Genomic DNA, 57,671 nt, shown 5'->3' with positions numbered 1-57,671 from the left:
TATGCAGAGGATAAAGAAAACACAATTAGTTATTTCACAAAAGAAAAATTTGAGCAACTGAATGTCGGAATTGAAACTATAAAAGAAAGGGCAATTGAAAATCTAAATTCGGTAGTTTCTAAAATGGAAAGACACGGAGAAAATGGCTATTTTATGCTAACTTCTGGTGGAGATTATGAAGCAAGTTTAATTTTATTTGACATTTGGAATAAGGAAAACTTTCCAGTCAACGGAAATTTAATAATTGGAATTCCAGCAAGAGATGTTGTGTTTATTACTGGAACAAACGACAAAGACAACATTGAGAAATTAAAGAACGCAATTGACGAAATTAATCAATCAGGAGACCATTTAGTTTCGGATAAAATATTTGAATATAAAAACGGAAAATTTGAACCGTGGAAATAAATACTGTTGGCAACACCGTATATAATTTATTGCTGGTTCTAGCCTACTTACGAAAATCCTCGCGGATTTTCTATTCGGTTTTTATTTGCTAAATTTAGTGCTTAAACCACGCAACAAACCATATACAACAACGTTGGCACCAATGCAATAGCAACTTCAAAAAATGAAATTATGAAACGATTCACAATCTTTATTTTAGTTTTTTTAGCTTATCCCGTTTCATATGGACAAGTGAAAGTTAATCCAAATGGAAAGTTCTTTAACTATAACGGAACAAAAATTTATTATGAAGATAGCGGAACTGGAGAACCCCTTTTACTTCTACATAAGTTTTTTGGAACTGCCGATAACTGGAAACCCTATGCAAAAGATTATTCAAAGCAATTCAGGACAATCGCAGTCGATATGATAGGTCATGGACGTTCTGACATTTATAATAAAGAAGATTTAGATTTTAATGATGAGGAGTACGCAAAGATTATACTCGCTTTGCTCGATTCTTTAAAATTAGACAAGGTTAACGCCATTGGTGCAAGTGGTGGTGGTACGACACTACATTATCTAAATCTAATGCAACCTGAAAGATTTAAATCTATTATCACCATTGGAGGTCACATTTACTTTAGTACAGAATGTCGAGAGATTATTGCAAGGTCAGGAATAGAGAGATTCATGAATGCTGCGAAAAGCCATGGTCCTGAAAAACAGGAATATTTAGCAAAAGCTTTCTGGGAATATAGAAATGTTAACGAAAATAATCCTTCTTTTACATCAGATAAATTGAATACTTTTAAAGCCAATTGGTTAGTGGTATTAGGTGATGATGACCCTTTTGTTCCCTTGCAACTCGGTATAGAAATGCACGAAGGCATCCCTAATAGTTGGCTTTGGATTGTTCCTCACGGCGGACATACGCCACATTTAAATGAGGATTTTCAAACAGAATTTAAAAGAGTATCGCTCGAATTTCTGACCGGAAAATGGAATAAAAATGACTAAAAGCACAGGTGCCAACACCGTGTATAATTAATTGCTTGAGTATGGTAAGTCCTAATCGGAAAATTCTCCGAATTTTCCTCAGACTCGTCCCCTTTTGCTATCTTAGTTCCCAGCGCAACTAACCATACACAATCACGTTAGCTACAATGCCGAAACAAACTTCATAGATGATATTATTATTTCTGTTTTTAACCTTAATTATAGTTCTGATTTATCCTGTTTTGGCGTGGAAAATGTTCAAAGCACTTAAGGAAAAAAACAAACGTAAATTCTATCGACTTTCAGTAATACTCTTAATTCTGATTTTGATTCCAGGCTTCTATTTTAAAATATTACCAGGCTCAAATTTATTTTGGAATCCAATAGAACAAGCTGATGAAAGGAATTACAACATCGAACTGACTGGATTTGAATTTAATGATGGCGACTTGATTTACGAATACGAAACAGAAAGAGATTTTAATGGAGATGGATATTCAATTTGGATTTACAAAATTGACGACCAAACAGCGGAATATTTTAAAAATCCAAAAGAAGAATTCTTTACCAAACATCCAAGAACCGAATTAAGGAATCATTGGGAACCTGAATTTTGGAAAAAAACACCATTTGACAAGCAGGAGAAAAAGTTTTTGGACTTTGCTCACAGCACTCTTGACGAATTGGAATTTGAATTAGAGGACTTACTCTATGAAGAAGGAAATTACTATGCGTATGAGTATTATATGCACAGATATGGAGTTGGGAATATTGACTTTTACATTCTTTGTCCGAATAGAAAATTAATAGTAAAAATAAACCATAACACGTAAAAAGCACAGTAGCTAACAAAGAACTGAGTTAAAAAACAAGCAATTTAAAGCTAATTTAGAAACTACACTTTCATCTTAGAACAATCGACTTTTTAAAATAGTAAAAGCCTTTACCACAAGTTTGTTTGACACTGCTATTAACGCTAGTTTTTTTGTTCTTTCCAATGGCTACAATTCGTTCATAAATTTAATTATTAACGATATTTGTCTTTACCTCCATCCATCAACAACTGTTGCTTATTCGTTGATATTGAATACAGGTTTTGTCAAAAAAGTAAAGTTTGCCCTAATACCATGATGCCCAAGACTGTTTTTTGGGGTGGGTTCAGGTCAAACAAAATTCGCCCCACCTTATTTATATCAGTACACCGATTTAACCAAAAAAGCACAATCAATATGTTGGGTGGTTTTTCTTGTGGTTTATTATTTCCACAAAAAACCACAATTATCACCACCAACTCCTTTTTTGTGTGTTCATCAAAATACCTTGATGTACCACATAATTTTTTTTTCATCAGAAGCAATAATTGTCTTCATTTCTAGCTATCAACAACTGTTGCTTATTTGTTGATATTGAATACACGTATTGTCTAAAAAGCAGAGTTTACCCCAATACCATGTTGCCCAAGACTGTTTTTTGGGGTGGGTTCAGGTCAAACAAAATTCGCCCCAACTTATTTATATCAGTACACCGATTTAACCAAAAAAGCACAATCAATATGTTGGGTGGTTTTTCTGGTGGTTTATTATTTCCACAAAAACCATAATTATCATCAACAACTGTTGCCTATATATTGATATTGAATTCAGAAGCGGTCAAAAAAGCGAAGTTTACCCCAAAAAAATATATACAAATTGGAATTTTTTTTTGTGGCCCACCAATTTTGAGTAATTAATTAACACGGTCAATCAACAATCTTGGAAAAATCCACATTGAAAACGGTCTTCAACAAATACTTGTCCGCTTCACTATCGGTCAACTTGTACCGTTTTCCTTTGGTCTGCTTTTTAATCCTTTTGTGATCTTCCAAAGACTCAGTGAATAGTTCGCCGTATCGCTTGTTCTTAAAAAGGTTCGGGACCCTTATGTTCATTTTTGAAAAATCCATCCGTTTCACCCGCTCAGCCAATGAAAATTTTGTCCTCAGTTTTTCGTCATGTTGGGCAACGGCGTTCTTTTGGTATTCGAACCACGTCCTTTGCTGTTCGGTAACACAGTCCGTTTCAACCCCTATATTATCCAAAAGCCATGTATAGACAACTTCGATTGCCGAAACGTGACGCATATATTCCCTCTTTATAAAGAGAAAGGAATCCGTTGCAAGTTGGTCCCTGAACTTGAGGAGCTGAAAAACATTATTGTCCAGTTTGTTCGTTTTCCCAATCATTTGTATTTCGATAAAACCGTTCTTTATACTTTCAAGGCTGCCGTCAGCCTTCAATATGCAAGAGGTATCGAAAAACCCAATATCAATCAGTTCCTGCTTGGATTTTTCCGAGGCGTCCTTCATTACTATTTTTGGAACATAAAAAATGCTCGGGCGGTAAAGTCCGTTTATCAAATCGTCCAAGTCGTTGTTAAAGGCCATATGGTTTATTTTAAAAGGTTGGAATAGTCCTTGGGCAGTTCAGCATCAACGTCCCTGAGGTACTTCTCCAGAGCAGCCATACTGGAATGCCCCGTTATCTGCATCAGGTAGCTCTTGGCTGAAAAAGGAGAGGCATGCTTTACCAATGACCTATAGAGCTTGGTTATAAAGGTATGTCTAAAACTGTAAAGACCATGGTTTTCGTTAAAGCCAAAATGGTCCTTGACTACCTTTTTGAAGCGATCGGTAAAATAGCCCCTTCTGCTCTCTAGGGTTGCCTTCCATTTACCGCCAATCCCATCTTTGGTGAACAGCAACAGGTCGCCCTCCATAACGGAAAGGTCGGGCAGTTCCTCCATCAAAATACTGGGTATGAGTTTGGTCTTCAAAACTTTGTTCTTTGCCCTGAACTGCAATGTCCCGTCGTCTAGGTTGATGTCTTTAATCCGCAGTCTGCAGACCTCCTTGGGCCTCAAAAGGTTGTAGGAAACAAATTTAATGAACAGTAACAGATTGGGGTCTTCCTTTTCAAGGTATTCGAATATCTCCCGTTGTTGCTTCTGTGAGTACGTTTTGTTGCGTTTAGGGTTGGTCTTTAACTTTGTTACGTTCTTGATAGGGTTCTGTCGGACGACCTCATTGTCCTCCAATACCTGAAACACGCTGCTGAAGCATGTCCTAAAATTGTTCCTGTTCCTTGCCGATGTCTTTAGCTGTATCTCATTGAGGAATTCAACGATGACTCCCTTGGTCAATTCATCGATGGTCTTGATGTCCTTACGGTTTTTGTCCAGCCATTTGAGCAGGCCTCCGGACTGGTTTCTGTAGTCAGACAAAGTGCGGTCGCTCACCACGTTTGTCTTTAACTTGAGCGCAAAATCAATGGCAGCTTTCAGCTCCATGGCCTTTTGTCGCTTTTGAGGTGGTTTTGTACTACGAAGTGGTTTTATGTATTCGCTATCCACTCCCTGAACAGATTCCACGGGGCTTCCGCTAATTAAACTGGGCGGTGACGTGGTTGTTTCTTGGTGGTGTTTTTTGTACAGTTCCGTGTTGTTCTCAAACGGATTGTAACCAGCCTTCAAAAGCCGCAACAAACGTCTTTTATAAACGCTCAAAAGGTAATATCTGGCCTCCTTGGTTTTGTGGCTATTTACTTTTCCGTAGATATTTTTCATTCTTTTGAGCCTACCCGTTTTTGGATCTTTATATGAAAAATAGACGTACCACCGTTTTTCTAGATCGCCATCTGCATCGTAAATTTTTGGCTCTGAAAAATTGGGCTTTTTGGAGAAATCGTGTTCCAAATCGTGTTCATTTTGGACGTCTAAAGTAATTAAATTGAGAATATTTTCCATAAAAAAACGGTTTAGAGTGAACTAAACCGTTGATTTTGGAGGATTTCCATCTAGTAGCGGGAACTGGACTCGAACCAGTGACCTTCGGGTTATGAGCCCGACGAGCTACCTACTGCTCTATCCCGCGATATTGGACAGCAAATATACAATCCTTTTTAGATTTAACAATGCTTTATATGGAAAAAATTATTGTTCAATACTACTTGCCTGAAACTCTGCAATTTCAGAATTTAAAAACTTAACCTGTATTTGCAAAGGGTTACAACATACTTCGCAATCTTCGATATAATCTTGTGTCATCAAAGAGTCATCAAGTAACATCGAAATATGCTCCCAACAGTATGGACATGTAAAAAAGTGTTCTTTCATATTTAAAAATAAAAAAAGATACGCTAGTGCGTATCTTTTTACCATTAACTATTTTATGAAAATTTACTCTATAATTATTCTTTTTCAATATCTATCGTTGCTGTTGCACTAGATTCAATCAACATTAACGATGGTGGATTTTTACCAGAAACACTTATGTACTCTGTATTAAGTTTATTATCGCTAACCATAATGGTATTTAATTTAGTTAGGTTTATAAATTCAATTGGTACATCTCCAGTAAACTGATTTGTAGACAACAATAACTCCTCCAAATCTGTTAGTTGAGCCATTTCTACAGGAATTTCACCATCCATCTTGTTATCCATTACACTAAACTTCTTTAATTTTTTTAAGGCTTGAATTTCTTGTGGAATATTTCCTGTCAAGTAATTACTTCCTAATAAAAGTTCTTCAAGATTAACTAAGCCCATTATTGGCAATGGAATATTTCCTGTTAATTTGTTACTATATAACTTTAAAGACTTAAGTTTTTTAAGTTGCCCTAATTCAGCAGGAATTTCGCCTTCAAACTTATTCATGAATAATTCTAAAACTTCAAGGTTTTGTAATTTACTCAATGCAGTTGGCACATTACCCGTTAAACCATTAAAGCCTAAGTTTAATTTTACCAGTTCTGAAAGATTACCTACTTCAGAAGGTAAAGATCCGATTAAATTATTAAAGGGTAAATTAATTTCAACAACATGATTGTTTTCTATTTTAACACCATACCAAGTATCAACAGGTAATGTGATGTCCCATGCAGAATTCCATTCAGCACCATTAGTGCCATTGTATAATGCTAAAAGTGATTCTTTTTCACTATTAGGGATATTAGCGAAAGCCGCAAATGAGATTAGAAAAGTTAAAATTGTATACTTTAGGTTTTTCATCTTTAGGTTGATTAAGGACTAATTTCATGTACGAAAATAGTAACCAAATAGACAAAAAACTATTTTTATCGATGAAATGCATTAAACTTTAACATTTATATCTTAAATCTGTGTATTTAGCAACTCTCCACTCAATCTTAGCACTTCCAATTCAGCAATTTTTGCCTGATATTTTGCCTGGTTTCTGCTAAGCTCTGCGTTTATAAAATTCAATTGTGCCTGTCTAAATTCAATAGAATTCACTTGACCGAGTTTAAATTTCTCTGATGTTCTGTCAAAATTATTTTGAGACGTTATTATATTTTCTTCTTGAATTTTAAATACCGTAAGTTTATTTTGATAATCATCCCAGGCATTTTCAAAATCTCTTTTAACAGTAGCTAATAATTGCTCTTTTTGAATTTCTTGAATTTGAAGATTAACCCTTGCATTTTTAACTCTTGTTAAAGTTCTTCCTCCATCAAAAAGGTTCCAAGTAAGGTTAACACCTCCCGAAAATCCAGTGTTGGTTAATACCGCTAAAAACGCCGCTGCATTATTATTATTTTCGTTCCATCCATACGAACCTGTTAAACCAATAGTAGGTAAATATTCAGATTTTCCAGTTTTTAATTCATATTGATTAATAAGAATATTTTTATCTGCCTGCTGTAATATAACGTTTTGAGCTATTGCTTTTTGAAGTAATTCTTCTTTATTAAAAAGCATCGCAAAATTAACCTCTGTCTCAACATCAAAAACCTTTAATACGCTATTACCTAAAACTAGGTTCAAATCTCTTTTGGCATTATTTAGTTCTTGAGATATATTGATGAGGTTTATACTATCGTTATTAATATCAACCTCGGCATTTAAAACATCTAGTTTGGTGACTTGCCCATATTCAAACTGATATTTAGATCTCTTTAACCTATCATTCGAAATATTAAGCGTTTGAGTAAGCACTTTCTTATTCTCGTATAACTGCGCCACACTGTAATAGACAGAAAACAATTGTAATAATGTGGTTTCTATGGTTTCTCTAGCTTCAAGCTCAGTAAGTTGATATTGCTCTTTTAAGCTTTTGTAGTTGTAGCGTCTTCCTAAGCCATCAAACAGCACATAGTTTAAGTTTACAGATGCATTATACCTTGAACTTTCTGCGTTGTTTAGATTAGTAACCTCCCCATTTGCAAATACGGCTTCGGTATTATCTAGATTATAGGTTGCCCCAGCGTTTCCCGTAACTGTTGGTAGGTAATCAGAGTTTAAAATTGATGTGTTATTCTCTGCTACCTCAACTAAGCTATTAGCTACTTTAATGCCATAGTTATGCTCAAGTGCCAATTCTACTGCCTTTTCAACAGTTATTAATTCCTGAGCATAAATACCGAATCCGGTGATAATGAATGATACTATGGTACAAAAACGTCTATTCATTCTTTTCTTTAGTTTTTAGCTGAAATACTACTTCTCTCCTTTTACAAAGCTACTTTCAATTAAAGGCTTATTTACTTCAGAGAGTTGCTCATGATTTTGCTCTTTTACAACACGTTCTACTTCCTCTTTAGTAACTTCTCTGTTGGTCCACAACCATTTCCCTGTTGTTTTTACACTATTACTAAACGCTAAGAAAATAGGTAAAACTATCAAGGTTAGCACTGTGGCAAACCCAATACCGTAAGCAATGGACACTGCCATTGGAATTAAAAATTGTGCTTGCCTACTTTCTTCAAAAATTAAAGGAGCCAATCCTGCAACGGTGGTAATGGAGGTTAAAAAAATAGCTCTAAAGCGCGCACGTCCTGCTTCGTAAAGCGCATCATCAAACCCCATACCCTCTCTTAAATTATTATTGAATTTACCTATAAGCACAAGCCCATCGTTCACCATGATTCCTATTAATGCAATAATCCCTAACATGGATAAAATATTTACCGGAAAGTCGTGAATCCAATGTCCCCAAGCTACTGCTGGTAAGCTAAATGGTATTAGCAATAGTAACAATAAGGGTTGACTGTAGCTTCTAAACGTAAATGCGATTACAATATATATAAGTACTAATACTACCGTACCCACAGGTGCTAGGGAGTTTAATAATTTTAAACGCTCTCTGTTTTGCCCTTCATAAGAAGGTGTAACTGTAGGATAACGCGATAATATTTCTGGCATAATATCATCCTTAATTTCTGCCATAATATCGGTAGCACTTGTCTTTTTAGGATCTTTAATATCTGCTGAAACTTGAATTTCACGCCTTCCTTCTAGGTGATTGATAGCCACATCGCCCCTTACAATGCTGTAATTTGCTATTTCTTTTAAAGGTACTCGTTGCCCATTGGGTGCTAGAATACGCATAGTTTCTAAATTTTGAATAGAGGAGCGTTCTTCTCTATTGTAACGTACCCAAACCCTGATTTCGTCCTGTCCTCTTTGAAAGCGTTGTGCTTGAGCGCCAAAAAAAGCTGCTCTTACTTGGGTCATTACGGTTCTTAAATCTAGTCCTAAAGCATAGGCACTTTCATTTAGCTCTAATCGTATCTCTTTAATACCATCAGGGTCATTATCCGTAACATCTTTTAGCAAAATATTATTTTCAAGATTTTGTTTTAATTCACTTTTAACTGCTTTTAACTCATCAATATTATTCCCCAATAAAGATACCGAAACGGGGCTTCCTCCAAAATTACCTCCGCTTCCGTACACCAAACTTTCTACGCCAAAAACAGGTCCCACACGTTGTCTCATTTTGTTGGTAACCAAACCTGCCGTAATTTCATTTGGCCTTTTTTCTCCTGGCAATAAATTGATGGTTAGTGAAGCTGCAGATGAACCAGGACCCAAATTTCTAATCATATTTTCCACCAGGTGCTCTTCTGCATTTTCTCCTAAGTATTCGATATGAATTTCGTTTGTAACTTCAACTGCCTTTTTTTCTATTAGGTTAATAATACTATCTGTAACTCTTTCATTAGTACCATTGGGCATATTTAGCGTAATACTCACTCTATCACTGGCAATCTGTGGAAAAAACGCCCCGCGAATAATACCTCCTTTAAAACTGGCATTAGTTAGAATAAAGAGCACAACAAAAAATGAGAAGGTTAAAAACTTATGGTTTAAAGCAAATCTAAGTGTTGGACTATACATTTTATCGCGTAGCCACATCATGATCTTATCTCCCAAAGTATTAATATACCTAAGTTTGGAAAATACTTTTTGAAATACGCCTGCAATACCCTCCTTAGGCTCTTTATTTTGAACTCGTAAAGCTTTTGAATGTGCCAAATGTGCTGGTAATATAATGAGTGCTTCAACGAGTGATACCGCTAAAGTTAAAATAACTACAACTGATACTTCTCCAAAAAACTCTCCTATACGACCGTCTAGAAACAGGAATATTGCAAAAGCCAAAACCGTGGTAATTATTGCCGAAAGAATAGCAGGCAACACCTCCATAACACCATCAATAGCTGCCTGTTCAGGTAGCTTACCTTTTTCATAATGTTGGTAAATATTTTCGGCTATCACAATCCCGTCATCAACCAAAATACCTATTACGATAATCATCCCGAATAATGATAACACATTAATGGTAACATTGAAGTAACCCGCAAACATAAACATCCCTAAAAAAGCAATAGGCAAACCAAAAGCTACCCAAAATGCCAAACGTGTGTTAAGAAAAAGAGATAAAAATAACAGTACCAAAATCATCCCAATTATAGCATTTTCGGTGAGTAATTCGGTACGCTGTACTAAAGTTGTAGATAGGTCTCTAACAACATTAAGCTGCACATTATCATACTTCTGATTAAACTCCTCGATGTAGGCTTTAGTTTTATCTGCTGAGGAAATTAAATCTTGAGTATTTGTACTGGTGATGGTTACATTAATTGATAAATCGCCATTGAAATAATTAGCATTAGGTGTTTCAGAAAATCTATCTCTTACAACTGCAACATCCTTTAACTTTATAATACGTCCTGTGGCATCAGCTTTAACAATTAGATTTGATAGCTCATTCGCGTAATATGATCTTGAATTTGCCCGGATTAAATATTCCTCAGTATCTGTTTTTATTTTACCGCCAGTAGTAATCAAGCTAGATTGATTTATAGCATTGGACACATCGGCAAAAGACAAGTTGTACGCCAATAGATTTGTTTCATTAATGGCGATTTCAATCTCTTCTTCTGGATATCCTGAAATTTGAATTTGAGAAATACCATCAATGGCGCGCAAATCGTTTTCAACCTGCCTCCCTATTTGCTTCAAGGTAGCTAGCGGTATGTTATTTCCGCTTATTGCAAAGGTAATGGTTGGCCTTAATGCTTCTAGTTTTGCAACAATTAAAGGTTCCATTCCTACTGGAAATGTGGGTACCCGGTCTACTGCATTCTTTACCTCAAGCAGCATAAAATCAATATTTTTACCCTTTTCTATTTCAACATTAATACTTCCGCTATTCTCTCTTGATGTTGATGTTACGCGCTCTACGCCATTAAGCCCTTTAAGATTGTCTTCAATTTTAAGAATAATGCCTTCTTCAACCTCTTGTGGGGAAGCACCCGGATAAGTAACGGTGATACTTATATTTTTAGAATCTACTAAAGGGAAAAATGAAGATTTAAGCTTAAATGCACCAAAAAGCCCGAAAACTAGAAATGCTATTATAACAACATTTACAGCGACACTATGTTTAATAAAATAGGCAATAAGTTTTCTCATAACCTACTGTGGTGTTTTAGTTTTAGCCGCTTTATTCTTTTTCCCATAAGGCTTCACTAGCATGCCTGCGTAAGCGCCGGGTATAGGTTTCTCTAATATTACAGTTCCATCAGGAATGCCTTTTAGCACCACTTTCGTATCTGAAAAAAATACTGGTTCTACATCTATAAGGTCCAAAACACTATCTCGAACAATAAAAACTTCTCTGCTATCTGTGATTAAACTTCTATTGATTTGAATAGCATTTTGTTCTTTTTTGGCATTTAAATTAGCCTCTAAATACATGCCTTCTTTTAGTTGATTGTTTTTTACTTCTATAAATGCAGTAATGGTTTGTGTTGTTGCGTCAATACTCCCATTTACTCGAGATACTGTACCATCGTATGTTTTTGCACCCTCAATATCATTTAACAGGACCGTTTCTCCAACTTTTAAGAAACTGGCATATTTTTTTCCCAAAGCCACTTCCATTTCATAAACCGACGTATCTATAAACTCACCCAGTTTTTGTCCATTTCTTATTAGTGACCCTTCAGTTACTAAGGCTTGAGTGAGTATCCCTGAAAAAGGGGCTTTAATGGTGTATTTTAACAAACGTTGTTCCTGATTTTTAACGTTGTAATAACTTGATATAATGCCTCTTCCTGTGATAAAGTAATTTTCCTTGTCTGATGTCATCTCAGGTAGTTTCGGGGTGGTTTTGTCAAGATTGAAACCCTTAAGGTAATTTTGCCACTTTGGAAATATTTCAGGAAAATCCAATCTCAAATCTGGCATTATTGCAGCTATTGTATTGTAAAGGTTACTTTTTGAAGCTTGTACTGTAGCATAAAATTCTGAAGCATCAATCCTGATTAACGTCTCTCCTTTACTGTATTTTTGACCTGCTTTAAATAATTTTCTATTGGGTTTAAAAACACCTTGAACTTCTGAGAATAGCTCAACCCTGCGTTTTGCTACTAAATTCCCGTTAGCTGGAATTACAATTTGAACTTCACCGTTTTTTACAGTATCCGTAAAAACAGTTTTTACAACTTTTTCAGGTACAGGTCTTCTCTTCTTTTTACTATTGGCTATTTTATTACCAATAAATACGGCACCAACAATAAGGACAACTCCAATTAAGGAAAGGATAAGATTACGCATAAGTAATGATGGTTAGAGAAATTTTGAATTACCTTGAGGTGGTAATAAAGAATTTCTACGCAAAAGTATTTAAACGCAAACTGTTTGCAGTTAAAAAAAACTTAAAAGAGTGTATCGCATTACGATAATGCTTCTAATTCGTACTGAATGGCTTCCCAATCTTCCATAAGCTGTTTTAGCTTTTGCTTTTTTGCCTGATACTTGTCAAAAAAAGCTTTGTCAGCCACAGTAGCGTCATAATTGATTTCTAACTCAACATCATCTGCCTTAATATCTTTTTCTAGCTCAGAAATCTTAGACTCAACATTACTTAATTTATTGTTTAAAGACTTTAGCTTTTTTTGTTCTTGATAAGAATGGTTTTTTTTCTCTTTGGGAATATCCTTTGTGATAGTGCGTTTTTCTACCTCCCTTAAATTTGCTACTTGTCGCTCTTCCAAGTAATAATCAATATCGCCAAGGTATTCTTTTATTTTACGGTCCTTAAACTCATACACAATATTGGTTAATCCCTGTAGAAAATCCCTATCATGTGATACCAAAATCAAAGTACCTTCAAATCGTTTTAACGCTTCTTTCAGTACGTTTTTAGATTTAATATCTAAGTGGTTGGTAGGCTCATCCATGATAAGCACATTAAAAGGCTGGAGCATTAATTTTGCCAGTGCCAAACGGTTGCGCTCACCACCAGATAATACTTTTACGTATTTTTCCACCTCATCCCCTCTAAACAAAAACGAGCCTAAAATATCACGAACCTTGCTCCTGTTGCTCTCATTGGCGGCATCAATCATGGTGTCTAAAACTGTTTTATTGCCATCTAGATACTCCGCTTGGTTTTGTGCAAAATACCCGATTTGTACATTATGTCCAAGTTTTAAATTTCCGTCGTATTTAATTTCTCCAACTATAATTTTGGCAAGTGTAGATTTTCCTTGTCCGTTTTGCCCAACAAAAGCTGTTTTACTATCACGTTCAATAAGTAAATCAATATGTTTTAAAACATGGTTATCTCCATAATTTTTTGAAATAGCTGAAGCTTCAACCACTACCTTTCCTGGTGTTACAGATACTGGAAAGTTTAACGTCATTACGCTGTTATCGTCCTCATCAACTTCAATACGCTCAATTTTGTCCAATTTCTTAATTAAAGACTGTGCCATAGTAGCTTTTGAAGCTTTTGCCCTGAACTTTTCAATTAATTTTTCAGTATGTTCTATCTGCTTTTGCTGATTTTTTTGCGATGCCAATTGCTGTTCCCTAATCTCTTCCCTCAACACTAAATATTTTGAGTAAGGCTTTGGGTAATCATAAATGCGCCCAAGAGAAATTTCAATAGTTCTGTTGGTGACATTGTCTAAAAACATTTTATCGTGAGATACAATTACCACAGCACCTGGATAGTTCTTCAAAAAACTTTCTAACCAAATGATAGATTCAATATCTAAATGGTTAGTCGGCTCATCCAGAAGCAAAATATCATTATTTTGAAGCAGTAATTTAGCCAGTTCAATTCGCATACGCCAGCCACCAGAAAACGTATCAGTAAGGCTGTTAAAATCCTCTCTTTTAAAACCTAATCCTTGTAGAATTTTCTCGGTATTACCTTGATAATTATAGCCTCCTATAATTTCATATTGATGTTGCAAATCATTGATATCAATCATCAACTGATTATATCCTTCACTTTCGTAATCAGTACGTTCCGCCAATTGCGTATTTATGGCTTCCATTTTAGCCTCTATTTCCTTAATCTCGGTAAAAGCTTGATAGGCTTCTTCTAAAACCGTTCTTCCAAATACAAAATCGATATCCTGTTTTAAAAAGCCAATTTTTAATGCTTTGTCTGCTGCAATTTGTCCTGAATCTGGTTCCAGCTCATTTGATAAAATTTTGAGCATTGTAGATTTACCTGCGCCATTTTTACCAATTAGTCCAACACGGTCTCCATTACCTAGCTTAAATGTAATGTCCTCAAAGAGATATTCTCCTTGAAATGAAATAGATAAGTTATGAATATTAAGCATAGAAATGTGACTTAAGTTACAGTGAATTTAAACTTTAAAAATTACCTTTGTATGAGATTCCCGCATTTGCTAGAATGACAACTTTCAAATGTAATTTCGACTTAAAGTAGAAAATAATTCTGCAATGACGCGAGCAAAAATACATTAAAATAAATGTTTAAAAAAGGAACCAAGATTTATAGTATTTTAACAGGCTGTTGTCCTAAATGCCATCAGGAATCCATGTACAGCAATAAGAATGCTTATGCCTTATCTGAAACGTTGAAAGTAAACGAACGTTGCTCTCATTGCAACACAAAATACCGTATAGAACCTTCTTTTTTTTACGGTGCAATGTATGTAAGCTACGCCGTTGGCATTGCTTTTGGGGTAGCCGCTTTTGTAATCAGCAACTTGATATTAGGTGCAGATTTAAAAATGACATTTATAGCTATAGTTGGCACACTTGTGGTGTTTATGCCTATTATTATGCGATTATCAAGAAATATATGGATCAATATGTTTATGAGTTATGACGAAACTCTGGTAAAAGAAAAGGAAAAAACTAATTAAGTCTGGACAAACTAATTTCCCTCTCCAAAGGTTTGTCTTCCTCAATAAATTCAAAGAGTTGTTTTGCAACATAAGGACCAATCATGACACCCCTGGTTCCCAATCCATTTAATAGATACATGTTATCGTGAGTATTGTGTTTTCCCACTAAAGGTCGTCTATCTCGTACTGTAGGCCTTATTCCAGCAACTTGATTTACAATTTCAAACGGACAAGATATCATACTTTTAAGGCCTTCTAAAAGTTTCGTTTTTGCCTTATTGGTGGTGTTATGTGTTAAATCATATAATTCATAGGTCGCCCCAACAATATATAAATTGTTGCCTATTGGGATTAAAAACACTGGACCTTTTAAGACAAAATCAATTTTTAATTCTGGTGCAAAAATGGTTAATAGCTCTCCTTTTGTTGGACTTAAGGGTAAATTTTTAAAAAACGGATTCTTCGTTACTCCAAAGCCTTCTGAAAAGACAATCTGTTTCGCTCTGACATCTTTATAGGTTATAAATTGCTTTTCAGCATTTAAAGCGTCATAGTCAAACGATTCTTGTATTAAAGCGTCATTATAGCCCAAAAACGTTTTATACGATTTAATAAGCTTATTTACATCAATGCGGCCTGTATGCAATACCTTCCCAAAACCATAACTTGCATTAATAGCCGAATTATTATTTTGGATAATCTCGTTTAAAAGATATTTGTTCAACTTTGGTTTATCCGCAGCTATAAACCAATTATTTTGTTCTTCAACCGAAGCAAACTTTCTGTAAACGGGAATTTTACAATCTAATGTTACCTTTAAAAGTTGCTCTAAATTGCTGTAATGCGCTAAAGCTAGCTCTAGTTGGGCATCGCTTTTCCAAACCGAAGTAAAACGTTTTAAAACTACAGGATTATATAATCCTCCTGCCACAACTGATGATTTTTGAGAACTGTCATCAAACACTACAAAGGTTTTATTATGTGCTCTTAGTTGCTCACAAAAACTGATACCAGCTAATCCAAGACCTACAATAATATAATCGTACTCAGTTTTCATTTGGCACAAAAGTAACAAATTAAGATTCTCCCATATAGCTTTATAAAAAAGAAAAACGCCCACTTTTCAGCAGGCGTTTTCATTATGGTTTCAGCTTCAAATTAGTATGTCCACATATCTAATTCAAAATCTCTAATTTTTGTTTTGATACGTTCAGATTCTAAAAGTTGCATCAAGGCATTATCTGAAATATACTCGTTTACTTGCCTATCGCCTTGAACATTTTCCTCTTTGTAAATATACCCTTGGAAACGCCTAGAGTTTAGTAAATGGTCAAACGAATGTGGTATCGCACTATTGGCATTGTTAAACGCCTTAGCTTCATGCAGCACTTCTCTTGCATCTGGGAAAAACACCCAAAATAATGGCACTAAGTCAGGGTTTTCATCATCAATAGTATAAATGTCTGGAGCAACTGGTGCAATACCTAATAAACGATACTTCATTTCAGAATGGCGCTTATCAAAATACCATAGGCCTTTTACGCGATATTCAACAATTTCTGCAGCCGTAATATCTCGTCTATCAATATATTCGTCAGATAATTCTTCACCTGCGTTTAATTGCTCGATACCATATTCAGTAGTATCAATTTTTGATAAAGCACCCTCAATATCTTTTAACGTACGTTTTGTGGTAAAATAAGAATCATCATAAATGTTTTTAATTCTTCCATCTTTAATGCTTTTCATTAAAACATCATATAACGAACGTCTGTTGTTACCTATATTGTTGGTATCAACAGGGTAATATAATGGGAAATTTGCTCTTTCGTCAAGGTTAATTCTTTCCCAAGTCATTTTAGCAAATAGGATATCTCTATCATCAACATATCCATACTCCAATGGCTTATCGTTATCAATGGCCTTTTGTTCGGCTGTTCTTACCCCTATTTCCTCCGGGCTTTTTGCATTAAGTATATTGGCTTGTGCTAATACACTTGACACTGTAAAAACAGTCACAACTGTTGTTAATAAAACACTTTTCAAATTCATCTTATTCCTTATTTTTTGTTATTAGGCTAACGTAATTGTTAGCCTAATATTTTAATTTGTAAGCTCAATAAATACTGGTGAAACCTTTTTAAGGATCACACTTACGCCACTTGCTTTTGCTTCTATATCAAATATTTGAACTCCAGAACCACGCTTAGCTTTACGTAAAGCACTTTTTGCTCTACTATCTAACTTATTACCTCTTACAGTAATAGTTGGTTGTCCAGGAACTTTAAATTTAAATCCGCTAACTCTTAGTGGTAATTCAAAATCAAAATCTTCGAACATAGCACCAATTGTAGACTTTTCTAAACTTTGACGTTGCATTTTGGCAGAAGTTTGACCCCTTATTGTACCTGTGGGTCTCGGTAAATCCTTAATTCTGAATTTAGCATTATCACTAACTTTTCCTCCGTCAGGAAGTGTTCCTGTAACATTGATAGTAACTTCTCTACCTTTTATTGATGTGGCATCCATAACGTATTTGCTACCTCCTGCTCTAGATAAACCTTGAGCACTAGCGGCGACTTTATTATCAGGAATACCTGCAAAAGAAATGGTCATTGGATTTTTAACCCCTCTATAAACCACATTCATCTTATCTGCTGAAATTGTTGCTGCATTTGGTTTCGCAACTGTAGCAAAGGACGAACTTACTGGAACTTCAATTTCTTCACCACCTTCACCAAAGATAAGTTTACCTTCAATTTTGTGTTCTCCTACGCCGCCAGTTCCCACTTTCAATTTTACTTTACCGTCTTCAATTGAATATTGATTTTCAGTAAGTTTTCTTCCATCGAGTGTTAATTCAACTCTTTTAGGCTTAGTTGTAGCGTCTTTACGACCTAAAACAATCTGACCATCAAACTGCTCACCATTGAAATAAGCTGATTTTGATGTTTCCATTAATGTCGTATAGTTTGTCATAGACACTTGACTAGATAACTCACCTTCTAACATTTTAGATAAAATCTCAGATTCAGTGGTTTTGATATCTGCCTGAAGCTGTGTCATTTTAGTTAAAGAAGCTACTAACGGAAACCCTTTATAATGGTAGTCCAACCAATCTTGTTTAACACCATCTCTGTTCTTTACTTGATCAGTATTAAACTTGTTGTTAACTTCTTCTATAACAGACTCCATACCTTTTTCACCAGCTAAAACTTTAGCTACTCCTTCTCTAAAATCTTTCATGTGTCTTAAAAACTCCTGACCTTCTTCTTTGATCTTATCTCCTTTAAAGAAGTTTTGATCTAAATAATCCCCCTTGTCCATGATTTCATAATCGGTAGGGTCTTCAATTTTAGCGGTCATTTTGCCTTTCAACTCTGTCAAATAAGAATCAAAATCGTGAGCTAATTTGTCTATTTGATCTGCTTTTTGCTTTAAAGGCTTGTACTTCTCTGGTGCATCTGCGGCTTTTTGATCTAAACTCGCCACAAAGTTTGCGTTTCTTGCTTCGGTTGCCTCGTTAGACTCCGTAAGCTTTTCGTTCATTAATCCGAACGCTGATAAAACTTCTTTCGACATATTTAACGCGAGCATCGCGATGAATATTAAATACATCAAGTTTATCATTTTCTGTCTTGGTGATAAATTTCCTCCTGCCATGTGTAATTAGGTTTTTGGTTATTAAATTTGGGTAACCCCTAATTATTTTTTGTTCATTGCAGTTAGCATACCACCATATACGCCATTAAGCGTTGATAAGTTTGAAGCTAAAGACTCCATTTGTTCTTTTACTTTTGCAGCATTTTCTGCAGATTCCTCGTTTATTGAAGCTTGCTTGTTAATGCTTTCTAATTGTACTTTGTATAAGCTATTTAACGACTCCATTTGAGCCGCTGCCAGTGATAATTCTTCACCATATTTTTGAGTAGCTTGAATAGAATCTACAGTTGGTGAAATACCTTTAGCTGCACCTTCAAAGTTTTTAATGCTTTCGCCTAAGCTCGCCATTAATTCTCCGTCAATTTTAGCTTCTTTAAGTAATTCGTCTAATTTCTGAGATAATACACCTTTAGGATTTTGCTCTTTTTCAGATGAACTTCCTCCTGCTAATTCAGGATATACTAGAGACCAATCTAAATCTTCGTCAACTGGTTCAAATGCTGATAATGCGAAAATAATTGCTTCGGTTACAAGACCGATAGTTAACATCACATTTCCTGTTAAGAATCCTATTTCAAAATGTGTAATTTTAAATAATGCTCCGATGATTACAATTGATGCTCCTAATCCATAGGCCATATTCATAAATCTCTTGCTTGCTTTTGACTGTGCCATAATTTTTGGTTTTTAATTCTAAGTAGACAAACTACTTAAGTAGGTTAAATTAATAGTTATTATTGATTTTGATTAATACGATTTATTTCCCGTTCTTAGTTACGTTTGTCCCCATGTAATCTTGAACGGTTCTGAAACCTATATAACTTCTTGCAGAATCTGCATATTCGTAATCTCTTGAACTTACCTGTAAAAAGTAAGCCACATCTTTCCAAGAACCACCACGGATGATTTTTCTCTTATTATTTGGGTCGTTTACACTTGGATTAATAGTAGATGAATACTCATAAGACGCAGGGTCGTATGATGAATTTACCCACTCTGATACATTACCAGCCATATTATACAAATTATAGTCATTTGGCTCATAAGATTTTGCTTCTACAGTGTATAGTGCTTGGTCTGCTGCGTAATCTCCACGCACAGGCTTAAAGTTTGCCATAAAACAACCTCTGTCACTCTTCGTGTAAGGACCACCCCATGGATATGTTGCAGCTTGTAAACCTCCTCTAGCAGCATATTCCCATTCTGCCTCCGATGGTAATCTGAATCTATTTACCAAAGCAGCACCTTTTCTACTTTTTTGGTAAGTATTCTTATTGATGGTTCTCCATTCACAGAACGCTTTTGCCTGTTTCCAAGTAACACCAACCACGGGATAATCTCCATAGGCTTCATGCCAGAAATAATCATTGTGCATTGGTTCGTTATATGAATATTGGAAATCCCTAATCCAAACTGTGGTGTCTGGGTAAATTTCTACTTCCTCTTTCTTAATTACCTTGCTACGCTTTACACCTCTAGTTCTTGCAGCTTCCTGAATATCCATATAGCTGTACTGAAACTTAAATTTCTTTACATCCCAGGTACGTTGTCCATTATAAGATTCTTCTAATGGTAAATACATCGTATCCATAACCTCAGCATAGTACTCGTCTAAATATTCTTCGGTATCAAAAATCAAATCAACGTCTTTGTTTATTTTTCTACCTTCATAGCCTGTTGGACCTAATCCGGTGTAGTTTTCATACATATATTTTTCGTAAACAGACATATTTTCTGGATCCGCATCACTAAAAGCAAATTCTCCAATAGTACCTTCGTCTGCTTGGGTTAAACCCACATCATCAGCAAGAATAGCCAATTTCATTCTAAGAATAGAGTCTCTTACCCAATGTACAAACTGGCGATACTCGCTGTTTGTAATCTCGGTAGCATCCATATAAAAAGCTCTAACCGTTACGGTCTTACCAGGAGCATCATCTACCCCAGCAAGATCATCATCAGCTTTACCCATTATAAATGCACCTCCAGGAACAAGCTCCATACCATACGGTTTTTCTGGATGCCATTTTTTCCCTTGAACTCCTACCAGCTCTCCTCTATCTTTAGAGCCACAACTAGCCAGTAAAGTCAATACTGCGGTTAATAAAATAAACTTCTTCATATTCATAGAAAACTCGAGGTTAATTATTATAGCTTCAATTTTGAGAGCGTAAACATATTTATATATTTCCGAAAAAACAACTTTTTATCTAAAAAAATAACATTTCATCGTGAAAATTTGGCATTTCACCGATGAAATTGACCTTTTGACCATGCTTTGTCTATTATACAGAATTCTTCTGAAATGCTTTAAACCAGCGGTTTGGCACTTTATCATTGCAAGCGTCTAGGTAATCTTGATGCGTGCATGGTAATAACGTATGTCTTTTCAATTTATTATTTACTTCGGCTAAAAAAGGAATCTCAACCCACCATCGTCCTGTTTTTGTACTCTTGTAAAACACCAACTCGTGAGACTCTACCATAGTATGGAATTTTTGATAGCTTCTTTCATCGTTAAAATCATCATCCTTTACTCTACAATTAACACCCTCGATGAAATACCAAATAATTTGCGCTATGAGCATGGATGAAATCTCATCATCCTCCGATGGCTTGTATTCGTATATACCAAAGGAACTTACCTTATTACTTATCCCTGCATATCTAGAGATGGCACAAATGGCAGCACCGTCCAATCCGTTAGGAGAAAATTTTTGTTTTGCACTTACCTCAGCCCCTTTTACCGAATTCAAATCTACACTCACTATGTTAGCATCTCTTAAAACTGGCTCTACAATAGTAATGTCTTTATTTACCTCACCCAAACGGTACGATTCAAAATATAGGCGCTCCATTAAATCTATTTCTTCCTGTGAATTGAAATACGTCTGGTATCCAATATTTGCGTAGTTAAAAAGGTTATACGGTTCATCCAAAATTATTTTCCCAACATAGCTGTTGTTCTTTATCGGTTTTGCAGAATCTCCTAAATCAAACTTACAATCCACATTTACCAGATTTACCATAGGCATCAATGCATCATAAGCGCGATAGTTGGCGTAGGTTAAATCTTGACTACCCCCCAATAAAACTGGAATTATATTTTTTTTAATAAGAATTTCAATGGTTTCCTTTAAAGCGAAGTAAGTATCCTCCACGCTTTCGCCAGCATTTATATCTCCTAAATCTGCTATTGCAGTATTCCAACTTCCAGGAAAAAGGGCGTAAAGTGATTTTCTGATTTCATCCAGTTGAAACGATTCACCTATATAATTGACATCGTTTCTATTTTCAATGACACCCAAGAGCGCGATGTGCACACCATCCAATTCTGGGATTCCATGCTGACCTGAGTGTATACGAAGTTTTCTTCCCAGTGCTTGCATCGACAATAGTTCGTTATGAGCTAAAACATTGTCCGATACTGGGGAAAGAAAATTAAAATTCATTATACTAAGTGCTTTTTATTTTTTAGTTGCAGTTTTCTTTTTAGTGCTACGCTTTTTGGTTGCTTTTTTCTTAGGTGCTTTGGCTTCAATATGAGCCTTAGCCTCCTCCAAAGTCATATCCGTTACATCAACCGTTTTTGGCAACTCAACTTTTGTTTTTCCTTTAATAACGTTGTGTCTTCCCCATCTTGCTTTTTCAACACGAATGCCCTCTTCTTCCCAATGGTGGATTAATTTATCTTTTTCCTTCTGAATTTTATCTTCGATCAATTCAACGATATCAGTATCCGATAAATTATCCCAATCGTACTTTTTGTTTACGTTGATGAACATGTTGTTCCATTTAATAAATGGTCCAAAGCGCCCCTTGCCCTTTTGCACAGGTAAATCCTGGTACATATATATAGGCGCATCGGCTTTTTGCTTTTCCTTTATCAAAACAATGGCATCTTCCAGCTCAACACTTAAAGGATCTTGGCCTTTTGGTAAAGACACAAAGGACTTACCAAATTTCACATAAGGACCATAGCGGCCATTATTAACAGCTACCTCTTTACCCTCATAAGTCCCCAGAGTTTTTGGGAGCTGAAATAAATCCATAGCTTCTTCAAAAGTGATGGTGTTTAATTGTTGATCTGGACTTAAGCTAGCAAACAATGGTTTTTCTTCATCATCCACGGTACCAATTTGCACCATAGGGCCAAACTTCCCTAGGCGAACACTTACTTGTCTTCCTGTTTTTGGGTCAGTTCCCAAAACACGCTCTCCAGACTCTCTATCCGCATTTTCTTTTACATCCTCAACAACGGGGTGAAATTTTTTATAGAAAGATTGCATCATTTCGGTCCAATCTTCTTTCCCCTCTGCTATTTCATCAAAATCTTCTTCAACTTTCGCTGTAAAATTATAATCTAAAATCGCTTCAAAATGATTTACTAGAAAATCAGTCACAATCATTCCAATATCTGTGGGTACCAACTTCCCTTTATCTGAACCAACTTTTTCAGTTAATGTCTTATCTGAAACTTTTCCGTTTTGAAGCTTTAGCTGTGTGTACTCTCGTTCTTCGCCTTCAACAGTACCTTTTTCAACATAATTTCTATTCTGAATTGTTGAAATGGTTGGGGCATAAGTAGAAGGACGACCAATACCCAACTCCTCCAATTTTTTAACCAAAGAGGCTTCAGTATATCTTGCTGGTGGTCTTGTATAGCGCTCCGTAGCTGAAATAAAACTGTTCAACAATGTTTCATTCACTTTAAGCGCTGGCAACATGCCTTCTTGTTCTACGTTTTCATCATCAGTACCTTCAAGATAGACCTTTAAGAAACCGTCAAATTTTATTACCTCCCCATTTGCAGTAAAGGTTTCGTTGTGTGTAGAAGCTTCAATTTTTACATTGGTACGCTCTAACTGTGCATCACTCATTTGAGACGCAATGGCACGTTTCCAGATTAAATCGTATAAACGCGCTTGATCTCTATCAATATTTACAGAATGCCTTGAAAAATCCGTCGGACGAATAGCCTCATGAGCTTCTTGTGCACCTTTAGATTTTCCCTTGTAGTTTCTTGGATTGCTATACTTGTTACCAAAAGCGTTTTCAATTTCGGCCTGCGCACCTTGTCTTGCTTCATCAGAAAGATTTACACTATCTGTTCTCATGTACGTAATCAAACCTGCTTCATATAGGCGTTGCGCCATAGTCATGGTTTTACTTACCGAAAAATAGAGCTTTCTTGAGGCCTCCTGTTGTAAAGTGGATGTTGTAAACGGTGCTGCTGGTGATTTTTTTGCAGGTTTCTTCTGAAGATCTGCAACTTTAAAATCGGCCGACACATTTTTTTCTAAAAATTGAAATGCCTCTTCCTTGGTTTTAAAGTTCTTAGGAAGCTTTGCTTTAAATGTTTGTCCGTCTTCATTGGAGAATTCTGCATCAATTCTGAATGATGCTTCAGGTGTAAATGCTTGAATTTCTCTTTCTTTTTCAACAATCAATCTTACAGAAACGGATTGTACACGGCCAGCAGACAGCCCTCCTTTTACTTTTCGCCATAGTACCGGAGACAATTCGTAACCAACTATTCTATCTAAAACGCGACGCGCCTGTTGTGCATCAACTAAATCATAATCAATCCCTCTGGGGTTTTCAATGGCCTTCTTAATGGCAGCTTTAGTAATCTCATGGAATACAATACGCTTTGTTTTGGCTTTATCTAGTTTTAAGGTTTCAGCTAAATGCCATGCGATGGCTTCCCCTTCTCTATCTTCATCACTTGCCAACCAAACCATTTCAGCTTTTTTTGCAAGTTCCTTAAGCTTCTTTACTACATCCTTTTTATCTTTTGAGACTTGATATTTGGGTTTAAAATCCCCTTCTACATCAACGCCTAACTCCTTTGAAGGAAGGTCGGCAATATGCCCAAAACTAGATTCTACCTTAAAATCTTTACCTAAAAATTTTTCTATAGTTTTTGCCTTTGCTGGTGACTCAACTATTACTAAATTCTTCGCCATACATCATTTTTTGAAGCTACAAATGTATATGAAAAAAAGTTTATCTGCCTAATTTTACAGATTAACTGTGTGTAGATTTCATAAAAAAGCTTGCTTTTAATAAATAAAAGCAAGCTTTAATTTTATATAAAAATTAGGCTAAACTTCTTCGCCAGATCCTATTTGTTCTATCTCGCTCTTATCATCGAAACCGATCGATTCCTTATAAATCATGTACAAGGGAATATATGAGAAAGCAGATGTAGCAAGCACACCAATAAAGCACATTAGCATGCCAACAGCACCAGCCAGAAATCCAGCAACAAGCATTAATCCAAAGGTTATTAACCATTTTTTATTACCCAATTTAAATCCTGCCTTGACTATTTCTGAAACAGATAAATCTGGATTGAATGCGTAAATTACATTTATAATGGAGATTGGAACAACGGCATATATCACTGGTAAAACACATAAAAGGTAGGCTACAATAGTTATTAAAAATGTAGCAGCTCCTACTTTTACCGTTTTTCCTAAATAAGGTTTTTTGAAAAAATAAAGATAATCATCACCTACAGCTTCATTAAATTCTTTTTGCTTGCATATTCTAAAAAAAGCGGCTTTGAATCCTACTCCAATTATCATTGCAAAGAATGAAAAAACAAACATCAATCCATAAAAAGGCAACATAATTGCCCAGTTTGGTTCGCCTCCATTATTTAACGCTTCAGGATCCATCATACCCATACCTAAAAGAGGCACATACATTAATAAGTAAAAAGGCAACATAAACAACATACTTAAAAGTAAAATCACTAAACCTTGTACCCAAACTTTTTTAAATAGCTCTATGGAATCGCTAAAAATAGTGCCAAAGTCTAAATCCTTGGCTTTCTCTATTTTTTCTAGTAATGTTTCAATGGTATTCATCTTTATATTATTTAATATGAGTCTTCATTTGTATTAGTGCCTATAAAATCAATTTCGTTACCGTCATCAAAACCAATCACATCTTTATAAATCAAAAAAACTGGTAAATAGGCTATGCTAATTGTAAGCACTACACCTATAACACAAGCTATTGCACCTAGCATACCTAAAATCGCACAAATAAACATGGTTCCAAAACTAATTAACCATTTCTTGTTGCCAATCGCAAAGCTCAATTTAACGATTTCCATCTCACTTAGTTCTGGATTATCAAAAAACACCACTGCAAAATAAGACAATGGCACGAAAACATATAAATACGGCAACATAAACATTGCTTGAGCTGCGGCAGATAATATGGCGTGAACAATACCCAACATTAATGCTTTTGAAAAGTATTCTTTTTTAAAAAAGAAAAAATAATCGTCATTTTGAGACTCTCCCAAAACTTGTAGTTTACAGATTCTGTAAAATCCTGCCAGAAGAACAATCATAATTGTACTTACCAAAATAGTTTGCGGTAGACTATATAGCGCATTTTGCGAATAAAATTCCATTAAAGACTCTATTGAAAGCCCTCCTTCAGTTAAAATTGCTGGATCTACAGCCAAACCTATAGCTTGAAATACAAAACTTAAACCTATAGCAGCAATGAAGATAAAAAGCACCACTAAAAACCCTTTTACCCAAACTTTTTTAAATAATTCGATGGCGTCATTCAAAATATCTCCAAAACTCAGTTCGGGTGCATTTCTTATTTTATCCCTTAGAACGTCGTATGAATTCATGCAATTAATTGGTTGATTTACGGTATATCGATACAATTATACATAAAAAAATCTGCCCGAGGGCAGATTTTTCCAACAACATTAGTTTGAGTTTAGTTTAGCGAGTACGCACTAATAAGTGCAACGTTGTTGACCATATATTCGTATTGGTACAGTGTATTTTCCCCTATCATTATCAAACTGTTTTCCAAGGGAATTACATCTGTTGCCTGTGCTTCTTTCAGTGTTTTTACCAAATCTAATTCTACAGGTGTATTTCGTTTAAATAATTTTAGACCTGCTGTTCCGTCACAAACATAAAGCATATCATCTTTTACTCCAAGTCCGTACGGATTTTCTAAAGTATAACGTTTTGCTAAGGTAGGATTGGATTTATCTGAAATATCAATAACCTCAAGAACACTTTCATCCTGCCCACACATATTGCCGCCCCTAAGCGTTAGATACGCATAATCACCATCTACCACAACTGGATCACACCCTTCCCAATGTGTGAATTCCGAAACATACTCTGGAGATGAAGGTGTCTTTAAATCGTAAATATACATACCATTTGTGCTGCCTAAATACAAGTAGCCGTCAGCAGAAAACATGGTTTCAATATTCCACCCTGCGTTCTGGGTAGTCTCCAATACTGGGTTTGATAAATTCTGAATATTAAAAATTGACATACTATATTGACCGACAGTATATAGATAGTTATTAATTATTTGAAATCTTGCCAGAGAACCACCAACACCCACATTGGATGGTGCAGCTGCATCATTTACAAAAACCTCAGCGACACCCCAAACTCTTGAGTCTTCATTTACCTTTTCTCTTAATTCTCTCTTTACATTCCAACCTACAATAATATCGGTTTCATAATTAAACGTTCCAAAATCAGTGTATTCCGCCTCTAATGGAATTTGATAGTTATATATTTCAAATACATCTTCCAAACGTTCTACTTGTTTAACGTTATTGATCTCAGAAATATCAAACACCACCAAATCCGTTGCACTATCGGCATATAAATAATTATTCTTTACAGAAATATCTTCATTTCCAGGAATTTCAATATAGCTCAACGGTTGCGGAGATGCAGGATTGGTATTGTCAATAATATGGACACCTTTGTTTACATCTCCCACAAAAATGTAGTTGTTGTAGATGTATATTTTACCTGGTTCTGCAATAGGTTGTGCACCCTTAATTTCAACAGATTTGCGAAAATCAGACTTACTCATAATTTCTGGTGTTGCCACGATTACAAGCTCTGAATTGCTATCATCGTCACAAGAAAAAAATGTAACGCATAGCAGGAGACTGAAGATGATTAATACTGGTTTCATAGTTTATAGTTTGTTTGTTTAGCTAAAATTTTAATATGAATAGGTTAACGATGATTCCCAACCTTCTATATTCAGAATGACTTTGTTAACGCCATTATCAATTTGAAGCGGTTTTAAATTGAACGATACATTCCTTTCAAACGCAGCAAGACAATCTTCCTTGTTTACAAATTGAAATTTTAAATACCGCTGCTCTGGAAGAGACTCCGCAACAGCGCCAGAATCTACTAGTCTAAATTCCCAAGTGCTTCCATCACATCCCGAAGCACCTAATTCAATATTTAAACAATCATCAATAATTTCCACTTTACTAAGTAAAAAACTATCGGAAATTAAATTATTATACAAGCCCTCATCAATAATAACGGTATCGTCGCATAAATTATCAAAATCTACAACAACTTCATCTTCATCGCACTGGGTGTTAAAAAAACAGAAGATACAAACCACAAAAAAGCTTATTTTTTTTATCATTATTGGGGTATTAAAATTTCAAAATTGGAAATCCATTTTCGCAAACAATCTCTTTTGGTGGCGAAACCACATCACAGGTTGAAAATACACTCCATTTTACATTATAGTCATGTTCTGCTTTGGTGTAAGCTTCAATCTTGCTTAAAAATTCTTCGGTATCTATAGTGTTTGGATATGCTATAAACCATTGCGGTCCGCCACAGGCTTTTGATCCATAAGGCGTAAAACTCCAATCCTCGCTATTCCCACAAGGGATATCCTTAATCAAATCCAACGCATCATCAAATAAATCCATCAGTGCGCGGTAATCTTTTTCTTGTTCGGTAAGTTCCTTGGTTAGAACTAATTCATTTTCAGTTAGCGATACAATACGCCATCCATAATTATTAGGGAAATGATCTTGTGTAATTGTGATAACATCTTCCATTAACTCCCACTTACCTTGATAGTCTGAAAAAGACAAAGGTGGTGTGCCGCACCATCCAGAAGAACGTTCTACAAAATCATTTTTAGTTTTAAAAGAAATACCATAGCCTTCTGCGGGTAGTTTATTTACGCGGCTAAATGTCACGTTTTGGTCCGTATACTCGGGTTCAGCCCAATGCCCTATCAATAAATTATCTGAGTCCTTAAGCCCCTCATCATTAGGCTCACATCTCATGTTTACAAAGCAAAACATTATAACTATCGCATAGACTATCTTTTTCATCGGCTGTTTGTATTTGATTTGAAGTATAATCAATAGATACAAAATTATGCATTTGGTTGCGTGAAAAGCGCTAAGTATTTTCAAAAAATAGTAAAAATTTAAATCTGCCACTTTGTCATAAAACGTAATATAATTGTATCTTTGCACCTGCTTGATGATGGGCAGGCATGAAAATTGACCTTTCTAGGTTTCTTGATATTATGGAAAAAATCATAGATGAAAATAAACAAGGGCAATCCTTGGTTCTCGATAAAAAAGAAGGCAATACCCGTAAACTTTTTATTGAAAGTTATGGCTGCCAAATGAATTTTAGCGATAGTGAAATTGTAGCTTCTATTTTAAATAAACAAGGCTATAATACCACCCAAAGTTTGGAAGAAGCCGATTTGGTTTTGGTAAACACCTGTTCTATCCGTGACAAGGCAGAACAAACTGTAAGAAAGCGTTTAGAAAAGTATAACGCCGTAAAACAAGCACAAAACCCAAATATGAAAGTGGGTGTTTTGGGCTGTATGGCAGAACGTTTAAAAAGTAAATTTCTTGAAGAAGAAAAGATAGTAGATCTGGTTGTAGGCCCCGATGCTTACAAGGATTTGCCAAATCTTTTAGCTGAAGTTGAAGATGGTAGAGATGCCATAAATGTGATACTTTCTAAAGAGGAAACTTACGGCGATATTGCGCCTGTGCGTTTAAACACTAATGGTGTAACGGCGTTTGTTTCCATTACTCGCGGTTGCGATAATATGTGCACGTTTTGCGTAGTGCCATTTACTCGAGGACGCGAACGTAGCAGAGACCCACAAAGTATTATCGAAGAAGTAAACGATCTTTGGAACAAAGGCTACAAGGAAGTTACACTTCTTGGACAAAATGTAGACAGTTACCTGTGGTATGGTGGTGGATTGAAAAAAGACTTTGATAAAGCCAGTGATATCCAAAAAGTAACTTCGGTAAACTTTGCAAAATTACTGGATATGTGTGCTATTGCTCAACCCAAAATGCGTTTCCGTTTTTCAACATCCAATCCGCAGGATTTCACTTTGGATGTTATTGAAACCATGGCGAAACATAGAAATATTTGTAACTATATTCATTTACCCGTGCAAAGTGGTAGCAATCGCATCTTAAAAGCGATGAATCGTCTGCACACACGAGAGGAATATTTTGAATTGATTGACAATATTAAACGTCTCATCCCAGATTGCGCCATCAGTCAAGATATGATTGCTGGATTCCCAACAGAAACTGAAGAAGATCATCAAGATACATTAAGTTTGATGGAATACGTGAAGTATGATTTCGGTTTTATGTTCGCATATTCAGAAAGACCTGGGACACTGGCAGAACGCAAAATGGAAGATGATATTCCTGAAGCGACAAAAAAACGTCGTTTAAATGAAATCATTGCATTGCAACAGAAGCATAGCCTGTTAAGAACTCAAGCACATGTTGGTAAAGTTGAAGAGGTTTTAATTGAAAAACCATCCAAACGCTCTGACGCACATTGGTCTGGTAGAAATACACAAAATACAGTAGTTGTTTTTCCAAAAGGAAATTATAAAGTTGGCGATTTTGTAAATGTGAAAATAACGTACTGTACAAGCGCTACGTTAATTGGTGAGGCGGTAAGCTTTTCAGAAAATAATTAAGATGGAATCAATACAATCTATAAAACAACGATTTGGCATCATCGGTAATACACTAGCGCTGAATCGTGCTTTAGAAAAAGCGATTCGTGTCGCGCCAACTGATATTTCGGTGTTGGTTACTGGAGAGAGTGGTGTTGGTAAAGAGAGTATTCCAAAAATCATCCATTCTTTGTCCCACAGAAAGCACAACAAATATATTGCGGTAAACTGTGGCGCTATTCCAGAAGGTACTATTGATAGTGAACTATTTGGTCATGAAAAAGGTGCGTTTACTGGTGCAACCTCTACCCGTAGTGGTTATTTTGAGGAAGCTGATGGTGGTACTATTTTTTTAGATGAGGTTGGAGAATTGCCATTAACCACCCAAGTACGCTTATTGCGTGTTTTGGAGAATGGGGAGTTTTTAAAAGTTGGTTCCAGTAAAGTTCAAAAAACTGATGTACGGATTGTGGCAGCAACAAACATTAATATGTTTGAAGCTATTGAGAAAGAGAAGTTCCGTGAGGACTTATACTATCGTCTAAGTACGGTTGATATTCATTTGCCTCCATTACGCGAACGTCAGGACGACATCCATTTGTTATTTCGAAAATTTGCCAGCGATTTTGCGCTAAAATATAAAATGCCAACCGTAAAACTTACGGATAATGCTGTACAATTATTATTGAAACACCGCTGGAGCGGTAACATAAGACAGCTTAGAAATGTGGCAGAACAGATTTCGGTTTTAGAACAAAATCGTACCGTTTCTGCTGAAACTTTAAGAGGGTATTTACCAGTTGACGGGGTGACAAATCTACCTGCCGTTGTAAAAACCTCCAAAAGCGAAAGCGATTTTAGTAGCGAACGTGAAATTCTCTACAAAGTACTTTTCGATATGAAAAGTGATTTGAACGATTTGAAAAAACTCACAATGGAACTCATGAAAAATGGGAACTCCAAAGATGTAGAAAAAGAGAATGAGCATTTAATTCAAAAAATATATGGTGATAATGATGACGCAGATGATGATTTCGCTATTGAAGACAACGATGTGGTAGACACCGCTGAGGTGCTGTCAATTCCTGAACACGTAAATGAACCTTCCGCAGGGGATAAATATCATTTTGCAGAAGAAATTGAAGAAGAGGAAACCTTATCGTTACAAGACAAAGAACTAGAACTGATTAAAAAATCGTTAGAACGCCATAACGGAAAACGTAAATTGGCAGCAGCTGAGCTAGGTATAAGCGAACGTACCCTTTATAGAAAGATTAAGCAATATGATTTGTAATTTTATCGTTAGGATTAAATGAAATACATTAAACACATAGCATTCATTTTTATTGCAATTACAGTAACAAGCTGTGGTTTCTATTCTTTTACAGGAGCATCTATATCACCAGACACTAAGACATTTCAGGTGAACCGTTTCGAAAACAACTCTCTTTTAATTGAACCTGGTTTAGATCTTACGTTTAGAAACACAATGATTGCCATTTTAGAAAATCAAACTAATCTAAACAATGTAAACTCTAACGGTGATATTGTTTATGAAGGGGAAATCACCGAATACCGTATCTCTCCAACTACATCATCTACACAAGGCAATACCTTTACAGCAGCGCAAAACCGATTGACCATATCGGTAAAAGTGCATTTTTATGATAAGAACGATCCTGAAGCTGAATTTGAACAAACCTTTTCGTTTTTCCACGATTATGAAGGTTCCGCACAACTATCAGGCTCAGTGAAAGATACAGCTATAGAAGAAATTTTTGAACGTATAACACAAGATATATTTAATGCCTCTTTGGCAAAATGGTAATTAACTTTGAATAGTCACAACTTTACATCCTTATTGCATCATCCGCAAAATATTGACCCTCAAAAAACTGAGGCCTTAAGTTCTATTATTCAAAAGTACCCCTATTTCCAATCTGCTAGGGCATTATACTTAAAAGGCTTGAAGCAAGAGGAAAGTAGAGATTATAATCAAGCTTTAAAAACTACGGCTGCCTACACAACAGATAGAAGTATTCTTTTTGATTTTATTACCTCGGATGCTTTTGTTCAAAATGAAATTTCAAAAATCATAAAGCAAAATTCCATTTATCTAAATGATATTAATGTAAGTGCTGATGATATTTCAATAAACAAAGGTCAACAAATTGATGATAAATTAAAGGAGCAAATAAAAGAAACCACAGGTGTTTTAGACCCCGAACTGTTTCAGCCTAAAGACCCTTCGGAAGTAAGAACCATCAATTTTAAATTGGATGAATCAGAGTCTATCGAAGCTACTACTGAAAAAACTATTACTGAAGAAGTTTCTGCCGAAGATATTTTAAACTTAGGTAAACCTTTGCAATTTGATAGACGGGAAAGTCATTCCTTTAACGAATGGTTGAAGCTAACACGCATTAAACCAATAAAAAGAAGTAGCAATCCTGAAAATTTAATATCAAGAGAAGGCACATCAAATGAAACTGATGACAAGTTGAAACAAAGTGAAATTATAGATAAGTTTATTGCAGAAAACCCTAAAATATCACCTGTTAAAACTACAGCTTCAAAAGAAAACTTAGCCAAGGTGAGATCTGCGCCACCTGAAACCTTAATGACAGAGACTTTAGCGCGCATTTACTTGGAGCAAAAAAACTATAAAAAGGCCATTCAATCCTATAAAATTTTAAGTTTGAAATATCCAGAAAAAAGTAGTTTCTTTGCAAACCAAATTAAGGCAATAGAACAATTACAAGAACAAAATAAATAAAGAATAATGGGTACGTTTACAATATTTTTAATCTTAATCGTAGTCGTAGCATTTTTACTGGTAGTAGTAATTATGGTGCAAAACCCTAAAGGTGGTGGTTTATCTTCATCTTTTGGCGGTGGTGGAACGCAGCAACTAGGCGGTGTTAAAAAAACCACTGACTTTTTGGACAAGAGTACATGGACTTTGGCAACGTTGCTTTTAGTACTAATTTTAGTTTCAAATGTTGCAATTGGCACAGGAGACGCTACTGTAGACTCTAAAGCTTTGGACACTGACGCTCAAACAACACAGCCATTACCAGACGCACAACCTTTACCGGCTAACAACGAACCAGCAGGAACAACGGAAACAGAGCCAGATGGACAATAAGTCTGATAAAAGAATTTAGTAAAAATGCCAACTCATTAAAGTTGGCATTTTTTATTTACACTTTTTTGCTAATTAGGTCTGCAAGTTTGTCAGTTTCCATACCATGGCACATTTTTAGCTTAACGCTTAAGCGTTAATTAATAACCTTAATAATAAAAATATAAAACAAAATGGGAGTAAACATTAAACCATTAGCAGACAGAGTTCTTATTGAACCTGCTGCAGCTGAAACGAAAACAGCATCAGGAATTATTATTCCAGATAATGCCAAAGAAAAACCACAAAAAGGCAAAGTTGTAGCTGCTGGACCTGGTACTAAGGATGAGCCAATTACAGTAAAAGTAGGCGATACCGTTTTATATGGAAAATATGCTGGAACAGAATTAAAGCTTGACGGCAACGACTACTTGATGATGCGTGAGAGTGACATTCTTGCAATTATATAATTATTAATTCTGTCATTCCGTACTTGATACGGAATCCAAACAAAAATTCAACTTAAAATTAAATAGATTCCCGACTTTGCGGGAATGACAAAAAATAAGTAAAAATGGCAAAAGACATAAAATTTGATATTGAAGCACGCGACGGATTAAAACGTGGTGTAGATGCATTAGCGAATGCAGTAAAAGTAACTTTAGGACCTAAAGGACGTAACGTAATTATCTCTAAAAGCTTTGGCGCACCACAGGTAACAAAAGATGGTGTATCTGTTGCTAAGGAAATAGAATTAGATGACGCGCACGAAAACATGGGTGCTCAAATGGTAAAAGAAGTAGCATCAAAAACCAACGATTTAGCTGGTGATGGTACAACTACTGCAACAGTTTTAGCACAAGCTATCGTAAAAGAGGGCTTAAAAAATGTTGCTTCTGGTGCAAACCCAATGGATTTAAAACGAGGTATTGATAAAGCCGTAGAAGCAATTACCGTAGACCTAGAAAAGCAAGCTAAAAAAGTTGGGAATTCTTCTGAAAAGATCAAGCAAGTTGCAGCTATTTCAGCTAATAATGATGATACCATTGGCGAATTGATAGCTAAAGCTTTTGATAAAGTTGGTAAAGAAGGTGTTATCACTGTTGAAGAAGCAAAAGGTCTTGATACTTATGTAGACGTTGTAGAGGGTATGCAGTTTGATAGAGGATACTTGTCGCCTTATTTTGTTACCGATTCTGATAAGATGGTAGCAGATTTAGAAAACCCTTATATTTTATTATTCGATAAGAAGATTTCAAACTTACAGGAAATTCTTCCAATATTAGAGCCAGTAGCACAGTCTGGTCGTCCTTTATTAATCATTGCAGAAGATGTTGATGGACAAGCCTTAGCTACGTTAGTAGTGAATAAATTGCGTGGAGGTTTAAAAATTGCTGCTGTAAAGGCACCTGGTTTTGGAGACAGACGTAAAGCAATGCTTGAAGATATAGCTATATTAACAGGCGGTACTGTAATTTCTGAAGAAAGAGGTTTTACTCTAGAAAACGCTGATTTATCAATGTTAGGTACTGCTGAAACAGTAACCGTTGATAAAGACAATACAACTATTGTTAATGGTTCTGGTAAAGCTGGAGATATTAAAGCAAGAGTAAATCAAATTAAAGCGCAAATTGAAACAACCACTTCAGATTACGATAAAGAAAAACTACAAGAGCGTTTAGCTAAATTAGCTGGTGGTGTTGCTGTACTTTATGTAGGTGCTGCTTCAGAGGTTGAAATGAAAGAAAAGAAAGATCGTGTTGATGACGCTTTACACGCTACAAGAGCTGCGGTAGAAGAAGGTATTGTTGCTGGTGGTGGCGTTGCTTTGGTAAGAGCTAAGAAAACCTTGGAGAAAATTGAAACTGAGAATCTTGATGAAACTACCGGTGTTCAAATCGTTAACAAAGCGATTGAATCTCCGTTAAGAACTATTGTTGAAAATGCTGGTGGAGAAGGTTCTGTAGTTATTAATAAGGTTTTAGAAGGCAAAAAAGATTTTGGATACGACGCAAAGTCTGAGGAGTATGTAGATATGCTTAAAGCAGGAATTATCGACCCTAAAAAAGTAACACGTATTGCTTTAGAGAATGCAGCATCAGTCGCTGGTATGATCTTAACAACGGAGTGTGCTTTAATCGATATTAAGGAAGACGCTCCTGCAATGCCTCCAATGGGAGGTGGCGGTATGCCAGGAATGATGTAGTAGCGAGTCGCCATAGATAAATTACTCACTCAAACGTATTTAAAATTTCATTACGTGTGAGTGATAAAATAATTTTGAAAACGCTTCCAGACAGGGAGCGTTTTTTTATTCCGTAATATTTCATAGCTTTAGAATTAAACATTACACCATGAAAAAAATTAATTGGCAATATGCTTTGGGTGAAATACTGATCGTAATTATCGGGATTTCTATTGCGTTTAGTATGAATAAATGCGCTGAAAACACAAAAAACAACAAATTAAAACAGCAGTATTTAACAAGCATAAAAAATGATCTTGAAATTGATAAAGCGTCACTGGAAAATAATTTAGAGGAATTGGATGGAAAAATTGGAACGTTGCAAAAAGTGTTGCCGCTATTCAATGCAAATGATCCAAAAAAGAAAAAGGGTATTCGTCAGATTTTTGGGATTATGCAATTGACAGATTTTAATCCGAAAGACATCACATATCAATCCATGATTAATTCGGGAGATTTTAGTTTAATTGAAGATTTTCAACTAAAAACTGCCATAGAAACACATTATTCTGACTATAAAACAATCCTAAAAGATTATGAACGACAGGAGATTATCCATAAGGAATATGTTGGCGACTACTTTATCCACAATATGGATTTTGATGCAATGCAAAAGGGAGGATTGGGATTTGAAGATGAAAAACTATTAAAAAACATTCTACAAAGTATGAGGGGCTCTTTTATGTTTAAAAAACAGGCCAGTGAACGTGGCATAAAAAGCTGCGATAGCTTAATCAATTTGATTTCCACCAAATTAACTACCCCTTAAAACCTTCTCCATCTTACGCCCTCTTGCCAACTCATCAATTAACTTATCGAGGTAGCGGCATTTTTTAGTTAATTCATTGTCGATTTCCTCAATTCTGTAGCCACAAATCACACCTTTTATAAGTTCGGCATTAGGATTTAGTTCTGCTTCATCAAAAAACTCTTCAAAGGTTACCTTTCGGTCTATCATCTCTTGTATTTTGGTGCTATCAAACCCTGTTAACCATTCAATTACTGTATGTAATTCTTCCTTTGTTCTACCTTTTTTCTCAACTTTAGTAACGTAGTGCGGATAGACTGAAAAAAATTTCATTGTCCTGATACGTTCGTTGTGTTCTGGTGTATTTTTCATATTTTAAAGGATAAGTAATATCTAATTATACCATACTGCATAGCCTTTTCGTCGCAATTCCAAGGCAAGCGTTTCTTCCTTTTTTAACGCTTCAACTCTGGACGACAAAGCATCTATGTGATTATATAAACTTGGTCTTAAATAAGAACCGTATTTTTCAACAATATTAGACGATAGCTTATGCCCTTTTTTATTTCTATACCCAGTTTTATGCTGAAGAAATCGCTCTTTAGGCGTTTTACTGGTCATACCAACATATAAACATTCTAACACACCATTGAATTGAGGGTTAGCTGCTCTAAATTTAGCGTTTTCTGTAAAAACACGTTTTTTTAGTTCAATAACATAAATGCTGTATTCAGTTTTGGGCATTACTACAAAAGGTAAGCTTTGTTAGGATTTATCTTTTTCCTCTTCGTGTGCTTCTTTTATATCCTCGTCGCGATATTTACAGCAATCGTGTACCGTTGCGTAGGCTTCTTCAGTTGCTTTTTCATCTTTTACATCGTGTCCTACTGCCAATATTTGTTTCTTTATGGTTGTGGTATCCGTTTTTCGTTCATCAAAAATGAGCTTTAACTCGTGCGTATCCACGTTCCAATCGGCCCATTTTACACCTTTAGTATTAAGACAAGCTTTTTCAATACGAGCTTTACACATACCACAAATACCATCTACTTCCATAGAGGCTTTGGCATTTTTGTTTTGCGCGAAGGTTAATGTTGTTGTTAGCATTAAAGCTATAATTATAATTTTTTTCATGGTTTTTATTTTTGTTGACACTGTAAAAGTAGAAATCCACTTTTTAGTATCAGCTTTTAATTTAATAGATTCCTGTCTTCGCAGGAATGACAAATTTTTTTAATCTATTCTAAATCTCAATCCTGTATAATACAAACTACCAAAAATGGGGCCATACACAAAAGTAGAATCAAAATTCGCACCAAAAGGGTTATCTGCTCCTAAAACAGGATTAGGCTGTCTTACATTGGTGATATTTTCTCCACCTAAATATACTTCAAATTTAGGAGAAAGAACTTTAGTTATTTGCGTATTTAGGGTAGCAACCGCTGGCGTACGCTCTGGTAGTTGAAATTGTACAGGGTTACTTACCGTCGATGAAAATCGCTGCTGGCTCAACCTATTAAATGTTGCATCAAACTTCCAGTGACTGCCATTATCCTTAACTGCCGTTTCATACCCTACGTTAGCAAATACACGATGTCTAGGCGTTAATGGACGCTCCAGTCTTCCAGAATTATAATCGGTTTTTACATCATAAAACTTGTAGGCTAATCTTAAATCAAAGCCTTCAAAAGCGTTATAATTTAGTTCGGCTTGAAAACTATTCGCAAAACTTTTTCCGTCTAGATTATAAAAATTAATTTCCTGTGGGTTTTCCCAATCTACAACTACCTGATTTGTAAAATCTGTTTTATAAAAATCGAACGTTATATCCGCCTTTCTGCCAAAGAGATTAAATCCTTGTAAATAGGATACGCCGTAATTCCATGCAATTTCTGGGTCTAAACCATAAATATTGCCTCCTGAACTTAAAATATTAATCCGTCTTGAGGTAGAAAACATTTGTTGATTCTCAGTGAAAATATTGGCACTACGCTTACCTCTTCCAAAAGAAGCCCGAAAAGCCGATTTACTCCATGGCGAATACCTAAGATGCAGGCGCGGTGTAATAAATGTACCCAACAAATTATGACGGTCTATACGGATACCTGCGGTAAGGTTAAACAGTTCTAAATTATTGTAATTGTACTCAAAAAAACCTCCAACTGAGTTTTCAGTGCGTTCAAAGTCTGTTGTATTCACCAATTCGTCATAATGGTCGTACGTATAGCTAAGTCCTGTTTTTATTTTATGACGAGAATCGCTAATGATTGAATTATAAATAGCATTGGCGTAAAGACTATTATGTTCAATATCATAAACATTCAATCCAAAATAAGAAGCTTGCTTATGCCCACTAAACGCCGCCTGTACCCCTAAACTCTGCCAAGGCACTTCTGGATTTACGTAACCAAATTTTGCAGAAACTTCATAACGTTGGGTATCAATTTCATTACCCCATGCATTTGTAGTTAACTTATCAGTATCAGGGTTAAAATTTAATTCCCCACTTTGCTTTTCATCATTTAAAAACTTCAAATTAATAAAGCTTACAAACCCTTTTTGGGTATCTACATATTGCCAGCGGTTCATAACATTGATTTGATTAAATAACGGCATATCCATAAATCCGTCGTTATTTACATCATGTTTTTTTTGATGTGTATTACCGTGTATGTACAATCCTGTATGCCATCGGTTATTCACTTTTGTGTTGATGTGCGCATTTAGTTCTAGACGCTCACTGGTTGCACCATATAAATTCACAAACAATTTGTCGTCTGTAGATGGTTTTACCAATTCGGTGTTAATTTGTCCTGCAATACTTTCAAAACCATTTACTACGCTTCCTGCGCCTTTGGTAATTTGAATACTTTCCACCCAAGTTCCGGGAATAAAACTCAATCCGTAGGCTTGAGAAGCACCCCGAACGGATGGAATATTTTCTGTAGCGATTAAAATGTACGGACTGGTAAGCCCCAACATTTTTATCTGTCTTGTACCAGAAATGGCATCGGCAAAATTTACATCGATGGACGGATTGGTTTCAAAACTTTCAGAGAGGTTACAGCACGCCGCTTTTAAAAGCTCATCACTACTTACGGTCATTACATTTTCCGCTTTTAAATATGATTTTGCTGTGGTTTGCTTTCTAGAGGTTACAACCACCTCATCCAAACCATCACTAGGTTTTAATTTATGACGTATAAACTTTGGTGTGTTTATAGTAAGCGTATCGGTTTTATAACCCACATAACTTACTATTAGCTTTTTATATGAGGGTTGGTAAGCAATGGTAAAACTACCATCAACATCTGTTACAGTGCCCACTTGGGTATTTAGCCAATACACGTTTGCCCCGGCTATCCCCATGTTATTATCGTCAATATTGTCCTCAATAATTTTACCTGAAATAGTTTCTTGTGAAAATCCAAGAAATGGTAGTAACAGTATAATATATTTAAGATATTTCATTAGGCATACCATTTAATTAGCATAAACACCGCCATCACAATCATAATGCTATTTTCAATAAACGTGGCTTTGGTCATTGGTAACTTTAAAGCCGTTCCTAAGCAAGCACATTGAATCGCTTTTTTTTGCAGTAAAGTTCTTGTAACCCCAATGGTAGTTAGGCCTAGAATAATGAGTGTTACAATCAATGCAATAGGAATTTGAAAGCGCATTAAAAACATAAGCCCAAGTGCGACTTCTATAAACGGATATATCCACGCGTAAATTGGAACTACTTTTGCTACAGGATCGTACATTCTAAAAGATGCTGGAAAGCCCTTTAAATCCAAAAGTTTAAAAAAGCTAAAGACTATATAGAAGAGCCCCATAAAATCGAGCATAAACCCATCAATATCCAAAGGTTTGGTATTCAGTAATACCGATGTTATAATGATATAAGCAAAAATTAAAAACAATGGGAATAGTTGTTTTAACTCTGATGTCTCAACAGTTTGAATGTCTGCTGTACTTGCAAAAACATTCTTTTCTAAAATAGTATATTTATTTGGAAGTGCATTTTGCAGTGTTTCTATTGAAATATGCTGAGACATTTCAACAGTAGCCTCTGCAGCCTCCAAGCTTACCGAAGCATGTTTAACTTCTGGAAGTGCATTTAGCTTGTCTTCTACTGAAGCTCTGCAACCATTACAGGTCATGCCTGTAACTGTATATGTATGTTTCATTTTGATGTATTTGATTTGATCAATTTTCTAATTAGTGAGATTCTGAAACAAGTTCAGAATAGCAGAATTACTTAAAAATCAAATCAAAAACACTTGGTCTAACACTTGAATATCACAGACCAAATTGGGTGGAGCATAATTTTTATGTGGAATAGTTTCTTTTGGTAAATCTTGGAAACCATTGATATATGCATATGTTATGACAGCCAAAAATTGTAGCTGTTTTAAGTCTAAATCTTCAAATGATGATAATTTTAGTTCGTTTTGTCCTTCGACGACGTCAACCTCATCATCGCAACACGGTTTTGGTTTCTCTGGGCCATCCATTTCCATACCACAGGTCTTGGCTTCAGAAAAAATAGCAACATCCACTAGAGTATCGCCGCAGTAATGCTTTTCAACGGTGAAAGACAGTGTTGAAAATAGCACCAGCAATGCAAGGCTAAATGAACATAATTTATGTATTCCGTTCTTCATTACGTTACAAAATTACAAAAATTACATTTGAAGCGTCACTATTTATAAAATGATTAACAGCTGTAGCTTTGGCAAGTAGACACTAAACTATAAGGATAGCACAGGCGTTTGCTGATAAGCGCATTAGGGATTGCAGCGGCATCCTTTTTGTGAAACTTTAACATACTAAACCTTAATAAAAAGCCTACTACTGTTTGGGCACGAAATCCTGAAACGTACTCGGGAATGCTTCACAAAAAGATATAGCGGAAAGCCCGACCACGCCCCTAGGCGTGGGAATGCCCAAAAAACTAATTCCCTTTTATTTTGTGATAGTAAAACGCAGGTAATAGCAGAATTAAAAGTAGTGGCTGAATTAAAAACCTACGGATATTGAAAAACAGATAATACTCTTCTTGCCTTGGGTTAGACACGAAATATAAAAAGAGTAGCATTAAAATAACAAAGGCGATGGCGTAAATAATACTCGAAAACTTCACAATATTGATGTCTTTAAATACGGTGTAAAGAATTCCCAGAGAAATTATAGTGTTTAAAACATATCTTAATGATGTAAAGCATATTAATTTAACGACTTCTCGCCTAGGGCTGTCGAGATACAGGTAATCATTTTGAAAAAAGGTTAAATAAGGATCGTAAAATAGGTCGTCTTCAAAAAACCGAATTAAAACCAGCAATCCCACCAATGTTATTAGTAATATATATTTTAATGGCTTAGGCATGGTTTTGGTTTAATTTAGAACATCTGTTTACCCAAAATACCCAAAGTAAAAATACCGTGCCATAAATAATGGCAGGAAAAATTACGGTGTGCAGTACATCTTGATATTCGGGATAATGATATAATCCCATCGCCAAAAATACAATTCTGAAAAGATTGATAGTGTAAATTAGCACACTACCAGCAAAAATAAACAGGAGCGTGGTTTTGAGTTTTCCTGAAAATGCCACAACAAACGACAGAAACAAAATAATAACACTAATGGAATTGCAGCCTTCTATTACCCTTGCTAAATAGTTTCCGTTTACCAAAAGCTTCATGGAAGCCTCTTTGGGATGCGATACTACTTGGGTGTTATAGCCAAATGTGGTTAGTACCGCCTCACATTGTTTGGCTACCAAATTCGTGAAATAATCGGGATAATATTGAGAGCCATCCGAAAACTGCAAATAAAACTTGTAACCTACGGTAAGCGTAATGTATACCAACAAAAACGTAAGGATAAATTTTATAACCGACTTGTATTTTACAAATAGTGCTTTCAAGTATTGCTGAAAATGAATACCGAAATTACACCTTTTTAAATACTTTTGCCAAAACTTTTGAAATCATGTCTTTTGAAACTCTAAAACCACAAGTTGAAACTATTGTTGCCAATACCCAAAAAAGTGTTAATAACCGCTTATTAGACATTTGTGAATTATTGGAAACCAATGTGGATTATTACAATTGGGTTGGTTTTTATTTTAGAAATGGAGATAAGGAAGAGTTAATTTTAGGACCTTATGTTGGTGCACCAACAGACCACAATATCATCCCTTTTGGAAAAGGTATTTGTGGGCAGGTTGCGGTGAGTAATGAAAATTTTGTGGTGCCTGATGTTTCAGCTCAGGATAATTATATCGCTTGTAGTATTACTGTAAAATCTGAAATTGTAATTCCCATTTTTGTGAATGGCAAAAACGTAGGGCAAATAGATATTGACTCTAATACTCCTGATCCTTTTACTGAGGCTGATGAACGGTTTTTGGAGTTTGTTTGTGCTAAAGTGTCTAAGATACTTTCTTAAAATTCGTTGTTAACAACTTCTTGTTTTCGTTAAAAAAACACGTTCTTTTTGAATAATTCTATCTTCATTTTTTGAGTTAAATAACTACTTTTGCGTTTTACTAAAAAAAGTATCAATTTTTAACTTAAAACTAATCTGGAATTCTCTGAACATAGGCTTTAGAATTTCACAACACAATAACGATGAGCAACAAAAAAACCATTAAGTCTGCATTAATTTCTGTATTTAGTAAAGACGGTTTAGAACCTATTGTAAAAGAACTTGATAGACAAGGCGTAACCATTTACTCTACTGGAGGCACTGAAAAATTCATCAACGATTTAGGCGTTAATGTTGTTCCTGTTGAGGATGTTACCTCTTACCCTTCCATTTTAGGTGGACGCGTAAAAACGCTACACCCTAAAGTTTTTGGTGGTATTTTAAACCGACAAAATCATGATGGCGATGTTGCTGAATTGGTAGAATATGACATTCCGCAAATTGATGTTGTAATTGTTGATTTATATCCTTTTGAAAAAACTGTTGCTTCTGGTGCCAGTAACCAAGATATTATTGAAAAAATCGATATTGGTGGTATTTCATTAATTAGAGCCGCTGCTAAAAATTATGCTGATGTTATTTGCGTGTCATCAGTTACTGATTATGCCGAATTTTTGGAATTGATTTCAGCTAATAACGGATCAATTTCTGAAGAAGACCGTAAACGTTTTGCTGGTAAAGCTTTTAATGTATCATCGCATTATGACACAGCTATCTTTAATTATTTTAATCAAAACAATGAAGAAACGGTTTTAAAACTAAGTGAAACTAATGGTAAAGTTTTACGATATGGAGAAAACCCCCATCAAAAAGGATTTTTCTTTGGAGATTTTGACGAACTATTTACAAAACTTCATGGTAAAGAATTAAGCTATAACAACCTTTTAGATGTTGATGCGGCAGTAAATTTGATGTTAGAGTTTAAAAATGATGCGCCTACATTCGCCATTTTAAAGCATAACAACGCATGTGGTTTAGCGCAACGCGATACTTTACACCAGGCGTATATTGATGCACTAGCTGGTGATCCAGTTTCGGCTTTTGGAGGTGTATTGATTAGCAATACAGAAATTGATGCTGCTACTGCTGAGGAAATTCACAAATTATTTTGCGAAGTAGTGATTGCACCTTCTTTTTCTACCGAAGCTCTAGAAATTCTTAAAGGCAAAAAGAATCGTATTCTATTGCAGATACATGATATAGATATGCCGAAAACCAATGTGAGAAGTTGTTTAAACGGCGTCTTAGTACAAGACAGAAATGATGTTACGGATACCGCAGAAGATTTGAAAACGGTGACTAATATTACACCTACAGATGCACAAATAGAAGACTTACTATTTGCTTCCAAAATATGTAAACACACCAAATCCAACACAATCGTTTTGGCAAAAAATAAACAATTGTGCGCAAGTGGTACAGGGCAAACCAGTCGTGTTGATGCTTTGCAACAAGCTATTCATAAAGCTGGCTCATTCAATTTTGATTTAAACGGTGCGGTGATGGCTAGTGATGCGTTTTTTCCATTCCCAGATTGTGTAGAGATAGCAGATAAGGCAGGCATCAATGCTGTGATTCAACCAGGTGGTTCTATTAAGGACCAATTGAGTATCGATTACTGTAATGAAAATGAAATTGCCATGGTGATGACGGGCACACGCCATTTTAAGCATTAAATTGAAGCCCTCCTAACCCCCCAAAAAGGGGAGGAATGCATACTCTTGTGCAAAAGACCTGTGAGGTTTTATCTTAAAAACTTGGGAGTACCCCCTACCTAGAGGGATTGGGGGTGGATTAAGAGCAAGAGTGGCGCGTTAGGGATTGAGGCATTTGTTGAAGCTCCCCGACGTAGGAGGTAGCGACTGCCGAAAGCCCGACCCCTTGTGGGTAACGCCCAAAATTGTAAATTGAAAAGTCTAAACATCGACAAATAACGTATAATTCTAAATCTCGTTGGTTTTAATTCTATTTTGAAGCCCCTAAAATCTCATATATTTATGAAGTTTTATTACATTTACGGGATTCGTTTTTTAACCAACAAAAATTATTGATAGCACATGGGATTTTTTGACTTCCTAACCGAAGATATAGCCATAGATTTAGGTACTGCAAACACATTAATTATTCATAACGACAAGGTTGTTGTTGATGCGCCTTCCATTGTTGCTCGGGATAGGGTTTCGGGAAAAATTATTGCTGTTGGTCAGGAAGCCAGTTTGATGCAAGGAAAAACCCATGAAAACATTAAAACCATTCGTCCTTTAAAAGATGGTGTAATTGCAGACTTTGATGCTTCAGAGCAGATGATTAGTATGTTTATCAAAAACATTCCTGCGCTTAAAAAGAAGTTTTTTACACCTGCGCTGCGTATGGTAATTTGTATTCCGTCGGGGATTACCGAAGTGGAAATGCGTGCTGTAAAAGAAAGTGCGGAGCGCGTAAATGGTAAAGAAGTGTATTTGATTCATGAGCCGATGGCTGCGGCTATTGGTATTGGAGTGGATATTATGCAACCTAAAGGAAATATGGTGGTAGATATAGGTGGAGGAACTACCGAAATCGCTGTAATTGCTTTAGGCGGAATTGTGTGTGACAAATCTGTAAAAATTGCGGGGGACGTATTTACGAATGACATTGTTTATTATATGAGAACGCAGCACAACCTTTATGTAGGTGAACGTACTGCGGAGAAAATAAAAATACAAATTGGTGCTGCAACTGAAGATTTAGAATTACCACCAGAAGATATGAGTGTTCAAGGACGTGATTTACTTACTGGAAAACCAAAACAGGTATCTATTTCTTTTAGAGAAATCGCAAAAGCATTGGATAAATCTATTTTGCGAATAGAGGACGCGGTAATGGAAACTCTAGGGCAAACACCTCCGGAATTAGCAGCAGACATTTATAACACTGGAATTTACTTAGCTGGTGGAGGATCGATGTTGCGAGGTTTAGACAAACGTCTATCACAAAAAACAGATTTACCTGTTTACATTGCTGAAGACCCTTTGCGTGCTGTTGTGAGAGGTACGGGTATCACACTTAAAAACTTACCTAAATACAAAAGTGTATTGATAAAATAGGGCATCAACAGGCCGAACACCTATTAAACCTCAAAATAATGCATATAAATTGTTTCTTTTTTGCTTATTCTTCGTTTAAAAATTTAACCGTAACTAAGGCTATGCTTAATTTTTTTGCCTCGACTAATCAAAAAATAACTCAATTTATTTATACATCATTCTGAAATTCAATAGGTATAACCCATGCAACAAATTATTAATTTTATAATAAGGAACAAAAACTTTTTGTTGTTTGTGTTGCTCTTTGGTATCGCCCTTATTTTCACAATTCAGTCCCATTCCTATCATAAAAGTAAGTTTGTTAATTCTGCTAATTTTTTAAGTGGAGGCGTATATAATTCGGTAAATAATGTGAGTTCTTATTTTAATTTAAAAACTCAAAACGAATTATTGGCAGCCGAAAATAAACGGTTGAACGAACTATTATTTAATACTAAAATTGACACAAATGCTATTGTATTAGATAGTACATCTGGTTTAAATTACAAATACACTACGGCCAATGTTATCCGTAATAGTTATAATCTGTCAGATAACTTTTTGCTGATTAACAAAGGGATTAATGATAGTATTCATCAAGATTTTGGTGTAATCTCTTCATTAGGTCTGGTAGGTATAATAGATAATGTTTCAAATAATTACGCTACTGTAATTTCAATTTTAAATTCCAAAAGTAGTATTAGTGTAAAGCTTAAAAAATCAGGACATATTGGTTCATTAACTTGGAACGGAAATTCACCAAACATCATTCAATTGACCGATGTTGAAAAAATTGCCCCAGTTTCGGAAGGTGATACCATTGTAACCTCAGGGCAATCTTCAATTTTCCCAAAAAACATTCCTGTCGGTACAGTTATAAATCTAAAACTTGATGCTACCGAAAATTTCTATGAAATAGATGTAAAATTGTTTAATGACATGACAAATCTTGAGCATGTTTATATTATAGAAAACACTGAAAAACAAGAAATTGAAATATTGCTAGAAAACACCAATGAATAGTATTATTACAGCACATAGCATTAGATTTGTGTTACTTGTTTTATTTCAGGTGATATTGTTTAACCACATCAACTTTCTGGGTTACATCAATCCGTACATCTATATCATTTTTATCATTTTCTTTCCTATAAAAAATAACCGATTGTTATTTATTTTTCTAAGTTTTTTAATAGGACTCACAGTGGATATGTTTTCAGATTCAGGAGGTATCCACGCGGCAGCTTCCGTTTTTATTGCCTACACCAGACCTGTGTTTTTAAAATTCGCATTTGGTACCATGTATGAGCACAACAACGTAAAGTTTAACAATAACGATTTTGGTGCAAAACTTGTTTACATAGCACTATTAACGGTATTACACCATATCATCTTATTTTCTCTGGAAATATTTAGCATTTCAAGAATACTAATGGTGTTTCAAAAAACGTTATTCTCGGGTATATTTACTATATTAATGATTACATTGGTTTCAATCATTTTTAGTCGAAAACATTAATGAGGCAGTTTTTACTTTTCTTTTTGGTCATTTTATGTGGCTTTACCTTTATTGGCAGATTGTTTTATCTTCAGATTTACAAGGGAGGATCAGATAATTTATACGATGATAATGCCATTAGAAAGGTTTGGAACTATCCCAAACGAGGTTTCGTATATGACCGAAATGGGCAGCTTTTAGTAGGTAACCAGCCTTCGTATGATGTGATGGTAATTCCGCGTGAAGTAGGAGATTTTGATATGGACGAATTTTGTAAGCTTTTGAAAATATCACGAGAAACCTATGATAAAAAGTTAGAGCGTGCCCGTCGCTATTCACCAAGATTAGCCTCTCCATTTGTTCCTCAACTCTCAAAAGAGGATTATGCTGTTCTGCAAGAAAAAATGCGAAAATTCGATGGGTTCTATATTCAAAAAAGACCTTTGAGAAAATACGAAACTACCATTGGAGCCAATGTACTAGGTGATATAGGTGAGGTTAATAATAGAGACATTAAGAACGACCCCTATTATCAAATGGGTGACTTAAAAGGCAAAAATGGCATAGAGGCCTCTTATGAAAAAACGCTTCGGGGTGTAAAGGGTATTAAATTTATTCAAAAAGATAGATTTAATAGAGATATTGGTCCGCACAAGAATGGAAAGTTTGATATTATTCCAGAACAAGGTAAGGACATTACCATTACTATTGATGCCAATTTACAGGCCTATGGCGAATTACTTATGGAAAATAAGCGCGGTGGCGTTATAGCTATTGAACCTGCTACGGGGGAAATTTTGTCAATGGTTGCAGCACCTACTTACGACCCAAATATCTTAGTAGGTAGGGAACGTTCAAAAAATTTCACTAAGCTTTTAAAAGATGACATTGCAAATCCTCTATTTAATAGAAGTATTCAAGGCGTTTATGAACCTGGGTCACCTTTTAAATTGATGAATGCCTTGATAGGCTTACAAGAAGATGTGATCACCCCTGAAGAAAAGATAACCTGTTATGCAGGTTACAAATATGGCAATAGGTTTATGAAGTGCCATTGCTATCGTGGAAGACGTAATAACATGATTACTGGTATACAAGAATCCTGCAATGCCTATTTTGCAACTACGTATAGACGAATTTTAGATAAAACTGGAGATGCTTCCGAAGGCATTGACACTTGGAGTAAACATGCAAAAAGTTTTGGACTTGGTAATTTTTTAAACAATGATTTATATGTAGGGCAAAAAGGACGTATCCCTGATAGGGCTTACTACAAACGCATCTACCCCAAAACATTTTATTCTACCTATACTATTTCAAACGCTATAGGACAAGGCGAAGTAGCTACCACCCCAATTCAGCTAGCTAATATGGTATGCGCCATTGCCAATAGAGGGCATTACTTTACACCTCATGTTATAAAACATATTAAAGGTGAAACACTACCTGAAAATTTTACCAAACCAAAATATACGACGATTGACAAGCAACATTTTGAGCCTGTAATTGAGGGTATGCATGCCGTTTATAAAAATGGAACCGCTAAGTTCTTAAATGTAAAAGACATAGAAATCTGTGGAAAAACAGGAACAGTTGAAAATTTTATTAAAATTGATAGTGTCAGGACCCAGCTTACAGATCATTCCATCTTTGTAGCTTTTGCACCTAAAGAAAACCCAAAGATTGCCATTGCAGTTTTTGTCGAAAATGGTTATTGGGGAAGTAGGTTTGCTGGAAAAGTTGCGAGCTTAATGATTGAAAAACACATCAAAGGCTATATTACCAGAAAAGATATGGAAGAGTGGCTTCTAAAACATTCTTTAGAAAATGAATATGCAAAACCATACACAGGCGAACCTTTTAATATAAATGGTAAAACCCAATTACAAATTGTTGAAGAAGCTGAATATTATCGCTTAAAACAGAAGTTAAATCAACTTAATACTACCAGCAACTGATGGTAAGAGAAACTAACCGATACTTTAAATTTGATTGGGTAACTATCATACTTTTTTTACTTTTGGTGGCTTTTGGTTGGCTTAATATTCTATCAGCATCACATACTGGGACAGAAATTGACTATTTTGATTTCTCACAGCCGTTTGCTAAACAGATCATTTTTATTTTCTTAACGCTCATACTTATAATACTTCTCCTCGCCCTCGATGCAAAATTTTATGAACGGTTTTCTAGCGTATTTTACATCCTATCCATGCTATCATTGGTTGGACTTTTTATTTTTGGTAAAAACGTAAACGGAGCTACATCTTGGTATGCCATTGGAAGCTTTACTATTCAACCCAGTGAATTTGCAAAAGCAGCTACAGCTCTAGCCGTGGCAAAATATATAAGTGATTTAAATACTGATATTAAAACATTAAAAGATCAGCTCAGAACTTTTATGATTATATTAATTCCAGCACTTTTGGTTTTACTGCAAAATGATACAGGAAGTACCGTAGTATACGGTGCGTTCTTTTTTGTGTTATACCGTGAAGGCCTACCAAAAATTTATCTTATTATTGGCTTTTTAGTCGTTTTACTTTCAATACTTGCGCTAAAGTTTGGAGCTATTAGCACCACAATTGCGGCTATTCTAGCTGTGATTTTACTTCATTTTTTTAGAAAGCGTAAATATCCTATTTTACAAAGTATTTTTATTATTACCGTAAGTGCCGCTCTAAGTTTTGGAGTGCAATTTTTTTATGAAAGTATCCTAAAGCCACACCAGCAAGATCGTATTAGTTTATGGCTAGGTTTAGAAAAAGACCCTGAAAAGTTAGAGGAAATGAAACGCACATTTGCCTATAACCTTAACGAATCTGAAAAAGCGATTAGCTCAGGTGGTTTTACCGGCAAAGGCTTTTTAGAAGGAACTAGAACTACTGGGAAATTTGTACCAGAACAACATACTGACTATATTTTTAGTACCGTTGGTGAAGAGTGGGGCTTTCTAGGCACCACGCTTGTTGTCATTCTTTTTGTTTTACTCATTTTAAGAATACTACATTTAGCTGAACTTCAAAAATCCCAATTCAGTCGTGCTTATGGGTACGGTGTAGCAGCCATTATTTTTATGCACTTTATGATTAACATCGGTATGGTTATGGGTTTAATCCCTACCATTGGTATTCCGCTGCCAATGTTTAGTTACGGCGGGTCAGGTTTATGGGCATTTACCATTTTACTCTTTATTTTTATTAAATTAGATTCTAACCGCATCAACGAATGGTAGTAGATAATTGGTGCTTGATTACCTCATTTTTATGAAAAACATCTTATTTCTAACTTTTGGTATGCTTTTGATTACTGGGTGTTCTGGTACAAAAAATTTAGGAGCAGATTTATTTTCTAAAGAAGAAAAAAAACGCATTATGGATGCAGATAGCTTAAAACCTATGCGCGTTTATAAAATTACCAATAAAACCGATTCGCTTTTACTTAGGCAAAAAAGTACCTACATCAAACCTGACCCAAACAACAGTATTCTTCAAAATTTCGTAAAACGTTTATATGCTACTGTTACAGATAGTATGTCTTTAGGTTTAGGTATTGCAGCACCGCAAGTGGGTATTTTAAAAAACATTATTTGGGTACAGCGTTTAGATAAAGACGGTTTACCCTTTGAAGTATATCTTAATCCAATAATTACAGACTATTCCAAGGACACACAAACCGTTCGTGAAGGCTGCTTATCTATCCCGGATAGAAGTGAAATTTTAAATAGCCGCTCAAAAGAAATAATTATTGAATACGATACTCTGGATGGCGTTCATCAATCTGAGACCGTCGAAGGTTTTACTTCTGTAATTTTTCAGCATGAGATAGACCATCTGAATGGTATTTTATATTTAGACCATCTTCAGAAGGAAGTAAATGATGCCAAAAAAGATGATAGCTAACTATTACTTCAGCTCCAACTTCTCTGCAAAATAATCGCAAAAATCTTTCATAGTAGCAGTCATTTTTTCATCTTGTGTGGCCCGATGAAATGTATTGGCCATAGCAACAAGCGTTTGATGAAAAAATATTTTCATATCATCTACTGGCATATCTTTTGTCCACAAATCTATACGCAACATTTCTTTTGCTTTATCATCCCAAACAGATAGCATCATTGCTTTAGCCTCAGCGTTTGTGATACCACCATCCTCAGCAGTCCAACATAATTTCTCTGGTATACGATTTTCATCAAGTTCTACATTCAACTCTATTTTAGATTGTATTTTTTCCGCCATTACTTACGAGGTTTAAACTTTGATTTATTAAAAATATCTTGTGGTTTGGTTTGTAACATGTTTTTTAAAGACACATCATTATTTTTCATATATGCCCTTACAATCTGCCAACCTATATATTGTCCAATACGCCCTGGTGAGTTTGTATCTATTTGTTCCAAGAAAAATTTACTAAAAGGTGCTGGGTTGATAAACCTACTTGGTAGTTTGGTGTCACTATTATAAAGTAACTCGCGCTCAACAAAATAACGCCAGATAAAATGCTCGTTTGTTTGCGCCCAATCCAGTTGTTCATCGGTGTAATTAATGCGTTGAGCTTCCGTTTTGTTTGGCAGCATCACATCCTTAAAATAAAGTTGCTTTCCAAAATAGATCATTTCATCCAGTAGTGTTTTTCTTTGAGGCTGATAAATATAGCGTTCAGCATATGCTCCAGCGATGTCTACTACAATTTGCTCACTCTCAAAATTGTGCCTTATAAATTTTTGAATACCTTCATAAAAAAAATGGTCTTTTCCTAAATAGGTATCTAGTGCTATCAACGCAATAGTATCCGTAACTATAACCTTGTTTCTATAATCGACATTTGAGGTTGTTGTAATTATACGAGGCGGATGAAACTCTGGAAAATAATACTTCAAATGATTGAACAACGTTTCAATTTCAAGCTCAACATCATCAAACGTTTGGAATTTATTCTCGACTTCATGAATCAATTCTTGCTGAAGTGTATCCTTCATCTTAGTTATCCAAAACGAATCTTTATACTTTTTAGGAAACATAAATGGATACGCCTGTTTTAACTTAGGCAAATCACGCTCCTGCGCATTGCCAAAAAATTGATCGAAACGCTCAACAGAAATATCAATATTTATATTGGCTATCTCACGTTCTACTTTGTTTTCGTCCTTGCATGATATCATGAGGATAGCTATCAAAAAAGCAAACAATATATTTTTCATGAAAATCTAAACGCTGTAAATTTTTATAAATTGAGAGTATAGGTTATTTTTGTTACAAAGGTACTATTCTCATATTTAATTCCCCTTGCTATGCAAACAGAAAAAGTTGTAAATCATATTGTAAACTGGTTAAAAGATTATGCCACAAACGCAGGTGTAAATGGTTTTGTGGTTGGTGTTTCAGGAGGCATTGATTCTGCCGTAACATCAACGCTTGTAGCCAAAACTGGTTTAAAAGTTTTATGTGTTGAAATGCCTATACACCAAGCAGAAAGTCATGTGTCTCGTGCCCATGAGCATATCGCTCAGCTTAAAAAACGCTTTGATAATGTTGATGATACCCGTACTGATTTAACTCCTGTTTTTGAAGAATTTAAAACTGAAGTACATTTAGATGGTGACCAAGCTACGGTTGATATGGCATTGGCTAATACCAGGGCACGATTAAGAATGACCACATTATATTATTATGCAGGTCTATACGGTATGCTTGTAGCTGGAACTGGAAATAAAGTTGAAGATTTTGGTGTAGGTTTTTATACCAAATATGGTGATGGTGGTGTAGATTTGAGTCCGATTGCAGATTTATTAAAGTCTGAAGTTTATGAACTCGGAGGCTATTTAAAAGTCCCAGAATCAATTATGAACGCTGCCCCTAGTGATGGGCTTTTTGGTGATGCAAGAAGTGATGAAGACCAAATAGGCGCTTCCTATCCAGAACTGGAATGGGCCATGAAAATGGATGATGAAGGGAAGACGGAAAACGAATTTTCTGGAAGAGAAAAAGAGGTTTTTAAAATATATAAGCGTTACAATGCCAATAACAAGCATAAGATGATTCCTATTCCCATTTGCGAAATCCCCAGTGATTTAATGTAAGTGTTGTAATATCTATATTTTTTTTAGTATTTTTGACTATTGGGTATATTCCCTAAGATAAACTATGATTCTCTCAAAAAAAACCATCATAGTTCATAAAACCCTAAAATATGATTAAATTATTGATAGCGGACCCTCATCCTATTATCAGAAAAGGACTTGAGCATTTATTTTCCGCTTCTTCTGACATTAAAATTGTTGGAAGTGTTGACAACGGCGAAGCCGTTTTAGAATTTCTGAAAAAGGAGCCAGTTGATGTACTGCTCTCCGAAATTGATTTACCAAAACTAAATGGATTAACGGTTTTAAGGCACTTAAAAGCAGATTTTCCTGATGTTAAAGCATTAATGTTTAGCGCACAACCAGAAAATGTTTATGGTTTTAACTCTATCAAAGCCGGTGCTGCTGGTTACATTTCAAAAAATGAAAATGTAATTACCGTAAATGAAGCAGTAACGAAAGTGCATAATGGTGGGATTCATTTAAGTAATGAGCTTACCCAAGAACTTGCTTTTGGAACCAGAAACAATAAACAAGGTAGATTCTTTAAAAAACTATCCACTAGAGAAACAGAGGTTTTAAAACTTTTGGCTATCGGAAAGAAAAACAAAGAGGTTTCCAAAGAACTAAACATTAACGAAAAAACTGTAAGCACGTATAAAGCGCGCTTAATGAAAAAACTCAAAGTTGATAATTTAGTAGACTTAGTTAATCAAGCGAAGTTTTTGGACTTATAGCACACGATTAAGTTTTCTAGATAACAACATTTTTAAACTAGAATACTCTTTAACTTCTTCGAGCACAGATTTGTTTATTTCAGATTTGTGCTCTATTGTTTTTTGCTGAAACTCAACTACCTTCTGCTCAATTAAAAAACAACGTAAACTTAGAATAGTTTCGGCTACCAATTGCGACACATTCTGTCCTTTCTCCTTAGGAAAAATGTTTTTACGATGCCAATCACTCAAACTATAGCGCTCATCTTCCATTAGAATGTTGGTAATTTCATTTGCCATATCAGCATCTACAGTATTGATAAAAGTCTTCAATTCAAATTCCGGACTTTGGTTTAATTTATCAATAATAGTGTAATATAAATGTTTGAATTGCGGGTTTGAAAATTCCATTTCATCTTCTTGCAGATCTAAATAAATTTTTTCGAAAACTTTTGCCTTTTGAATAATAGGCTCCAAAAGTAATTCGCCTTCCTCTGTTTCTTTAAGCACTAAATCCTCAAAATCTTCTGTTCTATCACCATATAGCAGTAGCACTTCTATTATTTTTCGCTCTAATATGTATTGAACATCAACCTTTTTTACAGGTTGTTCATGCTTAATAACTTCAAAACTTTTTCGCTCCTGCTGGTATTTTTTGTTCTCTTCCTTTAACTCTTTTTGATTGATTTGCGCCAAGGTAGTAAACAGAACCTCCTCGCTTATGTCCATAATGCGAGCACATTCTTGAACATAAACCTCCTTTTTTATCGTATCTGGGATTTTTGAAATACTATTTACAATGTCCCTGATAGTTTCAGCCTTTTTTATAGGATCATTTTTAGAATCCTCATACAAAATTGAAGCCTTAAACTGAATGAAATCCTTAGCGTTTTCTTCCAGATATAATGTTAGTTCCTCAAGTGTATTTTGTTTTGCAAAACTATCAGGATCTTCACCTTCAGGAAATGAACACACCTTTACGTTCATACCTTGTTCCAAAATCAAATCGATACCTCGCAGAGATGCTCTCATTCCAGCAGCATCCCCATCAAAAAGCACCGTGATATTTTTGGTTAGACGATTTATTAATCGAATTTGTTCTGAAGTTAATGCAGTTCCAGAGGAGGACACTACATTTCTAATTCCTGTTTGATGAAACTGGATAACATCTGTATAGCCTTCAACCAAGTAACAATTATCTTCTTTAGCAATACTTTGTTTAGCATCATAAATACCATAAAGCACTTTACTTTTGTGATAAACAAGACTCTCTGGAGAGTTAAGGTATTTGGCAGCTTTTTTGTCGTTCACTAAAATACGTCCTCCAAATCCCAATACACGACCGCTCATACTTTTTATGGGAAAGATGACGCGCCCTTTAAAGCGATCGAATTGTTTCTCGCCCTTTACAATAGTGAGCCCTGTTTTTTCTAAAAATTCAAGTTGGTATCCTTTTTTTATTGCTTCGTCAGTAAAGGCTTGCCATTCATTTAAAGCATAGCCTAAATCGAATTTCTTGATGGTTTCTTCCGTAAAACCACGCTCTTTAAAATAGCTTAAACCGATAGATTTCCCTTGATCGGTTTTATGTAATATCTTTTGAAAATAGGTGTTTGCATACTCGTTGACCAGATACAAGCTTTCCCGTTCATTGGCAGCTTCTTTTTGTTCATTGCTCTGCTCCGTTTCCTCTATTTCGATATTGTATTTTTTGGCGAGGTATTTTATAGCTTCGGGGTACGTAAAATGTTCGTGCTCCATTAAAAAAGCTACAACATTACCCCCTTTTCCTGTACTGAAATCTTTCCAAATTTGCTTTACTGGAGATACCATGAAACTTGGAGTGCGCTCGTCACTAAAAGGACTTAAACCTTTATAGTTACTCCCTGCTTTTTTTAATTGCACAAAATCTCCGATAACCTCTTCTACACGAGCGGTTTCAAATACTTGATCTATGGAATGTGCTGCAATCAATACGTTAAATTAATTAGAAACGTAAATGTACTAATTTTTGAAAATTGACTTGATATGAAAAAGACTTATCTATAAAACGGAATAGTTCTTTTATTTTAGGCTTTTACATCTAGAGCATCTCTTAATGCATTTCCAATAAGCATAAACGCCATTACTAACCCCATAATACAGAGCCCTGGTATCATGGCTAAATATGGTTTTCCAAGAATGATATAATTGTAATGATCTTTTATCATTGCCCCCCAACTTGCCATAGGTGGTTGAGCACCTATGCCTAAAAAACTTAAACCACTTTCAATTAAAATAGCAGCAGCAAAATTCGCTGCTGAAATAACGATAATTGGCGCCATGATATTGGGGAGAATATGCTTGGTAATAATTCTATAATCATTATAGCCCAAAGCTTTTGCGGCCGTTACATATTGCATTTCTTTTGTACTAATAATTTGTCCTCGAACCACTCTAGCCACCTCTACCCACATGGTTAAGCCCACTGCAATAAAAACTTGCCAGAATCCCTTTCCTAAAGCCAAAGTTATAGCTATTACCAGCAATAATGTTGGAATAGACCATGTAACATTAATTATCCACATAATAATTGCATCAACCTTTCCTCCAAAATATCCTGCTAAACTCCCCATAAAAACGCCTATAACAAGGGAAATAAATACGGCTACAAAACCTATAAAAAATGAAATTCTTGCACCCACTAAAATTCGACTTAGCAAATCACGTCCGTATTTATCAGTACCAAAAAGGAATGTTTTTTCTTTTATATAATCTTTTACATCCGAGCCTGAAAAGCTTGATAAGGGTATTACTTTTTCAACTCCTTTTAATCCATCTGATGCATATTCAGTATATGACAAATTATTGCCTGCAATATCATATTCCGAAATAGGGACTTCGGTATCCGTATTCTTAACACCAAAAAACAACTTACTTAACATATTTTGGTTGTTTTTAGCTTGAGAAGGTATTGTAAGCATTGTTACTTGAAATCCTGGTGGTTTTGAATGTATGGACAAATGCATTTGATTGGCGTATTGCGAATTATCTGGAGCAACTGCATAAGCAAAAATGGACACCAATCCTACAAACACGATAAAATAGAAACTGAAAACGCCCCAAAAGTTCTTTTTAAACTTTTGGAGCGCTAATTGTCTCAGTGAATTTGATGTGTTACCCATTAAAGGCTTAGTCTTTTACCTTAGCTACTTTTTTAATACTGTATGCCATTTTTAAATCTTCAAGCACATTTACAGCTTCTTCAACATAAACATCCTTACTTAAATTTTTATACCAACGCTCTCTTTTCTCTTTTAAGCTGGTTGTATCACTTTCAAATAATTGTTTTTCAAAGCTTGTTGGCAAAAAGGTTAAATTGGTTTTATAATTGGA

55 protein-coding genes and 1 tRNA gene (2 of these 56 running past the window's edge) are annotated in these 57,671 nt (G+C 35.3%); 22 read left to right on the top strand and 34 right to left on the bottom strand.

The annotated features are described in order from the left end of the window. From EYD45_RS11565 to EYD45_RS11555, 3 genes are all read left to right on the top strand, one after another. Nucleotides 1-408, top strand: partial view of a DUF1444 family protein gene (locus EYD45_RS11565; RefSeq protein ID WP_130964707.1) — the 3' portion only. Its footprint begins 393 nt before the window's first position; 408 of the gene's 801 nt are visible here — the last part of the coding sequence; its start codon lies beyond the left edge, outside the window; it ends in the stop codon at nucleotides 406-408. 171 nt (nucleotides 409-579) lie between these two features. Further along, nucleotides 580-1,407 (top strand): alpha/beta fold hydrolase, encoded by an 828-nt coding sequence (locus EYD45_RS11560; protein ID WP_130964706.1) that lies wholly within the window; start codon nucleotides 580-582, stop codon nucleotides 1,405-1,407. Nucleotides 1,408-1,574: 167 nt separating this feature from the next. Further along, nucleotides 1,575-2,219 carry a hypothetical protein gene (locus EYD45_RS11555; protein WP_130964705.1) on the top strand — a complete coding sequence of 215 codons (645 nt, stop codon included), beginning with the start codon at nucleotides 1,575-1,577 and terminating at the stop codon, nucleotides 2,217-2,219. A gap of 905 nt (nucleotides 2,220-3,124) precedes the next feature. Here EYD45_RS11555 and EYD45_RS11550 read toward each other — a convergent pair. The 9 genes from EYD45_RS11550 to EYD45_RS11510 all read right to left on the bottom strand — a co-directional run bounded on the left by EYD45_RS11550 (nucleotide 3,125) and on the right by EYD45_RS11510 (nucleotide 14,314). Then, nucleotides 3,125-3,808 (bottom strand): hypothetical protein, encoded by a 684-nt coding sequence (locus EYD45_RS11550; RefSeq protein WP_130964704.1) that lies wholly within the window; start codon nucleotides 3,806-3,808, stop codon nucleotides 3,125-3,127. Between the two features lie 5 nt (nucleotides 3,809-3,813). Continuing rightward, on the bottom strand, nucleotides 3,814-5,166 hold the full coding sequence (locus EYD45_RS11545) for a tyrosine-type recombinase/integrase (protein ID WP_130964703.1): 1,353 nt from the start codon (nucleotides 5,164-5,166) through the stop codon (nucleotides 3,814-3,816). 54 nt (nucleotides 5,167-5,220) lie between these two features. After that, nucleotides 5,221-5,293 (bottom strand) — tRNA-Met (locus tag EYD45_RS11540). A 59-nt stretch (nucleotides 5,294-5,352) separates the two neighbouring features. Beyond that, nucleotides 5,353-5,535, bottom strand: a complete 183-nt coding sequence (locus tag EYD45_RS11535; RefSeq protein ID WP_130964702.1) for a CPXCG motif-containing cysteine-rich protein — start codon at nucleotides 5,533-5,535, stop codon at nucleotides 5,353-5,355. Between the two features lie 74 nt (nucleotides 5,536-5,609). Continuing rightward, nucleotides 5,610-6,431: a leucine-rich repeat domain-containing protein gene (locus EYD45_RS11530; RefSeq protein WP_130964701.1), complete on the bottom strand. Its 822-nt coding sequence runs from the start codon at nucleotides 6,429-6,431 to the stop codon at nucleotides 5,610-5,612. Nucleotides 6,432-6,533: 102 nt separating this feature from the next. Next, the gene (locus EYD45_RS11525; RefSeq protein ID WP_130964700.1) at nucleotides 6,534-7,850 is read right to left on the bottom strand and encodes a TolC family protein; all 1,317 of its coding nucleotides are present in this window, start codon (nucleotides 7,848-7,850) and stop codon (nucleotides 6,534-6,536) included. A gap of 27 nt (nucleotides 7,851-7,877) precedes the next feature. Further along, entirely contained in the window at nucleotides 7,878-11,141 is a 3,264-nt protein-coding gene (locus tag EYD45_RS11520) for an efflux RND transporter permease subunit (RefSeq protein ID WP_130964699.1), read from the bottom strand. 3 nt (nucleotides 11,142-11,144) lie between these two features. Continuing rightward, complete coding sequence (locus EYD45_RS11515) at nucleotides 11,145-12,287, bottom strand: efflux RND transporter periplasmic adaptor subunit (protein ID WP_130964698.1); 1,143 nt, start codon at nucleotides 12,285-12,287, stop codon at nucleotides 11,145-11,147. 119 nt (nucleotides 12,288-12,406) lie between these two features. Next, nucleotides 12,407-14,314 carry an ABC-F family ATP-binding cassette domain-containing protein gene (locus EYD45_RS11510; protein ID WP_130964697.1) on the bottom strand — a complete coding sequence of 636 codons (1,908 nt, stop codon included), beginning with the start codon at nucleotides 14,312-14,314 and terminating at the stop codon, nucleotides 12,407-12,409. Between the two features lie 153 nt (nucleotides 14,315-14,467). On the opposite strand from EYD45_RS11510, the gene EYD45_RS11505 reads away from it, so the two are divergent. Then, nucleotides 14,468-14,866, top strand: a complete 399-nt coding sequence (locus EYD45_RS11505) for a DUF983 domain-containing protein (RefSeq protein ID WP_130964696.1) — start codon at nucleotides 14,468-14,470, stop codon at nucleotides 14,864-14,866. On the opposite strand, the gene EYD45_RS11500 is transcribed toward EYD45_RS11505, so the two are convergent. From EYD45_RS11500 to EYD45_RS11445, 12 genes are all read right to left on the bottom strand, one after another. After that, nucleotides 14,859-15,905, bottom strand: coding sequence for an NAD(P)/FAD-dependent oxidoreductase (locus EYD45_RS11500; protein WP_130964695.1), 1,047 nt, complete (start codon nucleotides 15,903-15,905; stop codon nucleotides 14,859-14,861). The two genes, EYD45_RS11505 and EYD45_RS11500, sit on opposite strands and share 8 nt — an antisense overlap. A gap of 101 nt (nucleotides 15,906-16,006) precedes the next feature. After that, entirely contained in the window at nucleotides 16,007-16,900 is an 894-nt protein-coding gene (gene porN, locus EYD45_RS11495; protein ID WP_130964694.1) for a type IX secretion system ring subunit PorN/GldN, read from the bottom strand. A 51-nt stretch (nucleotides 16,901-16,951) separates the two neighbouring features. Continuing rightward, complete coding sequence (porM, locus tag EYD45_RS11490) at nucleotides 16,952-18,511, bottom strand: type IX secretion system motor protein PorM/GldM (protein WP_130964693.1); 1,560 nt, start codon at nucleotides 18,509-18,511, stop codon at nucleotides 16,952-16,954. Nucleotides 18,512-18,553: 42 nt separating this feature from the next. Beyond that, a complete protein-coding gene (porL, locus tag EYD45_RS11485; protein WP_130964692.1) occupies nucleotides 18,554-19,186 on the bottom strand; it encodes a type IX secretion system motor protein PorL/GldL in 633 nt (210 codons plus the stop codon). 82 nt (nucleotides 19,187-19,268) lie between these two features. Continuing rightward, on the bottom strand, nucleotides 19,269-20,633 hold the full coding sequence (porK, locus tag EYD45_RS11480; protein WP_130964691.1) for a T9SS ring complex lipoprotein PorK/GldK: 1,365 nt from the start codon (nucleotides 20,631-20,633) through the stop codon (nucleotides 19,269-19,271). Nucleotides 20,634-20,796: 163 nt separating this feature from the next. Beyond that, complete coding sequence (locus tag EYD45_RS11475) at nucleotides 20,797-21,963, bottom strand: formimidoylglutamase (protein WP_130964690.1); 1,167 nt, start codon at nucleotides 21,961-21,963, stop codon at nucleotides 20,797-20,799. A gap of 15 nt (nucleotides 21,964-21,978) precedes the next feature. Then, complete coding sequence (gene topA, locus EYD45_RS11470) at nucleotides 21,979-24,480, bottom strand: type I DNA topoisomerase (RefSeq protein ID WP_130964689.1); 2,502 nt, start codon at nucleotides 24,478-24,480, stop codon at nucleotides 21,979-21,981. Between the two features lie 138 nt (nucleotides 24,481-24,618). Then, a complete protein-coding gene (locus EYD45_RS11465; RefSeq protein WP_130964688.1) occupies nucleotides 24,619-25,389 on the bottom strand; it encodes a hypothetical protein in 771 nt (256 codons plus the stop codon). 11 nt (nucleotides 25,390-25,400) lie between these two features. Next, a complete protein-coding gene (locus EYD45_RS11460) occupies nucleotides 25,401-26,177 on the bottom strand; it encodes a hypothetical protein (RefSeq protein WP_130964687.1) in 777 nt (258 codons plus the stop codon). A 92-nt stretch (nucleotides 26,178-26,269) separates the two neighbouring features. Beyond that, the gene (locus tag EYD45_RS11455) at nucleotides 26,270-27,511 is read right to left on the bottom strand and encodes an LVIVD repeat-containing protein (RefSeq protein WP_130964686.1); all 1,242 of its coding nucleotides are present in this window, start codon (nucleotides 27,509-27,511) and stop codon (nucleotides 26,270-26,272) included. Between the two features lie 30 nt (nucleotides 27,512-27,541). Further along, a complete protein-coding gene (locus tag EYD45_RS11450) occupies nucleotides 27,542-27,985 on the bottom strand; it encodes a hypothetical protein (protein ID WP_130964685.1) in 444 nt (147 codons plus the stop codon). Between the two features lie 10 nt (nucleotides 27,986-27,995). Then, nucleotides 27,996-28,694 (bottom strand): lipocalin-like domain-containing protein, encoded by a 699-nt coding sequence (locus EYD45_RS11445; RefSeq protein WP_130964684.1) that lies wholly within the window; start codon nucleotides 28,692-28,694, stop codon nucleotides 27,996-27,998. A 200-nt stretch (nucleotides 28,695-28,894) separates the two neighbouring features. Here EYD45_RS11445 and miaB point away from each other — a divergent pair, with 200 nt between their 5' ends. The 8 genes from miaB (at nucleotide 28,895) to EYD45_RS11405 (ending at nucleotide 36,460) form a co-directional block, all read left to right on the top strand. Beyond that, nucleotides 28,895-30,343, top strand: coding sequence for a tRNA (N6-isopentenyl adenosine(37)-C2)-methylthiotransferase MiaB (gene miaB / locus EYD45_RS11440; protein WP_130964719.1), 1,449 nt, complete (start codon nucleotides 28,895-28,897; stop codon nucleotides 30,341-30,343). Between the two features lies 1 nt (nucleotide 30,344). Next, nucleotides 30,345-31,616, top strand: a complete 1,272-nt coding sequence (locus EYD45_RS11435; RefSeq protein WP_130964683.1) for a sigma 54-interacting transcriptional regulator — start codon at nucleotides 30,345-30,347, stop codon at nucleotides 31,614-31,616. 18 nt (nucleotides 31,617-31,634) lie between these two features. Beyond that, the gene (locus EYD45_RS11430) at nucleotides 31,635-32,150 is read left to right on the top strand and encodes an LptE family protein (RefSeq protein WP_130964682.1); all 516 of its coding nucleotides are present in this window, start codon (nucleotides 31,635-31,637) and stop codon (nucleotides 32,148-32,150) included. A 6-nt stretch (nucleotides 32,151-32,156) separates the two neighbouring features. Then, a complete protein-coding gene (locus EYD45_RS11425) occupies nucleotides 32,157-33,098 on the top strand; it encodes a hypothetical protein (protein ID WP_130964681.1) in 942 nt (313 codons plus the stop codon). Nucleotides 33,099-33,104: 6 nt separating this feature from the next. Continuing rightward, the gene (gene secG / locus EYD45_RS11420; protein WP_130964680.1) at nucleotides 33,105-33,470 is read left to right on the top strand and encodes a preprotein translocase subunit SecG; all 366 of its coding nucleotides are present in this window, start codon (nucleotides 33,105-33,107) and stop codon (nucleotides 33,468-33,470) included. 170 nt (nucleotides 33,471-33,640) lie between these two features. Further along, nucleotides 33,641-33,916, top strand: coding sequence for a co-chaperone GroES (locus EYD45_RS11415; RefSeq protein WP_130964679.1), 276 nt, complete (start codon nucleotides 33,641-33,643; stop codon nucleotides 33,914-33,916). Nucleotides 33,917-34,020: 104 nt separating this feature from the next. Further along, nucleotides 34,021-35,652 (top strand): chaperonin GroEL, encoded by a 1,632-nt coding sequence (gene groL, locus EYD45_RS11410; RefSeq protein WP_130964678.1) that lies wholly within the window; start codon nucleotides 34,021-34,023, stop codon nucleotides 35,650-35,652. A gap of 148 nt (nucleotides 35,653-35,800) precedes the next feature. Next, a complete protein-coding gene (locus tag EYD45_RS11405) occupies nucleotides 35,801-36,460 on the top strand; it encodes a DUF6090 family protein (RefSeq protein WP_130964677.1) in 660 nt (219 codons plus the stop codon). Here the strand turns inward: EYD45_RS11405 and EYD45_RS11400 are convergent. The 8 genes from EYD45_RS11400 to xrtF form a co-directional block, all read right to left on the bottom strand. Beyond that, the gene (locus EYD45_RS11400; RefSeq protein WP_130964676.1) at nucleotides 36,446-36,811 is read right to left on the bottom strand and encodes a DUF2200 domain-containing protein; all 366 of its coding nucleotides are present in this window, start codon (nucleotides 36,809-36,811) and stop codon (nucleotides 36,446-36,448) included. The genes EYD45_RS11405 and EYD45_RS11400 overlap by 15 nt on opposite strands. A 21-nt stretch (nucleotides 36,812-36,832) precedes the next feature. Then, nucleotides 36,833-37,183, bottom strand: coding sequence for a ribose-5-phosphate isomerase (locus tag EYD45_RS11395; protein WP_130964675.1), 351 nt, complete (start codon nucleotides 37,181-37,183; stop codon nucleotides 36,833-36,835). A gap of 21 nt (nucleotides 37,184-37,204) precedes the next feature. Further along, the gene (locus EYD45_RS11390; protein ID WP_130964674.1) at nucleotides 37,205-37,573 is read right to left on the bottom strand and encodes a heavy-metal-associated domain-containing protein; all 369 of its coding nucleotides are present in this window, start codon (nucleotides 37,571-37,573) and stop codon (nucleotides 37,205-37,207) included. Nucleotides 37,574-37,672: 99 nt separating this feature from the next. After that, nucleotides 37,673-39,910 (bottom strand): TonB-dependent receptor, encoded by a 2,238-nt coding sequence (locus tag EYD45_RS11385; protein WP_130964673.1) that lies wholly within the window; start codon nucleotides 39,908-39,910, stop codon nucleotides 37,673-37,675. Further along, nucleotides 39,910-40,632, bottom strand: a complete 723-nt coding sequence (locus tag EYD45_RS11380) for a heavy-metal-associated domain-containing protein (RefSeq protein ID WP_130964672.1) — start codon at nucleotides 40,630-40,632, stop codon at nucleotides 39,910-39,912. Before EYD45_RS11380 ends, EYD45_RS11385 begins: the two co-directional genes overlap by 1 nt. 78 nt (nucleotides 40,633-40,710) lie before the next feature. Next, entirely contained in the window at nucleotides 40,711-41,109 is a 399-nt protein-coding gene (locus tag EYD45_RS11375; protein WP_130964671.1) for an HYC_CC_PP family protein, read from the bottom strand. Nucleotides 41,110-41,399: 290 nt separating this feature from the next. Further along, nucleotides 41,400-41,831 carry an exosortase F system-associated membrane protein gene (locus tag EYD45_RS11370; RefSeq protein WP_130964670.1) on the bottom strand — a complete coding sequence of 144 codons (432 nt, stop codon included), beginning with the start codon at nucleotides 41,829-41,831 and terminating at the stop codon, nucleotides 41,400-41,402. Continuing rightward, nucleotides 41,824-42,375, bottom strand: coding sequence for an exosortase family protein XrtF (xrtF, locus tag EYD45_RS11365; protein WP_130964669.1), 552 nt, complete (start codon nucleotides 42,373-42,375; stop codon nucleotides 41,824-41,826). Before xrtF ends, EYD45_RS11370 begins: the two co-directional genes overlap by 8 nt. Before the next feature lie 65 nt (nucleotides 42,376-42,440). Here xrtF and EYD45_RS11360 point away from each other — a divergent pair, with 65 nt between their 5' ends. From EYD45_RS11360 to def, 8 genes are all read left to right on the top strand, one after another. Next, on the top strand, nucleotides 42,441-42,899 hold the full coding sequence (locus EYD45_RS11360) for a GAF domain-containing protein (protein ID WP_130964718.1): 459 nt from the start codon (nucleotides 42,441-42,443) through the stop codon (nucleotides 42,897-42,899). 182 nt (nucleotides 42,900-43,081) lie between these two features. Continuing rightward, the gene (gene purH, locus EYD45_RS11355) at nucleotides 43,082-44,614 is read left to right on the top strand and encodes a bifunctional phosphoribosylaminoimidazolecarboxamide formyltransferase/IMP cyclohydrolase (protein ID WP_130964668.1); all 1,533 of its coding nucleotides are present in this window, start codon (nucleotides 43,082-43,084) and stop codon (nucleotides 44,612-44,614) included. Between the two features lie 381 nt (nucleotides 44,615-44,995). Next, entirely contained in the window at nucleotides 44,996-46,024 is a 1,029-nt protein-coding gene (locus EYD45_RS11350) for a rod shape-determining protein (RefSeq protein WP_045372438.1), read from the top strand. Nucleotides 46,025-46,207: 183 nt separating this feature from the next. Continuing rightward, complete coding sequence (mreC, locus tag EYD45_RS11345) at nucleotides 46,208-47,026, top strand: rod shape-determining protein MreC (protein WP_130964667.1); 819 nt, start codon at nucleotides 46,208-46,210, stop codon at nucleotides 47,024-47,026. Continuing rightward, the gene (locus tag EYD45_RS11340; RefSeq protein WP_130964666.1) at nucleotides 47,019-47,522 is read left to right on the top strand and encodes a rod shape-determining protein MreD; all 504 of its coding nucleotides are present in this window, start codon (nucleotides 47,019-47,021) and stop codon (nucleotides 47,520-47,522) included. Before mreC ends, EYD45_RS11340 begins: the two co-directional genes overlap by 8 nt. Continuing rightward, on the top strand, nucleotides 47,522-49,459 hold the full coding sequence (mrdA, locus tag EYD45_RS11335) for a penicillin-binding protein 2 (RefSeq protein ID WP_130964665.1): 1,938 nt from the start codon (nucleotides 47,522-47,524) through the stop codon (nucleotides 49,457-49,459). Before EYD45_RS11340 ends, mrdA begins: the two co-directional genes overlap by 1 nt. Beyond that, nucleotides 49,459-50,736, top strand: coding sequence for a rod shape-determining protein RodA (rodA, locus tag EYD45_RS11330; RefSeq protein ID WP_130964664.1), 1,278 nt, complete (start codon nucleotides 49,459-49,461; stop codon nucleotides 50,734-50,736). The genes mrdA and rodA overlap by 1 nt, the downstream gene beginning before the upstream one ends. Before the next feature lie 31 nt (nucleotides 50,737-50,767). After that, the gene (def, locus tag EYD45_RS11325) at nucleotides 50,768-51,403 is read left to right on the top strand and encodes a peptide deformylase (RefSeq protein WP_130964663.1); all 636 of its coding nucleotides are present in this window, start codon (nucleotides 50,768-50,770) and stop codon (nucleotides 51,401-51,403) included. A 3-nt stretch (nucleotides 51,404-51,406) separates the two neighbouring features. On the opposite strand, the gene gldC is transcribed toward def, so the two are convergent. Next, nucleotides 51,407-51,739 (bottom strand): gliding motility protein GldC, encoded by a 333-nt coding sequence (gldC, locus tag EYD45_RS11320; RefSeq protein WP_130964662.1) that lies wholly within the window; start codon nucleotides 51,737-51,739, stop codon nucleotides 51,407-51,409. Then, complete coding sequence (gene gldB / locus EYD45_RS11315) at nucleotides 51,739-52,701, bottom strand: gliding motility lipoprotein GldB (protein WP_130964661.1); 963 nt, start codon at nucleotides 52,699-52,701, stop codon at nucleotides 51,739-51,741. Before gldB ends, gldC begins: the two co-directional genes overlap by 1 nt. A gap of 90 nt (nucleotides 52,702-52,791) precedes the next feature. Between gldB and nadE the strand changes: the two genes are divergently transcribed. Continuing rightward, nucleotides 52,792-53,580 carry an NAD(+) synthase gene (gene nadE, locus EYD45_RS11310; protein WP_130964660.1) on the top strand — a complete coding sequence of 263 codons (789 nt, stop codon included), beginning with the start codon at nucleotides 52,792-52,794 and terminating at the stop codon, nucleotides 53,578-53,580. 110 nt (nucleotides 53,581-53,690) lie between these two features. Further along, nucleotides 53,691-54,317: a response regulator gene (locus EYD45_RS11305; protein WP_130964659.1), complete on the top strand. Its 627-nt coding sequence runs from the start codon at nucleotides 53,691-53,693 to the stop codon at nucleotides 54,315-54,317. On the opposite strand, the gene dnaG is transcribed toward EYD45_RS11305, so the two are convergent. The 3 genes from dnaG to EYD45_RS11290 form a co-directional block, all read right to left on the bottom strand. Beyond that, nucleotides 54,312-56,270 carry a DNA primase gene (gene dnaG, locus EYD45_RS11300; RefSeq protein WP_130964658.1) on the bottom strand — a complete coding sequence of 653 codons (1,959 nt, stop codon included), beginning with the start codon at nucleotides 56,268-56,270 and terminating at the stop codon, nucleotides 54,312-54,314. The two genes, EYD45_RS11305 and dnaG, sit on opposite strands and share 6 nt — an antisense overlap. Nucleotides 56,271-56,365: 95 nt before the next feature. Then, entirely contained in the window at nucleotides 56,366-57,460 is a 1,095-nt protein-coding gene (locus EYD45_RS11295) for an ABC transporter permease (protein WP_130964657.1), read from the bottom strand. Between the two features lie 7 nt (nucleotides 57,461-57,467). Further along, nucleotides 57,468-57,671 carry the final stretch of a carboxy terminal-processing peptidase gene (locus tag EYD45_RS11290; RefSeq protein WP_130964717.1) on the bottom strand. It continues 1,932 nt past the right edge of the window, so only the last 204 of its 2,136 coding nucleotides appear in the window; the start codon falls outside the window, past its right edge; its stop codon occupies nucleotides 57,468-57,470.

Source organism: Hyunsoonleella flava (assembly GCF_004310325.1).
Classification (GTDB): Bacteria; Bacteroidota; Bacteroidia; order Flavobacteriales; family Flavobacteriaceae; genus Jejuia; species Jejuia flava.
The sequence above is the reverse complement of the archived record's forward strand: the minus strand, read 5'-3'. Positions and strand labels throughout refer to the sequence as shown.

What these genes read in the sequence shown, in the direction of transcription:
- EYD45_RS11560 (WP_130964706.1), top strand. Translation starts at nt 580, where the DNA reads ATGAAACGATTCACAATCTTTATTTTAGTTTTTTTAGCTTATCCCGTT.
- EYD45_RS11555 (WP_130964705.1), top strand. Translation starts at nt 1,575, where the DNA reads ATGATATTATTATTTCTGTTTTTAACCTTAATTATAGTTCTGATTTAT.
- EYD45_RS11550 (WP_130964704.1), bottom strand. Translation starts at nt 3,808, where the DNA reads ATGGCCTTTAACAACGACTTGGACGATTTGATAAACGGACTTTACCGC.
- EYD45_RS11545 (WP_130964703.1), bottom strand. Translation starts at nt 5,166, where the DNA reads ATGGAAAATATTCTCAATTTAATTACTTTAGACGTCCAAAATGAACAC.
- EYD45_RS11535 (WP_130964702.1), bottom strand. Translation starts at nt 5,535, where the DNA reads ATGAAAGAACACTTTTTTACATGTCCATACTGTTGGGAGCATATTTCG.
- EYD45_RS11530 (WP_130964701.1), bottom strand. Translation starts at nt 6,431, where the DNA reads ATGAAAAACCTAAAGTATACAATTTTAACTTTTCTAATCTCATTTGCG.
- EYD45_RS11525 (WP_130964700.1), bottom strand. Translation starts at nt 7,850, where the DNA reads ATGAATAGACGTTTTTGTACCATAGTATCATTCATTATCACCGGATTC.
- EYD45_RS11520 (WP_130964699.1), bottom strand. Translation starts at nt 11,141, where the DNA reads ATGAGAAAACTTATTGCCTATTTTATTAAACATAGTGTCGCTGTAAAT.
- EYD45_RS11515 (WP_130964698.1), bottom strand. Translation starts at nt 12,287, where the DNA reads ATGCGTAATCTTATCCTTTCCTTAATTGGAGTTGTCCTTATTGTTGGT.
- EYD45_RS11510 (WP_130964697.1), bottom strand. Translation starts at nt 14,314, where the DNA reads ATGCTTAATATTCATAACTTATCTATTTCATTTCAAGGAGAATATCTC.
- EYD45_RS11505 (WP_130964696.1), top strand. Translation starts at nt 14,468, where the DNA reads ATGTTTAAAAAAGGAACCAAGATTTATAGTATTTTAACAGGCTGTTGT.
- EYD45_RS11500 (WP_130964695.1), bottom strand. Translation starts at nt 15,905, where the DNA reads ATGAAAACTGAGTACGATTATATTATTGTAGGTCTTGGATTAGCTGGT.
- porN (WP_130964694.1), bottom strand. Translation starts at nt 16,900, where the DNA reads ATGAATTTGAAAAGTGTTTTATTAACAACAGTTGTGACTGTTTTTACA.
- porM (WP_130964693.1), bottom strand. Translation starts at nt 18,511, where the DNA reads ATGGCAGGAGGAAATTTATCACCAAGACAGAAAATGATAAACTTGATG.
- porL (WP_130964692.1), bottom strand. Translation starts at nt 19,186, where the DNA reads ATGGCACAGTCAAAAGCAAGCAAGAGATTTATGAATATGGCCTATGGA.
- porK (WP_130964691.1), bottom strand. Translation starts at nt 20,633, where the DNA reads ATGAAGAAGTTTATTTTATTAACCGCAGTATTGACTTTACTGGCTAGT.
- EYD45_RS11475 (WP_130964690.1), bottom strand. Translation starts at nt 21,963, where the DNA reads ATGAATTTTAATTTTCTTTCCCCAGTATCGGACAATGTTTTAGCTCAT.
- topA (WP_130964689.1), bottom strand. Translation starts at nt 24,480, where the DNA reads ATGGCGAAGAATTTAGTAATAGTTGAGTCACCAGCAAAGGCAAAAACT.
- EYD45_RS11465 (WP_130964688.1), bottom strand. Translation starts at nt 25,389, where the DNA reads ATGAATACCATTGAAACATTACTAGAAAAAATAGAGAAAGCCAAGGAT.
- EYD45_RS11460 (WP_130964687.1), bottom strand. Translation starts at nt 26,177, where the DNA reads ATGAATTCATACGACGTTCTAAGGGATAAAATAAGAAATGCACCCGAA.
- EYD45_RS11455 (WP_130964686.1), bottom strand. Translation starts at nt 27,511, where the DNA reads ATGAAACCAGTATTAATCATCTTCAGTCTCCTGCTATGCGTTACATTT.
- EYD45_RS11450 (WP_130964685.1), bottom strand. Translation starts at nt 27,985, where the DNA reads ATGATAAAAAAAATAAGCTTTTTTGTGGTTTGTATCTTCTGTTTTTTT.
- EYD45_RS11445 (WP_130964684.1), bottom strand. Translation starts at nt 28,694, where the DNA reads ATGAAAAAGATAGTCTATGCGATAGTTATAATGTTTTGCTTTGTAAAC.
- miaB (WP_130964719.1), top strand. Translation starts at nt 28,895, where the DNA reads ATGGAAAAAATCATAGATGAAAATAAACAAGGGCAATCCTTGGTTCTC.
- EYD45_RS11435 (WP_130964683.1), top strand. Translation starts at nt 30,345, where the DNA reads ATGGAATCAATACAATCTATAAAACAACGATTTGGCATCATCGGTAAT.
- EYD45_RS11430 (WP_130964682.1), top strand. Translation starts at nt 31,635, where the DNA reads ATGAAATACATTAAACACATAGCATTCATTTTTATTGCAATTACAGTA.
- secG (WP_130964680.1), top strand. Translation starts at nt 33,105, where the DNA reads ATGGGTACGTTTACAATATTTTTAATCTTAATCGTAGTCGTAGCATTT.
- EYD45_RS11415 (WP_130964679.1), top strand. Translation starts at nt 33,641, where the DNA reads ATGGGAGTAAACATTAAACCATTAGCAGACAGAGTTCTTATTGAACCT.
- groL (WP_130964678.1), top strand. Translation starts at nt 34,021, where the DNA reads ATGGCAAAAGACATAAAATTTGATATTGAAGCACGCGACGGATTAAAA.
- EYD45_RS11405 (WP_130964677.1), top strand. Translation starts at nt 35,801, where the DNA reads ATGAAAAAAATTAATTGGCAATATGCTTTGGGTGAAATACTGATCGTA.
- EYD45_RS11400 (WP_130964676.1), bottom strand. Translation starts at nt 36,811, where the DNA reads ATGAAAAATACACCAGAACACAACGAACGTATCAGGACAATGAAATTT.
- EYD45_RS11395 (WP_130964675.1), bottom strand. Translation starts at nt 37,183, where the DNA reads ATGCCCAAAACTGAATACAGCATTTATGTTATTGAACTAAAAAAACGT.
- EYD45_RS11390 (WP_130964674.1), bottom strand. Translation starts at nt 37,573, where the DNA reads ATGAAAAAAATTATAATTATAGCTTTAATGCTAACAACAACATTAACC.
- EYD45_RS11385 (WP_130964673.1), bottom strand. Translation starts at nt 39,910, where the DNA reads ATGAAATATCTTAAATATATTATACTGTTACTACCATTTCTTGGATTT.
- EYD45_RS11380 (WP_130964672.1), bottom strand. Translation starts at nt 40,632, where the DNA reads ATGAAACATACATATACAGTTACAGGCATGACCTGTAATGGTTGCAGA.
- EYD45_RS11375 (WP_130964671.1), bottom strand. Translation starts at nt 41,109, where the DNA reads ATGAAGAACGGAATACATAAATTATGTTCATTTAGCCTTGCATTGCTG.
- EYD45_RS11370 (WP_130964670.1), bottom strand. Translation starts at nt 41,831, where the DNA reads ATGCCTAAGCCATTAAAATATATATTACTAATAACATTGGTGGGATTG.
- EYD45_RS11360 (WP_130964718.1), top strand. Translation starts at nt 42,441, where the DNA reads ATGTCTTTTGAAACTCTAAAACCACAAGTTGAAACTATTGTTGCCAAT.
- purH (WP_130964668.1), top strand. Translation starts at nt 43,082, where the DNA reads ATGAGCAACAAAAAAACCATTAAGTCTGCATTAATTTCTGTATTTAGT.
- EYD45_RS11350 (WP_045372438.1), top strand. Translation starts at nt 44,996, where the DNA reads ATGGGATTTTTTGACTTCCTAACCGAAGATATAGCCATAGATTTAGGT.
- mreC (WP_130964667.1), top strand. Translation starts at nt 46,208, where the DNA reads ATGCAACAAATTATTAATTTTATAATAAGGAACAAAAACTTTTTGTTG.
- EYD45_RS11340 (WP_130964666.1), top strand. Translation starts at nt 47,019, where the DNA reads ATGAATAGTATTATTACAGCACATAGCATTAGATTTGTGTTACTTGTT.
- mrdA (WP_130964665.1), top strand. Translation starts at nt 47,522, where the DNA reads ATGAGGCAGTTTTTACTTTTCTTTTTGGTCATTTTATGTGGCTTTACC.
- rodA (WP_130964664.1), top strand. Translation starts at nt 49,459, where the DNA reads ATGGTAAGAGAAACTAACCGATACTTTAAATTTGATTGGGTAACTATC.
- def (WP_130964663.1), top strand. Translation starts at nt 50,768, where the DNA reads ATGAAAAACATCTTATTTCTAACTTTTGGTATGCTTTTGATTACTGGG.
- gldC (WP_130964662.1), bottom strand. Translation starts at nt 51,739, where the DNA reads ATGGCGGAAAAAATACAATCTAAAATAGAGTTGAATGTAGAACTTGAT.
- gldB (WP_130964661.1), bottom strand. Translation starts at nt 52,701, where the DNA reads ATGAAAAATATATTGTTTGCTTTTTTGATAGCTATCCTCATGATATCA.
- nadE (WP_130964660.1), top strand. Translation starts at nt 52,792, where the DNA reads ATGCAAACAGAAAAAGTTGTAAATCATATTGTAAACTGGTTAAAAGAT.
- EYD45_RS11305 (WP_130964659.1), top strand. Translation starts at nt 53,691, where the DNA reads ATGATTAAATTATTGATAGCGGACCCTCATCCTATTATCAGAAAAGGA.
- EYD45_RS11295 (WP_130964657.1), bottom strand. Translation starts at nt 57,460, where the DNA reads ATGGGTAACACATCAAATTCACTGAGACAATTAGCGCTCCAAAAGTTT.